The following is a 57,671-nucleotide window of genomic DNA, read 5'->3' as shown; positions in this document are numbered from 1 at the left end:
CACGAAACGTTTTAATACGTAACGTCCCATAGTCAAGCACCTCCCCGTTTTTCTCAAAAGCAATAAGATAGTTTAAAATATTCTTACTTTTATTTTTTTAAAATAAGAGCACATGCCCATCATAGGCATATACCCTTGTAAACGATGGAAAAAAGATTATTTTTGTTCAACAGATGCCCATTTGTAAGTTAATTTACCACCATAGTTAATTGGGATAATATCTTTTACGGCACCTTTTACCACATATGCTGAACCTTTTTGGAAGATCGGAGCAATAACTGCATCCTCTTTAATTAATATTTTCTCTACTTCTAAAAGGTTGTTCCAGCGAGCTTGTAAATCTTTTGTATCTGTTTTTGCTTTTAGAATTAGCTCATCATATTTCGGATTAGAATATCCTGTTTTATTTTGTGAACCATTCGTAACAAACATATCTAAATATGAGACTGGATCTGGGAAGTCTGGAGCCCAAATACCAAACGCCATATCATATTCCTGAGAGTCTTCTAACTTATTTTTTTGCGCGAATGGCTGCTGTTTAATTTTGATCGTTAAACCAGGTAAGTTCTTTTCCATCTCACCTTTTAAGAATTCGCCAATTTTTTTCGCATCTTCATTATCGAAGCTTAAGAATTCTAGTTCAATTTTATCAGTGCCCAGCTCTTTCTTTGCTGTTTCCCAAAGTTTTTTCGCTTCTTTTGAATCCGTTTCAACTAGCTTTCCATTTTCAGCACGGAAGTCTTTTTTATTCGGACCTTCAGCGAAATCTTTTCCAACAAATCCGTAAGCACCGATTGCGCCGTTGTTTAAAATAACTTTTGCAATGTTATCACGGTCAAAGGACATTGAAATTGCTTTTCTTAAGTTTTTATTACTCAAATACTTATTATTTTGATTAAATCTTAAATAGGCAACTCCAGCTTCTTTTCGTGTTTGGAACTCTGGAGTTTGTCTAAATTTATCAACAAATTCCGATGTTAGAACCGCACGATCAATCGCATTTGTCTCATATAAATTTACATCAGTTGATGTATTTTTCACAATATTGAAATTTATCTCTTCGATTTTAACCGTCTTGTTATCCCAATACGATGGGTTCTTCTTAAATTGGAAGCTTTGTTCATGTTTCCAATCACTCATAACGAATGGCCCGTTATATAATGTTGTATTTGCCTCTAAACCAAACTTATCACCTTGTGATTTCACAAAGTTCTCATTTAGTGGGTAAAACACTGGATAAACTGTTAAATCAATAAAATAAGGAACGGGATTGTCTAATTCCACTTCTAATGTATAATCATCAATCGCTTTTACACCTAATTGGTCAGCAGGTAATTCTTTTTTATGAATTTTTTCTGCATTTTTAATATCGAACATAATGTACGAATACGTCGCTTTTGTATCTGGATTTACTGCTCTTTTCCATGAATACACAAAGTCTTTCGCTGTTACAGGTTCCCCATTCGACCATTTCGCATCTTTTCTTAATTTAAATATGTATTTCTTCCCATCATCTAGCTTTTGAACATCTTCAGCAATCCCAGGCATTCTCTTTTGATCTTTGCCAGTACGATATAAACCTTCCATCGTATTATTTAATGCTGTTGAAGATGCAGAATCTGATGCTAACGATGCATCCATTGATGGGATTTCAGATAACTCTGTTAAATTAAGAATCTGTTTTCCGTTACTACTACTAGTAGTGTTTTCTTTTCCTTTTGCTTTAGCGTCCTCTTTCTGGTAGCTACACGCGCCAAGCAACATACTTGCAGTCAAAGTTGATGCAAGTAATAACGGTATCTTTTTCTTCATGTTGTGTTGCCTCCCCTAATTGCACTTCCTGTACCCTCACTTGTAGAAAAACAGAATTGAAAGAATAATCTCCAAGTTTCTACAATTTTCATTATACATATAATATGACGATTGTGAATATAGTTTTTTATTTTTTTGTTAAAATTTTTAATAAAATGTTTATATTTTTAATTTTTTGTAAAGGGATACATTAACATTGCTACCATCATATTGAAATTAAAACCTCAATTGCGTATAATTTTCAAAAAATTATTTATATTACTTATTATAACTTTTATAGTATAATAATTCTAGTAATATTTTGACGGAGGGGAATATTTTGAATAAAGTTTTTTTTCATACTTGTATACTATTTTTTGTTGCGATAATCGCTTCTAGTGTGGGCGCATTCCTCGTTTCATCTCAATTTTTGTTGAATTTTGTCAACATTTCATTCTATATTGCATTGTTTTTTATTCTTATAGGTGGTTTTTTATTCATCTTTCAAAATGGATTTTTTAACGTAACAATTTACGCATTCCAAAGAGTATTTGGTACGAATAAAAAAATTGACTCTTTAATTGAAGAAGCAGAGGAACCTATCGATAAGAAAGAACGTATTTATAAAACATATTCATTCAAATGGACGTATCCGATTTGTATTACCGGTATCATACTTGGGTTGTTCTCGATCCTCATTAGCTTTACTATTTTGATGTAGTTTGCAAACACTATTCCATATGATATAATAATCAGCAAAACATTTTGTTATAAAACTTTAGTTCTTTCATATAAAAGAGCTCAGTTAACAATAAATAAATTTATATGTATGCGATGATAAAGAAGAGTACATATTGAGGCAATTTCAGAGAGCTTGTGGCTGGTGTGAACAAGTAATTGTACAGTATGGAATGGGCTTTTGAGCACCAAACCGAACCGAAAGTAGTAGGCTTTGGCGTTATATCCAGACGTTATTATGGATCTTGAGAGATTTCACAGCTGTGAAATAATTAGGGTGGTACCGCGGTCCATTCGTCCCTATGTAATTTGGGATGAATGGGCTTTTTTGTATGCCTTCTCTTCCCCATCGCACATTCAATTTTAGGAGGAATTACTTATGTCAGTTATCTTTTCTGGTATTCAGCCAAGCGGAACAATTACACTTGGAAACTATTTAGGCGCTATGAAGCAATTTACAGAGCTTCAAAACGAACACGACTGTTATTTCTGTATTGTAAACCAACATGCGATTACAGTACCTCAAGACCCTGCAGTGCTTCGCAAAAACATCCGCAGCCTTGCTGCGCTATACGTTGCATGCGGTATCGATCCTGAAAAAGCTACTTTATTTGTACAATCAGAAGTACCGGCACACGCTCAATTAGGATGGATTATGCAATCTGTTGCATACGTTGGAGAATTAGAACGTATGACACAATATAAAGACAAATCATCTGGTAGAGATTCAGTTCCAGCTGGATTACTTACATATCCACCATTAATGGCTGCTGATATTTTACTTTACAACACAGAAATCGTACCGGTTGGCGACGACCAAAAACAACATATCGAACTAACACGCGACCTAGCAGAGCGTTTCAACAAACGTTACCGTGAAATCTTCACAATGCCTGAAATTCGCATTCCAAAAGTAGGAGCTCGCGTTATGTCATTAACAGAACCTACAAGAAAAATGAGTAAATCTGATCCGAATCCAAAATCAATAATCAGTATGCTTGATGAGCCAAAAACAATCGAAAAGAAAATTAAAAGTGCCGTAACTGACTCTGAAGGTATCGTGAAATTTGATAAAGAAAACAAACCTGGAATCTCTAACTTATTAACAATCTACTCTTCATTCTCAGGAAAAACAGTAGAAGAAATAGAAGCAATGTACGAAGGAAAAGGATACGGTGACTTCAAAGGTGACCTAGCACAAGTAGTCGTAGAAGCAATTCGCCCAATCCAAGACAAATATAACGAACTAATCAACTCACCAGAACTAGACGAAATTCTAGACAAAGGTGCCGAAAAAGCAAACCGCGTTGCATTCAAACAACTACGCAAAGTAGAAAATGCAATGGGACTAAGCAGAAAACGTAGGTAACATATAAAGCGGAAGCGGCTCGTTCAGAATGTGAGGTGGATGGAGCTCCTGACGTAGAGGCGTTTTTTGCCTCGCAGGAAGGCGCGAAGCCATCGAACATTCTTGCCGATTCCAAATTAAAAAACCGCCAATTGGCGGTTTTTTTAATTTACCTTCTGCTCATTTTCCATTTCCCATAACTTTTCAAAAAATGGCTGTCCTTTTACAAGGCGCTCACATAATTGCTCGTGCTTCTCAGACCATCCAGTTTTCGCTTCATCATAAAGTTTAACCCAAACATCTTCAAACTCCATATGTTGGACCATTCCGTACGCTGATGGATCCCACTCTGTGAACCAATAGCGAATTTCAGCTGGATTTTTCGTTGTATGTAATTGATCTAACGCCATAAATAATAATTGTTTTAACTGTCTTTCTTTACGAGTTAGGCCGTTCATAATGTAAGGCGACGGCGATAAAATGTGATGTTCTTTTTCAATCTCTTCCACTTGGAACTCATACTTTTCTGCTCCCACATTTTCTACCATCTCATATACCATCTGTTCTTGACGAGGTATTAGCCTACTTTTTCGAATTGGTACATTATAGCCGATTGAATCAACCGCAATAATTCCTTTTCCATCTGTAACAACAAAGCAATACTCTTGTTGCAAACGTTCGTGATTTTTACGAATATAAGCCTTATGATGTACGTCTTCCAATAACTTTTGCGGAAGCTCTAACAATTCGTCCTCGATGTAATGATATAATGTGGAATCTACTTTTAATAATGGCACTTGATCTAATAGCTCAATCGTATCATCTTTTCGCCATTCGTAAAAATGACAAACGTTATACCCATTCTCTTCACCTTCAAACCAATTTACCCATACATCATGCAGATATAACATTCTCTACCCCTCACTTCACTAAGGTTTGTACCAATCATTATGTTCATTTTTGCTTAACTTTATTCCACTTGAGGAAATATATTCTAATTATTATTTTTTCTTCTATAATATAAAAAAACAGGAGATAGCTCTCCTGTTTTTTTATGAAATATGAAATGTATTTGCTTTATTCAATATTTCTTTCGCATCTATAGATAATAATGAAAGTGTATTTTCTCCTTCAAATGCTACACAGTCTTTCACAATATGAAATCCAAGTGCATAGCCAAGCATTTTCGGATACGAGTGCAATCCATTTAATAAAATATCATGCTCCCTCGTACCTCTCTTTACATCGATTCGTTCTTGTATTGAATTTCTCCAATAATAAATAGCATCTTCTTTTGAAATGTAAGTAGTCCACGGTGCACATCTTTTTTCTGTATACCTTTCATACACAGCTTGCTCAGCTAATCCTTCCATAATCATCGTATCTAGTAATGTATACTCTGTTTCTTTCGTCTCAATTTGATGTAATCTACATATATGGTGGTATTCATGCGTTAATAAAGCTTTTAGTTCCTCTATTGAATTCCGTCCACATACGAATAAGAAAATAACGTGACGCATAGATAAACCAGCCTTCCCGTTATATTCCTCTTGTACAGTTCGATTATATGAGTCTGATAATAAAATAAAGATAGGGACATCTGGACCTTTTAACCAACTTTTTAATTTTTCATACTCCATACTAAGTTCTTTCCAAATTTCTTTCTTCTCTAACTCTTTAATTTCCTGCTCCCCCCGCATTACTGGGCGATACATACCTTTAGAGATTAAAAAGCGATACAACCTCTCTTTTGGCAATGGAATATACTTTGTAAATTTCTCACAAAGCTTCTCTGGGCGTCCATAATACAGATGTAACCATTCTGCCGTTTCAACAACCCCCACCTTCATCCCTCCTTTTTCTTATGTATATGCAAAAAAGAAAGGAACGTAAAGGTGATAAAAAATAAATAAGGTGTCTTTTCGTAGTACTTTACGAAAAGACACCTTATTGTACATATTACTTATATGCTTTAAATACTAATACTGCGTTATGACCACCGAATCCTAATGAATTACTTAATACAGCTCGCACTTCTTGATGTCTCGCTGTATTTGGTACGTAATCTAAATCACATTCTGGATCTGGTGTTTCATAGTTAATCGTCGGAGGAATCACTCCGTCTGTGATTGATTTAATAGAGAAGATCGCTTCAACAGCACCAGCTGCTCCTAATAAATGACCTGTCATTGATTTCGTTGAGCTAATCGCTACTTTATATGCATACTCACCGAAAGTTTCTTTAATTGCCATCGTTTCGTACTTTTCATTTGCATCTGTACTTGTACCGTGCGCATTAATGTAATCAATATCTTCTGGCTCTAGACCTGCATCAGCTAAAGCTTGACGCATCGCACGAACTCCGCCTTCACCGCCAGGAGCAGGCATTGTAATATGGAACGCATCACCAGTTGCACCATAACCAGCAATTTCCGCATAAATGTGAGCACCACGTGCTAATGCGTGCTCTAATTCTTCAAGAATAAGAATTCCTGATCCTTCACCCATTACGAAACCGCTACGATTTTTATCGAATGGGCGGCAAGCAGTTGCTGGATCTTCATTAAATGTTAATGCTTTCGCTGAACTAAATCCAGCGAATGCCATGCTTGTTAATGGTGCTTCTGCTCCGCCCGTTATCATTGCATCAGCATCACCGCGCTGAATTACTTTAAATGCATCACCAATTGAGTTTGCTCCAGATGCACAAGCTGTTACAGAGCAAGTATTAATCCCTTTCGCTCCTGTAGCAATCGATACTTGGCCTGCTGCCATGTCTGGAATCATCATTGGTACGAAGAATGGGCTCACGCGGCGCGGACCTTTTTCAGTAAAAATCTTAAATTGTTCTTCGTATGTTTCCATACCACCAATACCAGAACCAATCCATACACCAATTCGAGGTCCGTTTTCTTCTGTAATTTCAAGCTTTGCATCCGCAACTGCCATTTTCGCTGCTGCTACTGCATATTGCGTAAAGCGGTCCATACGGCGCGCTTCTTTTTTATCTATATATTTTTCGACTTCAAAGTCGTTAATTTCTGCTGCTACTTTTGCTGGAAATAGTTCCGGATCAATTCTTGTAAGTCGTCCGATTCCAGATACACCCTTTTTAATGTTTTCCCAAGCTGTTTCAACATCTGTTCCGATCGGTGTAACAGCACCTAATCCTGTAATTACGACCCTCTTTTTTTCCATACAAAATACACTCCTTTTTTTCTCTCAGTCCTTATTTACCCCAACGAAGAGCTACTGCTCCCCATGTTAACCCGCCGCCAAAACCGACTAGTATAATTAAATCACCATCTTGAATACGTCCATTTTGCAATTCCTCTACCATTGCAATTGGAATTGAAGAAGCCGATGTATTACCGAACTTTTCAATTGTCATACTCATCTTTTCTTTCGGTAAATTTAATCTTTCTCTTGCAGATTCCATAATACGAATATTCGCTTGATGTGGTACTAAGAAGTCCACATCCTCTTTCGTAAGTCCCGCTTTTTCTAACACGCGAAGACAGGAATCACCAAGTTGGCGAACAGCAAATTTAAAGACTTCTCTGCCGTTCATCATAACATACTCGTCTTGATAAAGATGCTTACCGCCACTTCCGTCCGCTCCTAATTCAAAGGAAAGTACACCTTTTCCTTCCGAAACAGCTCCCATTACGACAGCACCTGCTCCGTCCCCAAATAGTACTGCTGTATTTCGATCGTTCCAGTCTACAATTTTAGATAGTTTGTCACTACCAACTACTAATACATTTTTATAAGTTCCCGTTTGAATAAATTGCTGCGCTGTAATCATTCCGTACATAAAGCCAGCACACGCTGCACTTAAATCCATTGCGGCTGCGTGTTTTGCGCCAATTGCTTCTTGGATTACACAAGCTACTGCTGGGAATGCGCGATCTGGCGTTACCGTTGCCACTAAAATAAGATCGATATCCTCTCCGCTAATCCCGGCATCTTCAAGTGCTTTTTTAGAAGCCTCTACCGCCATATATGAAGTATCTATTGTATCATCGGCAATGCGTCTTTCTGCAATTCCCGTTCTCGTACGAATCCATTCATCAGATGTATCTACGATTTTCTCTAAATCGTGATTTGTGACTACTTTTTCTGGCACATATCTTCCGATCCCTAAAATGCCTACGTTCACATCGCAGCCCTCCATTTTATATCAATTATTATGACTTGGTACTAATTTTAAAACATAAATGTACTTTTGTCTAGAATATATTTCAGCTAAAAAAATTAAACCAACGTATGATTGACTTTATTTTTCATTAAAAGCAACAAAAAAATTCCTGCCCTTTCAAAAGATAAACTTCCCCATTCTTTTGGTCTTACCCCGCTCGAGACTAAAAGAGGCCTAACCGCTTCTACTCACGGTTCGAGCCTCTCTCCCATCAAAAAAGAAGGATTTGATTTCCCGCTTCCCTTCTAAACTAGGATGTTCCCCTCATATTCTTCTCCTTTAACATCATCATATCTCTGGTTTTACCCTGCTCGAGACTAAAAAAGGCCCTAACCGCCTCTACTCACGGTTCGAGCCTCTCTCCCATCAAAAAAGAAGGATTTTGTTTTTGTTTTTGTTTTATTCTTTATCCGCTTTCCCAAGCTCATATGCTTCATCCATTACTTTCATCAATAGCTCTAACACTGGCTGCGCTTTCTCCATATCAAGTGCAATTCCATTAGAATCTAAAATTGCCTTAGCTTCTGGTAAATGCTTCATTGCGATTTGTAAAAATTGCATACTTTTTTCGTTCATGTAATCTCTTCCTCTCCATTAAAGCTTTTCAATTATCCATACAATAGTTTAACACGCGCGCTACCCTTCGTATAACTCTTTATATTTTTTCATATGTGCCAATTGTTTATTTAAACCGAATTCTACGGGTGTATTTTTTTGAATAGAAATAACCTCTACAGCTTCATCCCTTACTTCCACATTTTTTTTATTTACTTTATCATCTGCATGCAACAAGGCCATACCTTTTTCCCATAACGCTTCTTTTCCGCTAAGTAAGTTACATACACCGAGGCACTTTACATTCGTTCCATTTTCCCATAAGTATTCACATACATCTTCAACGTAAAGTAAATCGCTTCCTCTTTCTCCATTTATACAATGGCACTCTTTTTCATCGAATTCTGATAATATGAGTTGATGATACATCATAAACGACGGTTGCCACGGCCCATATAATGTAGGAACTCGATATGCATTATATTGTAACTCTCCTTTTTTTAAGCCTTCTTCCACTTTCGAAAATACACGTTTGTTTTCGGTGTCTTCAGTGCTCCCTATTTCAATAGAAGAAATTAAATTTAACTTTACTTTATTTTTTTCACACATTCTTACAATCCGTTTTAAATATTGTAATATGACCCTTTCATTTCGAAATCCACTTTGCTGATTCGGCTCATACAAGCAAAAATAAACTGTATCGAAACTCTCTTCCTCTATCGATCGCCATCCGTCTTCATCCCTTATAGAATAGTACGTAAATAACGCATTTCGTCCAATCAACAATAATTTCTCTTCATTAATTTTTGTCATGCTATCAAATTCATCAAAATCAAGACCATATACTTCTACTTCTTCTGCAATCATTTTATTCACAAGGTGATAACCTACAAACGTAAGTGCACCTATAATCAGCACGCTTTTCATACCACCAACCCTTTCCCCTTGAAACAAATAGCTCCTCATTTATGTATATGGGAGCTTCACAATTCTTCTTCATATTTTTTAAAGAAATCCGTCGTTTGTCTAACCATTTTATATTTCACATCTTGCAGATGGAATAAAACAGAAATATCGCATTGATTGAATTGCCTCATTTTCTCGTATTTACGTAACAATTGTTTTCTTCCTCTTTTTTCCTGTGTTGAGACGAAAATTTTAACAGGTACACAAGACGGAAGAAGTGCAAATGATTTCTTATTTATTTTTGATTCTAATTCTTCTTCTTTGGAATCATACGCCAAACTTAATTCCCTCACTAATCTTTTGTAAAAAAACTTATGCTCTTTCTCAAACTCCACATATTCTGGTAAATCTAAACACGGATTTAACATAACGACAGAACGTATACATTCAGGGTATTTGTTCATCATCTCCAGTGCTACAAGCGCTCCCATACCATCTGCCATAATGTGCATTTTCGCATTCAATGTCTCTTTTCTTAGAACGACATCATACAAACGTTTTGCTAGACGAACAGCTCGATCGTTCCCCCAATGCCTTCCATATAAGTTAGATGAAAAGACCGTATAGCCTTTTTCAATAAGGCCCTGCAAAAAATAAGCTCTCCCTGCATGCTGTGTCCATAAACTTGTACCATTCTCAATAAAATAGTTATAATCTCCTAGGAGCATAACAGAAAATCCATTTGGCTTTTCCGGCAAATAAATTACACATGGCTCTTTTTCTAAGTAAAAAAAACGTTCCGTAATACTCATTTTTCCCCCGCCTTATTTTCTAAACGTATAAAAGTACTCTTTTATAATGTATGAACAGAATGCAAATTTGCGTTGAAAAATCTACAAATATTTTTCTATATTCTTTTTTCAATTGTGTTACAATAAGGACAGATTGAACGAATAGAGGTGTAAAATATGCGTTTCATTTGGGCATTAATTTGGTCGTTCGCACTTGTACATATGATGAGCTATGTAATCGGCTCTATGACTGGTGGTACATACGATTTTAACCAAGCGTCTATTTTCTCAGTTGTTCTTGCGGTATTAGTATTAGCGATTGCAGCTGCGATTCCAAACGAGCCAGTAGAACAACACTAAAAAGAGTCCGGATTTTATCCGAACTCTTTTTTTACTTTACATGAACAACTAATTCGTTATTTTCAACATCGACCACTACGTGACTATTGTCAGTAATCGTTCCTGCAATTAATTCTCTCGCTAATTTCGTTTCAACTTGACGCTGTACGTATCGTTTTAACGGACGAGCTCCGTACATCGGATCAAATCCAGCTTCTACAACAAATTCTTTTGCAGGTTCCGTCAATTCTAATGATATGTGGCGATCTGCTAAACGCCCTTGTAATTCTTGTACAATCTTATCAACAATACCTTTAATTTCATTCCTTGTAAGAGGTTTGAATAAAATAATTTCATCAACGCGGTTTAAGAATTCTGGTCGGAAATGTCCTTTTAATTGTCCCATTACAAGTTCTCTTGACTCTTCTTTAATAGAACCATCTTCTTCTAGCCCTTCTAATAAGTGAGCAGATCCAATATTTGAAGTCATAATAATAACCGTGTTTTTAAAGTCTACTGTACGTCCTTGTGAATCTGTAATACGTCCATCGTCTAACATTTGTAATAAAATGTTGAATACTTCTGGATGTGCTTTTTCGATTTCATCTAACAAAATAACAGAATACGGTTTACGTCTTACTGCTTCTGTTAATTGTCCGCCTTCTTCATACCCAACATATCCAGGAGGCGCACCAATTAAGCGTGACACTGCGTGTTTCTCCATATACTCCGACATATCGATACGAATCATTTGCTCTTCACTGTCAAATAACGTTTGTGCCAACGTTTTTGCAAGCTCAGTTTTACCAACACCTGTAGGGCCTAAGAAAATGAATGAACCAATTGGACGATTCGGATCTTTGATGCCAGCGCGAGCACGAAGTACTGCGTCTGATACAAGGCTTACCGCTTCCTCTTGACCAATAACACGCTCTGACAAAATTTGTTCAAGACGTAATAATTTCTCACGTTCACCTTCAACGAGTTTTGCGACAGGAATACCAGTCCACCTTGAAACAATGTCTGCAATTTCTTCTTCACTTACTTCCTCGCGTAATAAACGATTCTCTTGTTTATTATGTGCACCCATCTCTTCCGCTTCTTTTAACTCTTTTTCGATAGCTGGAATTTTCCCGTGGCGAAGCTCAGCTGCTTTATTTAAGTCGTAATTTCCTTCCGCTTCTTCTAACTCACGGCGCAAGCGCTCTAAATGTTCACGTAAGTCACGCACTTTATGAATGTCTTCTTTTTCTTTCTCCCATTTCGCTCTCATACTACTTGCAACTTCTTTTAAATCCGATAATTCACGTTGCAATGTTTTTAGGCGCTCTTGACTACCTAAGTCCTTTTCTTTTCCAAGAGCAGCTTCTTCAATTTCCAGCTGCATAATGCGGCGCGTTACTTCATCTAATTCTGTTGGCATGGAATCAATTTCTGTTCGAATTGTTGCACAAGCTTCATCAACAAGGTCAATCGCTTTATCTGGTAAGAAACGATCTGAAATATATCGATCAGATAAAACAGATGCTGCTACAATCGCGCGGTCATGAATATTTACACCGTGATAAATTTCAAAACGCTCTTTTAAACCACGTAAAATTGAAATTGTATCTTCAACAGTTGGTTCTTCTGCTAATACTTGTTGGAAACGTCTTTCTAGCGCTGGATCTTTCTCAATATATTTACGATATTCATCTAATGTCGTTGCCCCGATACAATGCAGTTCACCACGCGCTAGCATTGGTTTTAACATATTTCCTGCATCCATCGCTCCTTCTGTTTTACCAGCGCCGACAATTGTATGAAGTTCATCAATGAATAATAAAATGCGGCCTTCACTCTTTTTAATTTCATTTAATACAGCTTGCAGACGCTCTTCAAACTCACCGCGGAATTTTGCTCCGGCTACAAGTGCACTCATATCTAAAGCGAAAATTGTTCTATCTTTTAATCCTTCTGGGACATCTTTTTTCACAATACGCTGTGCTAATCCTTCAACAATTGCTGTTTTACCAACACCTGGCTCTCCGATTAAAACAGGGTTATTTTTCGTTTTGCGTGAAAGAATGCGGATCACGCGGCGAATTTCACTATCTCGGCCAATTACAGGATCAATTTTCCCCGCTCTTACTTCAGCCACTAAATCACGGCCATATTTTTCTAACGCTTCATAAGTTACTTCTGGATTTTGACTAGTCACTCTTTGATTCCCCCGAACTGTCATTAAAGACTGTAATAAGTTATCTTTCGTAATATAAAATTTTGTAAATAATTGATTTATATCGCCTTTTTCTTCAGAAAAAGCAAGCAATACATGTTCGACTGAAATGTAATCATCTTGCAATTTCTCCGCTTCAGCCCCTGCTCTTACAAGCAGTTGTTGCAAAGCACCTGTTATATATAATTTCCCTGCCTCTGCCCCGCTTCCAGTTACAGAAGGCTTTTTCTTAATTAAACTTTCTACACCTTGTTTTAACGCTTCTATATCGACATTCATTTTTTGAAAAATACGTACTGTTAATCCGTCTTGCTGCTCTAATAACGTAAACAATAGATGAACAGTATCTACTTCTTGATGATGATGAGATACCGCTAAAGATTGAGCACTCATAATCGCTTCCTGTGTTTTCGTTGTCATTTGATTTAAGTCCATCTTTACAGCCCTCCAAATGTTTGACTTTCTTTGACCTTTGATTTGATTATACGCCAACTGACTTTTTTATACAATAATTTTACTTATGTAGTTCAAACTTATTATTGGAAAAAGAAAACAGTAACATTCATTTTCCTAATCAAAAAAAGCCGCAATAACGATTGCGGCTTCTGTTACGGTTTTCTTTTATATGTCCACTGACGGTTATGATTTGCATTCTCCGGAAACCTTTCCCCGGCAGTTAATTTCACCATTTGTGGATCTTTCACCATACTTCCCGTTTCACCAATTTCTACGTAAATGCCATCATTTGGTGCCTTTTGCCCTGAACGAAACCTACGATTTTGTCCCATTTCCATTCTCCTTCCATGACGTCTTGCCTCATTAGTATATCCATTTTAAAAGAAAGCTTTTCTGTCATGTTTAGGAAACAAGTACTACCGTTTACTCATGTACATATATATAATTACACAAGCTTAAGCAGGAATTATTGGTATATTTGTTGAAAAAAAAGAAACCAACCTAAGTCTAGGCCAGTTTCAAAGGAGAGTCAAACATATACGAGAAGATTACATGTTCATTATAAGTCGCATCATTCAAACAATGTAACCCTTTTCACAAATTGTACATAATGAAAGAAACATTGTTTGAACTTTCTAAAAAAACGTTGACTTTTCCTAATTTCCAACGAGAAATAGTAGACACCACAGCGCTTCGCGACGTAAGATGGATATATAGTGAAACTTTCATCTACAGTAGTTTCACCCAGTCTAACCTCTTATTTCTGCATATTAAAAACGGAAATACAGATAGAAACAAAAAAATTATTATAAGAGGTGAAATTATGAACAAACAACATTTAATCGCTTTAGACTTAGACGGAACTTTATTAACAGACAACAAAATAATTTCTCCACGAACGAAAAACACAATTGCAAAAGCAAAAGAACAAGGACATATTGTCGTTATTTCAACAGGGCGTCCATTCCGCGCTAGTTACGATTATTATAAAGAACTTAGCCTTAACACACCAATCGTAAACTTTAATGGAGCTTACGTGCATCACCCTCTCGATTCAAGTTGGGGAACACATCACTCTCCTCTTGAACTTTCAACAGCGCAAGAAATCGTCCGAGCTTGCTTTGATTTCGGCGTGAAAAATGTCTATGCTGAAGTCATCGATGATGTGTATGTCCGTGAAATTGATGAAGATAAAAAACATATTTTTGAATTCGGTTCTCCAAAGATTTTCACAGGAGATTTATTAAATATTTTAAACGACCATCCAACTTGCTTATTAATCGATGCACATGACGAGCATTCTGCTGCAATTCGGCAACATTTAACAGATATGCATGCTGAAGTCATCGACCATAGAAAATGGGGTGCGCCTTGGCCAATTATTGAAATTGTGAAAAGCGGACTAAATAAAGCTGTCGGATTACAAAAAATTTCAAGTCATTACAATATTCCAAAAGAGCGAATCATCGCTTTCGGTGACGAGGATAACGACTTTGAAATGATCGAATTTGCTGGTCATGGAATTGCAATGGGTAATGCGATTCCTGAATTAAAATCACTCGCAAATCATACAACATTAACGAATGAAGAAGACGGTATTGCCCTATATTTAGAAGAGGTTCTTGGGTTGTAATCTAAAAATTCCCTACTTATAGTTTCCCGCAAACTGCTCATACTATAATTAGACGCAAGAGAAAGCGCGTCAATTGTTTTCAGCTAAATAAAGGGGGTTTTTCGAATGGGTAAAAAGAACAAATCAAAACGTTTTATCCAACAAGGAGCCGATGCTGTTATGAAGCATGATGCAAGATTCCCGTACAGAGGTACATTAGCTGAGGCAGAAAAAGCGAGAAGTAACTCTTCGTTTGGAGGGGTTTAATGGGAAACTTACTATTCCAACAAGCTAGAGACGCTGTTGTAAGTGCCGTTTCTTGTTCAAGTGGTACCGAGCAACAGGAACTCGTTTATAGAGCAAAAAATTCTTTGCACTCTGCTTATGCAAACTCTTCAACTGCTGAAAAAGTTCAGCTACGCGAAATGCAGGAGCAATTGCAAAACATTACGAATTCGCATTAAAAAAGAGGACCAGCTTTGGTCCTCTTTAATCTTTTCGAAATAACCCAAACACTCCGACCGTTTGCAGTACATTTGTAAATGCACCTGGGTCCACTTGTTTAATAACCCTCTCCAATTCGTACAACTCGTAACGAGTAATAACAATCATTAACATTTCTTTATTTTCATTTGTATAAGCACCTGTTGCTGGTATAGTGGTAATCCCTCTCACTAAGCGAGAGTGAATCGCTTTTCGCACATCTGCCCCGTTCTTTGTAATAATTAATGCCGTAATCTTCACATGACGGGTATGAATCGCATCAATAATTCTCGTTGATATATACAAAGTGACTAAAGTATATAATGCTTTTTCCCATCCATACACATAGCCAGCAGCGATAATGATAAGTGCATTAAAGAAGAAAAAATACGTGCCGACAGGCTTATCTTTTATCTTTGATAAAATCATGGCGATAATATCCAGGCCACCTGTAGAAGCACCCCACTTTAAAGCAATTCCTACCCCAATCGCTGAAATAATACCACCAAAAATCGCATTCAATATTATATCATTCGAAACCGCTCTAACTGGGATAATTTCTAAAAACAAAGTCATAAATATAACACAGAGAAAACTAAAAAACGTAAAAGCCTTTCCAACCTTTTTCCACGCTAAAATAACGACGGGAATATTAAATAAACTAAACAATACACCCGTAGATATATGAATGGATAAAAAGTCACCTAATATTTGCGATAATAATTGAGACAATCCAGCAAAACCACTCGCATATACTTTCGCTGGTGTTAAAAATAAATTCATCCCAATCGCATTTAATAAACCAGCAATAATCACAACGACTAACTTCTTAATAAGTTCAGTATAATTCAGCTTCAAATCCATTTCTAATCCACCTTTAGTATTCATGAATGCACGCTATACATAGTCTTTACGAAAAAGGAAATGATAAACATACAACGTTTAGAAATGGAGTTGATACATATGCCACATACGAGCGATAACGACAAAAAAGCACGCGACAATAATGCAAAGCGCACTCAAAAAAATGAACAAGAGCAAAAAAATATTCAGCAAGGAAAACGTGCATATTCTAAGAAAACTAATCACCTTTGATTACATCGTACATCAACGTTAATGTTGATGTACTTTTTTTACATTTTACAGGAAAAAAACATTAAAAATTCACTTCATGTTCACTTCTATATTCTACAATAGCGATAACATATTCGGATGAGGTGTTAGCATGAGAGGAAAAAGTATATTCATTATCACTGCACTAATAAGTATATTAATGCTATCGGCTTGCGGGCAAAAAAATGACTCGGCCACAATCGCTACAACAACAAACTCTACCATTACGAAGAGCGATTTCGAAAAACAATTGAAAGATCGATACGGAAAAGACACGCTATACGAAATGATAGCACAAGATGTTATTACTAAAAAATATAAAGTATCTGATGATGCAGTGGATAAAGAAGTAGAAAAAGCAAAAGATCAATATGGAGAACAATTCAAAGCAACACTAGAAAATAATCGTTTAAAAGATGAAGAAGATTTCAAAAATCAAATTAGATTCAAACTTGCATTGAATGAAGCGATTAAACAAAGCGTTACAGAAAAAGATGTGAAAGACCACTATAAACCAGAAATTAAAGCTAGTCATATTTTAGTAAGTAACGAAAATGAAGCAAAAGAAATAAAGAAGAAATTGGATACCGGCACTTCATTTGAAGAATTAGCAAAACAAGAATCTCAAGATTTAGCATCAAAAGATAATGGCGGAGACCTCGGATACTTCGGGGCAGGCAAAATGACACCTGAATTTGAAAAAGCTGCCTACAAATTAAAGCCCGGCCAAATTAGCAATCCCGTTAAATCACCAAACGGCTATCACATTATTAAACTAACTGATAAAAAAGATTTAAAACCTTACGATGAAGTGAAAAACTCTATACGTAAAGACTTAGAAGAAGAACGTATTGCCGACGCTTCCTTCGGTCAAAAATTATTACAAGATGAATTAAAAAAGGCGGATATTAAAATAAATGAGAGTGACTTGAAAGATACATTTTCTCATCTTTTTTAGTAAGGGAAATAAAAAATGAGAGTACAAAATTTTTGAACATTACGGCGGGTAAATGAAATTATATGAGCGATTTTTCGAATATATCGATTTACCTACAAAACTGACAATAATTACAACCTAATTAATGGAGAGGAGACTGTTCCAAAATACCTTTTGGAGACGGCCTCCTGTTTTTTATTCTCTCATCAATATTTTCAACTTTTTCTTCAAGCTTTTATAATGCCAATTGATGTGATCTAACTCTATCTCCACTGCTAACATCTCCAGTTCCTTTTCGGAGGATCATACTGAAAGACTTTCTATTAACTGTTCTAGTAGATTATCTTGCAAATTTTCGCCCACCTCTCAATTTTTACTGAACGCAAAAAGAACTACCCCTCCCCTAATAAACTTAGAGAAAAGATAGTTCTTTCTAATTCACTTTATTTCTTAAAGTAAGTCCAGCCTTCTTCTTGGTAAATCTTCTCTTCTTTCATCATTTTACCAAGTGCACGCTTAAATGCAGCCTTACTCATATTGAAACGTTCTTTAATGTCTTCTGGGCTGCTCTTATCCCAAAACGGCATCGCTCCGCCTCGTTCTTCCATATATGCATAAAGTACTGCTGCATCATCTTCCATTCCTTCTTCTTTACGAGGAAGAAGTGAAATGTTAATTGTACCGTCGTCTTTTACGTCAATAATACGGCCTGTTACGCGCTCACCGATGCGGACTTGTTCTTTTCTTTCTGTATGGTGTAAGAAAGCACGGAAATGCTCATCAGTTAGTATGAATGAACCAACTTGAAGTGAGCGATACACACGTCCATTTACGTTTTTATTACGCATAGATGGCGTTGCATCTACGATAATTTCTTGCATATCACTATCTCTTGCCGGAAGAGCAATTAAACGATCACGATTCGTTAATTTTAACGTACAATATAATTCGTCGCCTGCTTCTGGCCATACTGGCATATAAATTGGAAACTCATCAAGTGGAATTAGTATATCTTTTGATACACCAATATCAACAAACACACCTAAACTAGGAATAACTTCTACAACCTTTACCCAATTCCAATCATGTGTTGTAATAATTGGTTCCTTCATTGTTGCTGAAATACGATTTTGGTGATCAAGGTATAAGAATACATCAATCGTGTCGCCTTCTGCAATTTCTCCAGCTAATTCGTTTTTATGTAGGAAGATTTCTTCCTCTTCGTTTCCAACCATATATCCGATTTCCGTTTCGCGTAAAACAGTTACCTGTTCAATCGATCCTAATTGCAAATACATATTTTTTAATTCCCTTCTATATATATAAAGTTATCTTTTTTATCATTCCAAACAAAAGTTAATTATAACACGATTTTTCCTTTATTTGTCCAACTGCCCAAAATTCACTATAATTAAATAAAGACTGTATCTATAGGACTATATTACCCTACGGGTGATTAGTCAAAACACTTAAGTTGCAACACTCTATCTAATCCATGTATTTTCCGCTATACTTTAATATGTATATTACATAGCCTATTTAGGTGCATGAAAAGATAGAAATTTATTTGGAGGTGCTAACTATGGCAAAAGAGAGTTCTTTTGACATCGTTTCGAAAGTAGAATTACCTGAAGTAACAAACGCAATTAACATCGCATTAAAGGAAATCCAAAACCGATATGACTTTAAAGGTAGTAAAAGTGATATTAAATTAGAAAAAGAAGTACTTGTTTTAACTTCTGATGACGAGTTCAAATTAGACCAAGTAAAAGACGTTCTAATTTCTAAACTTGTAAAACGTAACGTTCCAATTAAAAACTTGGACTACGGAAAAGTTGAAACTGCATCTGGTAACACTGTTCGCCAACGTGCAACTCTGCAACAAGGTATCGATAAAGATAACGCTAAAAAAATCAACAACATCATTAAAGAAATGAAATTAAAAGTAAAAACACAAGTACAAGATGACCAAGTACGCGTAACAGCGAAAAGCCGTGATGACTTACAAGCAGTAATCGCAGCCGTTCGCAGCGTTGACTTACCAATCGACGTACAGTTCATTAACTATCGCTAAAAAGAAACCTCCTCTATTCAGAGGAGGTTTTATACTTATTACGAGCAATAAAATATTGCTTTATCAAATGATTTTTCTCGAATATACACTTTATCATTTTCAATTTTGTATTTAATATTATTTTTCTTAAGAACCGCTGTATCGACAGAATGAACACTATCGCCCCACTGAACAAATTCCCCATCGTCACCGTTGTCCCAAAAATACAAACTTACGAATACGATAAGAAGACAAAAACATAGAGCGAACAACTTCTTTCCCCTCAAATATCTCACCTCATCTTGAACTGTAAACGGACTACCAAAAGAAGAGTTACTCATTTCCGTTTCTTTTTAACCGCAATTAAAAAAGTAATAAATAATACGTTCACACCGACTATTAAGGAGATAAATAACCAATTCACACCGGTTTCTTCGCTAACTTTATACACATTCGACACTTCGCGCTTTAAAACGAGATGAAATTGCCCGTTTTCTTCTCTTATAATCTCATCTTCCAATAACCCTCTTAACTCTTGTTTTTCACCAATTGCACTTACAGGTAAGGAAACTTTTTGCGTTTCTTTCGTATTATTAATCGCTACTAGTGTTACTTCATCTTTATACTTTCGTTTTAGTATACTCATTCCATCTTTATCATATAGAAGTTCAAACGTACCGCGTCGTAAAGACGGTCTCGTTTGTCTAAGCTCGCCGAGTTTTGTTATGTGCTGCATAAACTTTTCATCCGATTTGAAATCCATTAATCGCCTATTATCTGGAGCATCCCCTCCATCTAATGCGATTTCAGTTCCGTAATAAAAATTCGGTATTCCTGGGGATGTATACAAGTAAGTAAGCGCTAGTTTTAAACGAGACGGCGGGTAATACATATTTTCTTTTGCGATACGCGCAAATCGCTTTGTTTCTTGATTATCTAAAAACGTAGCGAATTCCTCTTCTTTTCCGCTCACATCATATAAAGGTTTCACAGACATATCTGCTTTTGAAAATGACTCTACTATTTTTTTATAGTATTCATTATCTTCCTCTGTCATAATACGAAAATTTTTCTTTATCGTCTGCAAATCTTTTTGCACTTCATCCCAAAAACCACGCGGCTTTTTTTCACTATGCATCACATAACTTCCGTCTAAATCGACTTCTTTTATCCACCATTTCATCGAGTCTATTAATTGTTGTTCATTTTCTTCATATGGAAATTGAAAGACAACTTTCATTCCTTTTTGGTGAGCCTCATTTACAAGCTCTTTCACATCATTTTCTGTTCCGAAATGTTCATTTACTTTTTGAAAGTTTCGAATGCCTAATCCATCATACTTTTCACTTTCAAAAAGCGGCGAAAGCATAATAGTAGTAAATCCCATTTCTTTTATGTAGTCCAATCTTTTTATAATCCCTCGTATATCTCCGCCCTGATACCCTTCTAAATTACCAACGTCTAACTGTTTGTCATTTTTCGGTTCTCCGTTATTGAAGCGATCAATCATAATGGAATATATAACTTCATCTCGCCATTCTCTTTTTTCTTCCGCAAAAGTATGTACTGGTACAAACAAAATAACAGCTAAACAAAAACAAATGAATAGTTCCTTAGTCCATATTTTTTTCACACGCATCCCCCAAACTTCCAATTATAAGAATATTATACCAATTTTCAAAACAAATCGCATACGTTGATTTTATTCCTCCAAAATACATCATGTTAGGTTTTCTAACATCAACTAAAAAGTTTTCTGAATTTTTAGTTGATTTTTCTTTTTATTTCGAGTATGATATGAAACATAACAAGTAGATGTTATTTTTTCTAACATCACTGGAGGAGAGAGAATGAATACGGGAGATACAGTTTTTATTTTTGTAACGACAGTAATGGTCATGTTGATGACACCAGGATTGGCACTTTTTTATGGAGGTATGGTTCGCAGTAAAAACGTACTCAGCACAACCATGCATAGTTATAGCGCAATGGCTATCGTTTCGATTCAATGGATTGTTATCGGTTATTCTTTATCATTCGGACCAGATTGGCACGGACTTATCGGCAATCTCGATTGGTTCGGTCTAAACGGAGTTACCTACGCACCAAATCCAGACTACTCATCTACTATTCCTCACAATTTATTTATGATGTTCCAACTCATGTTCGCTATTTTAACTCCCGCTTTAATTTCAGGTGCATTCGCCGAAAGAATGCGATTTTCTGCCTTTCTTATTTTTATCCTTCTTTGGACAACAATCGTTTACAATCCTGTCGCTCATTGGGTATGGGGCGTTGGCGGATGGCTAAGAGAACTTGGCGCACTAGACTTCGCTGGTGGTAATGTCGTTCATATCACATCCGGCGTCGCTGGTCTTGTATTAGCTATTTTCCTCGGAAAACGAAAAAACATAAGCGGTACCTCTCCTCATCATTTACCATTTACAATGTTAGGCGCAGGCTTACTCTGGTTCGGCTGGTTCGGTTTTAACGTCGGTAGTGCATTATCTTTAAATGACGTAGCTTTAACTGCATTTATTAATACAAATATAGCCGCTGCTGCCTCAGCACTAACTTGGATGCTTTCAGAATGGTTCTTCCAATCGAAACCGACTGCGATGGGAGCTGCTTGCGGAGTAGTTTCCGGTTTAGTCGCTATTACACCAGCTTGCGGATTCGTTACACCTTTCTCCGCTCTGCTTATCGGAGCAATTGGCGGTATATTATGCTTCGGCGCTGTCTTCTTCTTAAAAACGAAATTCGGATATGACGACACACTCGACGCCTTTGGATGCCACGGGATCGGAGGAACTTGGGGCGGTATTGCAACTGGACTTTTCGCAACAACTTCTATCAATAGCGATGGTGCTAACGGATTATTTTACGGAAACGCCACTCTCCTTTTCAAACAACTTGTAGCAATCGGAGCAACATATGCATTCACGATCATAATGACGTACGCCATTATTAAAGCCATTAACTTCTTCCTCCCTGTTCGCGTCGATGAGCACGAAGAACAAATGGGGCTTGATATTTCAATGCATGGGGAGAAAGCTTATGAGTATACAGAGAGATCCGTGAACTAAAACTTACAAACATACGAAAAAGGTGTACTCCGTTCTAACACGGGGTACACCTTTTTCGTATATTCATAACAACACAAATATTCCAAACTATTGGTATATAAATATCTTTATCTATCTATTCATATAAATATCTTATCTTTTCAATAGCGAATTTAAAACAAGTTGCACAGCAACAGCGTCATCTAAATAACCAATAGGAAAAATATAATCCGGAATCACATCGACTGATAGAATAAAATAGATGAGAGCACTTCCCATTAAAGCTAGTTCTACAGGTGTCCCCTTCTTTTTCGTAAATCTCTCATACAATTCTTTCAGATCATTAATAAATGGTCCAATACTACTTACCTTCTGAATCTTCTCGGTAAACCCCTTTTCAATCGTTTCTTTTCCTTCTTCTGTTTGCGAATATTGTTCGTAATTAGCCAATTGTTGCTCTACATTCGCGATACTAAACTTTTGATCATATAACTGTGAAGATTCAAGTAAATGTTCAATGTTATTAATGGATACATGAATATCAGATTGTTCTTCCTGCTTTGTTTCAATAGAATAACCTGCCGCCACAAACAAATCTGCGATCGGAATACCAAGGCAATCTGCAAACTTTTGCAAATGCTTCGGATTTGCTTTCCGCTTACCATTTATAATCATCGAAATAGTAGCAGTATCAATTCCAGTAAGCGCACTCAGTTTTCGCATCGATAAAGATTTTTCCTTCAGTAATTCTTTTAATAACAACCCAAGATTACTTCTTTCAGTTCCTTCAGACATATTCCATTCCCCTCTATTCATGAGAATAATCATAGTTGTCACACGCAAGATAACTACAACTTCTATACAATTATATTAACAAATTTTTTTGCCGAGTTACAAGGTGGGGATTCGTAATATATGTTTACATTTTGTAAACATATATTACAACTCATAAAATAAAGCCATCTTAAAAAATCGAAATTTTTTAAGACAGCTTCTTCTGCAAAGTTTAATAGCGCAACTTACTGCAACCATTTTCTCAATAAAAAAAATATGCTACTACAAACAATATAAGAACTAATAAAAGTGAAAAACGCAACTAGAAATGAATGGTGCAAGGAAAAAGTTAGCACTGTTAATAATGAAGACAAAAAGAATATATCTAATAAAATAAAATATCCTGAACTTAAAACACTTTCTACTAATTGTAATTCCGCCTCAAGTTCAGAGTACTTCAACCTTTTATAAAGTAATCTCACTTTCACTCACCTTCTATTCATCTGATGTTAAAACTATCATCCCTTTCTCTTTCTATAAAATGAAACTTTAATCAGTGGGGGTTTTGTTCATCCCCACTGATTATGAGCCCGCAAATAGCGGGATAAATCAATCAAAAAATGCAGCAAATGCAATAATTAATAGTAACGTTCCGCTGATCAATGTTCCAAATTGTCCTAAAGTAAATTTCCCAATACGAACGTGAGCTATCTTTCTCCCTAATGCAACTCCGCCCCAAACTGTTATGAAACTACCAATTGCCGCAGCAACACATATTGCTATCGGATTCAAACCGAATAAACCAGCACCTAATCCGTTCGTTAATGCATTAGCAGACAGACCAACGCCAAGAAAGATAGATTCTACAAATCCGATTCCTCCAGATTCACCTATATTTTTCGTTAAACCATTTATTTCCGTAGATGCTACTTCACCTTCCGCTCCTTCAGCTACCACCTTACGCGGAATTGCTAATAATACAATTCGAAGACCAATGACAACTAATAAGAAAGAACCAATGACTACTGGCATAATCCCAGGCAAAATTTTTGAAAGCCATAATCCAAAATAAATCCCGGCCACACTAAACAAAAAGCAAATAACCGAAATGATAAGATTGGAAAAATGACTAATTCGTATGTTGCGAATGCCGTAAGAAATTCCCACCCCTAAGTTATCAATGCTTGATGAAAATGTTAGTGCTAATACCATCATCCATGCTGTCATTTAATTCATTCACTCCTCCACGCGAACTATATTTCTGAACATTAAGATAATTTACGTGACATACATAGTATGGAATATGAATAAGGGAGAGATACAGACTCCCTATATTCCTTCCACTTAATCCCCTTCCCCCCTTAAAAACGAGGAAGAGTGAACCACTTCATTATATTCATACGGTTTTCTTTTCCTTTTTCACGAACCGAGTGGAAAATTTCACTAGTGAATGAACCCATTTTCGTAGCAACCTCTTTTTGCATCGCTTTATTTTCCGATGCCGTTTTCACACTTAAATCTAATGCCTGTTCAAAATGCTCTAACGCTTTTTCCAAATGATATTCTACATCTTTATCTACAGCTTTATGCATCATGCTTAATCTCCCCCTCTTCATCCTGCGCTTGTTCAGCTGCCGCTTCTATCACTTCTTGTTCATCAGTAATGTCTTCTTCCACATAAGAAAGTTCTTTCTCAAATTGCTTTTGCATTCTATCGATTTTCGCTTCCACAATAATATCTTCTACTTCTTCTTTAATTGTTTCAAAAGTAGACTTCACACCTCTTGCTCCTGATTCAACAAGCGGACGAAGTGTATTTCTTACAACAGGTAATAAAGCGGCACTCGCTAACGCTAAAGTAGATCCAATAACAACTTTTCGTATCATTTTCATTGCTCCTTTACACTGTTTTTAATAATGCAGATTCAGAAACTACCGGTTTTACTAAATCAGTATTCTTATATGAAACTAAATTAATAATAGGTTTCGAGATTTGAGACACTGTGCCCGCTACAAGAAGAACAGGTATCCATTGCGTGAGTGTTAACGGAACCGTATGGAATATACGAGCTAACGGCGGTACATATATAGCTGATAGTAATACGAGCCAAGACATTCCTAACGCTGCAATAAAGAAACGATCTTTTGACCAATCACGCATTGTTTCTTCTGATCCCTCTTGTCTCCAAGAGAAAGTTTGAATGAGCTGTCCGGCAACTAAAGCCGCAAATGCTGATGTTTGTGCTACTGGAAGTGGCACCCCAACTGCTAAACTAATACCAAATACAGCGAGCGAACCTACCCCAAGCAATACTCCTCTTGTCACAACTTTTTTGTACAAATCTTTATCAACAATATCTTGGCGTTTCGTTTGCTTCGTTTTGTTTCCAGGGTTTACAGCTAAAATCATCGCTGGTAAAGCATCGGTAATAAGATTCATTAATAAAATTTGAATTGGCACTAACGGAATTGGCATTCCTGCAATAACAGCAGCACTCGTCACTAATACTTCCGCTAAATTTCCCGTTAATAAACAACCAACTGCTTTGCGAATGTTTCCGATGATCGTTCTACCTTCTTTTACCCCTTCAACAATTGAACCGAAATGATCCTTCTTCAAAATCAAATCAGCGGCTTCTTTCGTAACTTCTGTTCCGGTTTGCCCCATCGCAATACCGATATTCGCCTTTTTTATAGCCGGTGTATCATTTACACCATCTCCAGTCATCGCGACGATTTGACCATCAGCTTGGAAGGCAGTTACAATTCGTAATTTATGAGCCGGAGTCACACGAGCAAAAACAGATGTACTTTTCACAACTTCTTTTAATTCCTCATCTGCCATGTTATCAATTTCTAATCCCGTTAAAACACGATTTTCACGATTCCAAATTCCAGTTTGTTTCGCAATCGAAATCGCCGTAGTCGGATGATCTCCCGTGATCATTACTGGCCTCACACCTAACTCAATCGCTTCACGAATACTCTCTTCCACTTCAGGTTTTGGCGGATCAATCATACCGACTAATCCAACAAAAGTAAGATCATCATGTTCGCCATCACTGTACGCAAAACCTAATACTCGTAATGCTTGTTTTGCAAATTCTTCATTTTGTTGTAAAATAACTTCTTTTTGCTTATCACATAACGGATATATTTGACCGTTATCTTGATACCATTTACAACGAGTAAGAATTGCCTCTACAGAACCTTTCGATAACTTATATAATTCTTCGTCGTTACTCTCTTTACAAACAACACTCATAATTTTCGTCTCTGAATCAAACGGTTCCTCATGATGGCGTTCAAATGACGCCATATTTTCATGCAGCACACCCGCTTTAGAAGCTAAACTTAATAAAGCTCCCTCAGTCGGATCACCTTTCACAACCCATAGGTCATCTTCCTGCTCTAATTTACTATTGTTACAAAGGACACCAATTTGAAGAATGCGAGCTAAATCAGGATTTTCTAGCGGCATACTTTCCGTTTCATGATAAATAGCCTCTTCTACATCCGTATCTACAGCAGCAGCAACTTTAGATGAAGTTACATCAGCAATCGCTCCTACTGGTTCATACCCATCACCCGTTACACTCCATAAACGATTCGGCGTAGCAATTACTTTAACCGTCATTTCATTTTTCGTAAGAGTTCCCGTTTTATCAGAACAAATAACCGTTGTTCTACCGAGCGTTTCTAAACTCGAAAGCTTCCGAACGAGTGCATTTTGCTTTTGCATACGGAATATACCCGCACTTAAAGCAATTGTGATCATAATTGGCAACCCTTCTGGAACAGCAGAAGCAGTAAGAGCAACCGACGTCGTGATCATTTGCGTAATTGGCAGTCCCCTTAGTAGCCCCGCCATAAGTACAAGACCACCAGCTACAAATGCTCCTTTAATAAATGTTTTACTAATAGATGTCACCTTTTGCTGCAGCGGCGTAGGCTCTGTTTCTTCTCCTTTCATTAAGGAGATCATATAGCCCATCTCTGTACACATACCTGTTTCTACTACAATTGCTACCGCTTTACCGCGTGTTACAGACGTCCCCATAAAGAGCATATTGTTTCGTTCTGCTAACGAACATTCTTCTAGCATAGCGTCCGCTTTCTTTTCAACTGGAAGTGACTCTCCCGTTAACATCGCTTCGTTAATTTCTAAGTTCCAAGAGTTAACAACGCGAAGATCAGCAGGTACGCGGTCTCCCGCTTCCAGGCAGACAATATCTCCCGGAACGAGTTCACTACTTGATATTTCTATTTCTGCTTCTTCTCGTATTACTTTACAAACAGGGGATCGGAATTGATTTAAAGCCTCAACTACCTTTTCCGCCTTCCGTTCTTGAAGCGTCCCAATTATTGCATTTACAACGAGAATTGTCCCCATTGCTAATCCATCAAACCACCCACCAGATATAACAGATAACCCGGCTGCTCCAAGTAAAATAAGCGATGTAAATTCTTTAAATTGGCCCATAAATGATGCAATCCAAGGAACTGACGGTTTCGGTTCAATTTGATTCATTCCGTATTCTTCTTTTCGCATATTCACTTGCGCACTACTTAATCCATATTGCTTTTCAACTTGTAATCTATTCATTACCTCTTCTTGCTTGAGTGTATACCACGGAATTTGATCTATTTTGGCAGGAATCGCTTTCGGCTGAGAAGAATCCATTCTCGACAATTCTCCATAAGAAAATATCTTCTCACTCATTCTTTTCGCCCTAGATAAGAACGTTAAAGATAAAGCATTTGCCAATAAGGCGATTACAGGTGCTGTGAATATAGACCAAACTGCTAACATCTCTCCCACCACATTCCACACTTTCGCTGCGCGGAAATGCTCATTCACCAATATATTGATTCGGTTTGCATACGCTGTAGATTGAGAGATATTTTTTATTTCTTCAAATGATATCGACGGAAAATCGGTATTTTGATCAGTTGCAAATAATACCTCTTCTCCATTTGAACGAAGCAATTTTACCCGTTCGACAGCATCACCCTGCTGCCAGCTATCATCCATACCATAATGAGAAAGAATGTTACGATTTACATGTAAACTATTTTGCAAAACGCCTATACTCCACTTATTTTCACGTAACCCATTCACTACTTCTTTGAATTCAGGAATAATGGTAACCTTCGATCCAACTAATAGACCGAAGCATTTTTTATTTTTAGCGACGAACTGAACTTGAAAACCTTCTTTTTCAAGTCTCTTCGCTTCCAGCTCATACGCACTTATATCTACACCATTTCGCTCGGCAAAATCTTTACTTCCGAAAAAGGAAGTTATCCCTTGAATTTCACCTTTTATCCCTTCATTCTCTACTTGAACTTCAAACGTCTTTCTTAACGTTCTTCCAGTTTTCGCCGCCTGTTGCACGACTTCTTCTTTCCAAACATGCTCACTTTTTTCAATAAGAGAAGCGGCTGTGCACCAAACTTGCCCGTCATTTTCATCTTGTGAAATACAACTCATTCCCTCTGCTGAGACCTGGAATATACGAGATGTATCATCCAATACTATCGTTTTTGTCCGAGACAATTGCGATAACGACCCACCACTCGGAATGACATATCCTCTTTCTCTTGCAACAAGGTCACCTTGTCGCCACGCATATTCTGCCGATGAGACAGCTGGTTTGGGATTAGCAGCTAATAAAACTGCCATTCCGCGCAAAGGATTTCTAGTGAAAGCCCAAGTTGCTCCACCAAAAATCATTCCCCATTTTGATTGTTTTTCACTATAGGCTTTAATCTCCGGAGAAAGGAGATTTTCTTTATACGCCTCATTTTCTTCGTTTATGTTTGCTTGACTACGCTTCCAGTTTAAGTAGTTTAATAGGCTAAGACCGGCAAGCACGACAATATTCTCCCGCGCGAGCGCAAGTGCAAGTGTTCCTACACCAAGCACTAGATCAGAATTCACCTTTTTGCTAGCAACCATTTTTTTGAATCCTCGTTTAAGGAACGGATAACCTGTCACAACAGATAAAGCTCCGGATACATAAAAAAGACCAGGACTTCTAGCTAAGGCAGATCTACCCATAAATAATTGTTTTATGCCGAAAGCACCTAACCCAACAACTGAAAGTGCTAACGGTAACGGAACACCTTCATCTTTTTTTCTCTGAACAGTGTCATTATTACGAGAAATTACACTAGATGAATAATCTATTAATTCCTTCTTTTCTTCACTGCTATTATGACTATTCTTTTTTCTATTGACCACTTGTGCTTCTATAAGTTGAATTATTTTACAAATGTTATGTAGGGAGGTCTTGTTGATATCGTAAGTAATAAGGGCTCTTCCTGTAGAAATAGAGGGACTTACTTGATAAATACCTTCCGCTTGACTAAATCGGTCTAATATCAAGTTCGCCATGTTCTTGTTGTATTTTAGCTTGTAAATTTCAATTCGAATTCTTCCAGGTAACGATCGTATAAATCTCGTTTTTAATGATTTACTTTGCATCATCATCCTCCTTATCGTCTTGAAGGAAGTAAAAAGATTGATTGCTCATGTGGTACTTAAGGACTGACGGGCAAATTTTCATAATCTATATTTTGCTCAGAATGATACGCATTTACACGAGAAACCCATTTTTCCTGGAATTTAGAAATTGTATTTGGAACAGCTTCTACCGCTCCTAAAATTGGTGATACTGTTCTCACAGCCACTTTACGTGCCGCTTCTTTCACTTTTGGTAAAGCTTCTTCCATTTCTGAACTAGCACTTTGAATTTGTTCTTTCGCACCAAGAAAAGCTGATACTGTTTTTACTGCTAGTTTTCGTAATCCCTTCCTCGCTTTTGGTGATGCCAATATAACCGCTGCTACCCCAATCGCTATACCAATTGGAGATTTCATAAATCGAAACATATTCATTTCTCCTCACTTAAAGTTATTTCGAATCTTTAAAACGAACAACTCATATACAATTAAGTAACCTTGTAAACCATTTCATCACATCCCTTATTTTGTAAAAAGTATATAAAGAGTATATATTTTTGTTTGTATTATTTCAACAATTTATTAGTTTTTTGTAAATTTTATGTTAATTCTGAAGATTATTTTGTAAATACTTCTATTTCTACGTAATGGGATAAGTAATATATTCCATAATCTTTTCTTACTCAATTGTTGAGATTTTGTTGAGAATTCATTTTGTATTTTTACAAATTATAAACAAGGACATGCACTTTTACGAAACAACTTTTATATACTATAAAAAACACTATAAGGAGTGATTTTCATGAGCTTATCCTACTGGAAATACGCTATCCTCAATCACATCACTGTAAATTTCCGCACCTTCTTATTCAATATTACTGTCGCTATTTTAGGTGAAATCGCACTCTTTCTTGTCCTAAGTTTTATTCCAAAAAGACTTCATAAATTTTTCGCATAAAAAAGCCTGAGTTCCTATTGATGTAGAACTCAGGCCACTTAGTTTTATTAAGTAAAAGGAAATTATCACCTTTATCGTTTTTGCTATATATCGAAATTGATACATATAATTTATTCGCATTTGCGCTCGTGTATCCCCATCTAGTATTACAGAAAATATATCAACGATTTTTTAAATATATCGATCGTTTCCTTCTATTATATCGACTTTTCGACACAACATATCGATTTACCAACAAATTCCGACATGACGGAAGCGAAGAATCCCCCCTCATAACTTACGAATCACCGTACTTACTTTTGTTCAAGCTTAATATAATAAGAAACGCAATCGCTATTACAGCTAAAAAGCGAACTGGATTAAACGGTGTCCCTACCGTTTCATTAAACCGATGATAAATAAAAGGTATCATCTCAAGTACCATTAACCCCATCGCAATTTGAATCGTCTCAGCCATCGCTTTATTTTTTATAAACGCGGCGCGCTCATCACCTTGTTTCCCGATCGTTATAAACATCTTTACAATAGCAAACACAACAAATAAAAAGACACTTAAAGCAATAATAAAAATCGCAACATTCATGAAATACACCTCTTGTATGTAAAACTTATTTGACAATAGTATAACATCTTCTATACATCGTGTAAAACATCTTTTACACAAAAAGACGACCGAAAATTCTTCCAGTCGTCTTTTCCTATTTACTTCGGAGCATTCCCTACATACTGCGTAATATCAACATTTAACGCCCCAGCTAAACGCATTCCATAGTCATGATCTGCACGGAAGAAGTTACAAATAGCAAGTAATTTCGTGCGTTCATTTACATCTCTTAAGTCATTTGTTAAATTCGCAATTAAGTTTTCTTGCTCTTCTTTAGAGAATGAACGGTAACGCTCACCCGCTTGTTTGAAGTCATTCGGTTTATCAATTTTTTCACGAGATACGTAGCCTTCTACTTTCATAGTTGAATCGCGGTAAGCTGGATCTTCAACTGGATTTTCAGTATGGCGACTCGGTTCATAGTTTATTGTAGATGTGTTTTGATCCACTTGCATCGCACCATCACGTTGTTGATTACGAACAGCAGCGTATGGGCAGTTTACAGGAATTTGTAAATAGTTAGCACCAAGGCGGTAACGCTGTGTATCTGGGTAAGAGAATAAGCGCCCTTGTAATAATTTATCTTCAGATGCTTCAATACCATTTATAGTTGCACTTGGAGTAAACGCCACTTGCTCTACTTCCGCAAAGAAGTTTTTCGGGTTACGATTTAACGTCATTGTCCCTACTTCTATTAATGGGAAGCGATCTTCTGGCCAAACTTTCGTTGGATCTAATGGATCGAAATCTAAAGAATCCGTTTCATCTAGTTGCATTACTTGTACGTGTAAATCCCATTTCGGATGGTTTCCTTTTTCGATTGCATCAAATAAGTCACGAGTTGCATGGTTGAAGTCTTTTCCTTGTACTTCTTGCACTTCTTTCGCATTTAAATTACGTACACCTTGCTGCGGTTTCCAATGATATTTAATGTAAACGATTTTTCCTTCTGCATTAATCCATTTAAATGAATGTACGCCGAAACCTTCCATTTCACGATAGTTTGCTGGTGTACCATAATCAGAAAATACCCATGTCATCATATGTGTAGATTCTGGAGTTAACGTCATGAAATCCCAGTAACGATCTGGCGTTTGAACATTTGTATCAGGTGCTGGCTTTAAAGAATGCACCATGTCAGGGAATTTAATTGCATCACGAATGAAGAAAACAGGTAAATGATTACCTACGATATCGTAGTTTCCTTCTTCTGTATAAAATTTAACAGCGAACCCGCGCGGATCACGAGCTGTCTCTGGAGAACCTTGACCGTGAATAACCGTTGAAAAACGAACGAATACAGGTGTTTCAGTTCCTTCATTTTGTAAAAATGCTGCTTTCGTATATTGCTTCATGCTGTTTTTCGTTACGAATACACCGTGGGCACCTGCACCACGTGCATGCACAACGCGCTCTGGAATACGTTCACGATCAAAGTGAGCAAGTTTTTCTACTAAATGATAGTCTTCTAACAATACCGGTCCACGGCGACCAGCTGTACGAGAATTTTGGTTATCTCCAACTGGAGCACCTTGGTTTGTTGTTAAGCGATTATTTGGATTCATCAAGGGGGAACCTCCTCTTTCTTTCATAGTAATTATTATTTATTTAAAATTATTATAAACTAATTATTATTCAAAACTAAATCCTTGTCAACTATTTCCTTCATTTTTTTGGAAACAATTTCAGCTGAACAATCAATAAATACAGATTGTGAATTGGGCATATTTGGTCTAAAATATGCGGCATTTAATTCATCCGTTACAACTTTACACTCATAATCGTTGTCATATAAAGTGAAACTTTAATCAGTGGGGGGGTGTTCATCCCACACTGATTATTAGTTGAACCAATCGGGCATTTACGGGCAGTTGATCTCCCACCTAACTTCTTTGCTCCAGCTGAATTTTGAGGTGGCAGTTTTACTGCCCGTTAATGCGGGATAAAACTTCTAAATAGGGCAATGTGTTTTAAACCTAAGTAACAAACAAATTCATACTCTGTAACATTTTATTCATTGAATCTGTTAATTTATGCGCCTGCTCTTTCGTTATTTTCGCAAGCGGTGAAATTCCACCAATTGCTTTATACCGTCCAATTAAATCTTGGAGCGCTTCTTCAGACGGCTTACACCTGTGACGAATGTGAGTATAATACGCCATCACAAGCAAACCTATTTTCTTCTTCGTCATCTATATAACATCTCAATTTTGGAAATGAGAATCTTTTTCAAGAACATTCGTTTCCAAGTATAACAAGTGATAATAAATACGTCAAAGTAATAATTATAAATAAGTATTATTTATAATATGATCTTAAATTTTATATGATAATTTTTTTAATAAAAAAAGCGGCTCACATACATGTAAGCCGCTTTTCCCTTATTCTTTAATATTTACCCCATACTCTTTAAACCAAACATGAATTTGCGCTAAATGCGCTAAAAGTTGAGGCCCTGTCATTAATTGACCGAACCATGGCGTTTGAAATGCACTTCCACCAGACTCGATCAACCCGCTCAATTGCTCTTTATCGAACAATTCATGCAAAATTGAGCCTTTATCCGTTAATAAATCTTGGAGCCATACTGTGACTGCTTTCGTATAGTGCGGATTATGCGTTTTCGGATACGGACTTTTCTTTCTATACAATACATCATTTGGAAGTAATCCTTCTAACGCCTTACGCAATAGACCTTTTTCGCGGTTTTTATACATTTTCATTTCCCAAGGAATATTCCACGCATATTCGACAAGTCGGTGGTCCGCAAATGGAACGCGTACTTCTAAGCTTGCCCCCATACTCATACGGTCTTTTCTGTCTAATAATGTTGTCATAAACCATACCATGTTTAAATAAAATAATTGTCGTCTCTTCGCTTCTAATGGGCTTTCTCCCTCTAAAATAGGAACTTCTTGAATGGATTCTTCATAGCGTTGTTGCACATATTGTTGTAAATTTAATTTATTTCTCCATTCTTTCTTTAGAAGTTGTTCACGCGCTTCTGTAGAACGCATCCACGGAAATGCACTTGATTGTAAATCATCTTCTCTATAAAACCACGGATAACCACCGAATATTTCATCTGCACATTCTCCAGATAAACCGACGACAAAATCTTGTTTTATTTCACGGCAAAACCATAATAATGACGAATCAATATCTGCCATACCAGGCAAATCACGAACGAGTACTGCTTCTGTTAAATACTGTGCTAGTTGTTCATTTGAAATGACACAACGATGGTGGATTGTTTGAAACGTCTCCGTCATTAAGTTAATAAATGGTGCATCTGAATTTGGCTGAAATGCATTTGCTTTAAAGTATTTGTCGTTATCTTCATAATCAATAGAATACGTGTGCAATTGCCCTTTCCCTGATCTTTCATATTCTTTTGCGGCAATTGCTGTTATAGCACTTGAATCTACACCGCCTGATAAAAAAGTGCATAGTGGTACGTCAGAAACTAATTGCCTCGTAATCGCATCTTGTAATAAAAACCGAGTTTTCTCTACTGTTTCTTCAAATGAATCTTCATGTTTTTTACTTTCCACATTCCAATATCTCCATATGCATAAACCGTCTTTTGAAAACGTCATTGCATGACCAGGGCGCAGTTCTTGAATACCAGCATATATACCGTGACCAGGCGTTCTAGATGGTCCGAGGCCGAATATTTCTGACAACCCTTCCAACGATACTTCCGCCTTCACATCTGGATGCGCCAGTATCGCTTTTAACTCTGAACCAAATAATAATCGCCCGCTATCATATTTATAAAATAGTGGCTTCACACCTAATCGATCTCTTGCAATAAAGACTCGTTCATTTTTCTCATCCCATACTGCAAACGCATATATACCGTTTAAATGATCGACACATTCTTCTTTCCATTCGATATAAGAGGCCAATAGTACTTCTGTATCAGAATGCCCTTTAAATGTATAACCTCTTCTTAATAACTCTTTGCGAATATCTTCTGTATTGTAGAGCTCTCCGTTATAGCAAATCGCATAACTCGTTTCATCTTTCAAACAAGTCATGGGTTGTTTACCACCTTCAGGATCTACAACGATTAACCGTTTATGCCCAAATGCAACGTTCCCTTTAATCCAAACTTTATTATCATCTGGACCGCGTTTCGCTAGCGTTTCCGCCATCTTCGTCACGATGTCCCTTTCCCCTTCTAATGAGCGCTTATAATCCACCCATCCTGTAATCCCGCACATAAGAATCATCCTTCCTAATCTAATATCTGTTTCTGAACGTGCAGTAATCCCCACCCTATGAGTGCGGATACATAAAAATAACAAACTTGACGATAACTAACTTTCCATATACGGAATAGCAGTTTCACTGTGTGAAGCGTGTTTTATTGTATGCCCATCTATCTTTAGGTGTGTCTAGTTATAAAGAACGTACGAAATGTCCATAACAAGAATAACTACTTCTATAAAAGGAGAAATGAACTATGGTACAACGCAAACATATTTTGTATAACCAACCGCGCGCTCATTCAATCGGTAATGTGGAATATATAAACAATGAATGGGTATTCTTTGATGATGAAAATGATGAGGCTTTTCTATTAGAAGATATTGCCGAAGATGGTTTTGAAATTTTATATAACAACAATTGGCTACCAGCTCGTTTTTATGAACAAGACATATTGCAAATTGCAAATGAACAACATTCTCTCCAAAACGGGGAAATGATACGAATTCGAAAAAAATTACTTCTTAGCTATAATGAATGGCTTGAGGAGTTACCTGACTCTGTCTTTACATTATTAACCGAATCATTACAATCGCTTCATTACTCTTTATATGATTGCATGTATTGTCATAATTATTTATCATTCTTACCGAAAGATGAAGCATGCGAAGGAGTAAATATTCTTTTATTCGATAACGACGAAATGATTTGTACATTGCAGCATCATTTCGTACGCCACTCTTCCTCTAATAAAAATATTTTGCGATTTACGAAAGTAAACGGAGAAGAGTTACATATCGATGCAATATAAAATAAAAAAACCACCTTATCTCCCAAATACTTGAGATCATAAGGTGGTTTTATTTTCAATTAAAATACTTGCCAGCCAATTGGTAATTTCAAACCAAGATAAAATACCGCTACAAGTGCGATAACAAATAATCCCCAAAATGCCCCTGTTGCCTTGTTCTTGCTCATTTTCACAAGAACCATTTCCATTCCAGCGATTACTAAAATACCAGCTAGCATTTTTAGACCGTACCACATGTGCATGCTACCTGTTGCTGTCTTCACAATACTCATGTACAACATGAAGCCTGTCACAATAATAATAATGTACATAAGGCGAAGCCCCATATGTACACCTTTACCTTTTCTTCCTGCTGAATAAAGTGAATACGCAACGAAGAATAAAATTAATCCTAACGCCCATGCTGTAATATGCATATGTACCATCGTATCCCTACCTCCTCTTTTCACACTTTTTCACTCTATATGATAACATGTTCATTTATTTTCAGGAAATGTTTCGCTTTTTTACATTTAAATGCTATAATATTTAGAGTATTTACAAACTTCTTGTAATAACAAAAGGGGGAACAATCATGATTCAAACTAAGGATATTATCGAACTTACAGACACATACGGGGCAAATAACTACCATCCACTTCCAATCGTTATTTCTAAAGCAGAAGGCGTTTGGGTAGAAGATCCTGAAGGAAACCGCTATATGGACTTACTAAGTGCATATTCTGCAGTAAACCAAGGTCATCGTCATCCAAAAATCATTAACGCTTTAATTGACCAAGCTAATCGAGTTACGTTAACTTCTCGTGCTTTCCATAGCGATCAATTAGGTCCTTGGTACGAAAAAGTTGCGAAACTAACAAATAAAAATATGGTACTTCCTATGAATACAGGCGCAGAGGCTGTTGAAACTGCAATTAAAACAGCTCGCCGCTGGGCTTACGATGTGAAAAAGGTAGAAGCAAACCGTGCAGAAATCATCGTTTGTGAAGATAACTTCCACGGACGTACAATGGGTGCTGTTTCTATGTCATCAAACGAAGAGTACAAGCGTGGCTTCGGTCCAATGCTTCCTGGCATTATTGTAATTCCTTACGGTGATTTAGAAGCGTTAAAAGCTGCGATTACACCAAATACAGCTGCATTCATTTTAGAGCCAATCCAAGGTGAAGCAGGAATTAACATTCCACCAGCTGGTTTCTTACAAGAAGCTTTTGAAGTATGTAAAAAAGAAAACGTTTTATTCGTAGCAGATGAAATCCAAACAGGCTTAGGCCGTACTGGTAAAGTATTTGCTTGCGACTGGGACAATGTAACTCCTGACATGTACATACTTGGTAAAGCACTTGGCGGCGGCGTATTCCCAATCTCTTGCGTTGCAGCAAACAGCGATATTTTAGGCGTATTCGAGCCAGGTTCTCACGGTTCTACATTCGGTGGTAACCCACTTGCATGTGCTGTTTCTATCGCAGCTCTTGAAGTATTAGAAGAAGAAAAATTAACAGAGCGTTCTCTTCAATTAGGAGAAAAGCTAGTTGGACAATTAAAAGAAATTGATAACCCAATGATTACTGACATTCGCGGTAAAGGTTTATTCATCGGCATCGAATTAAACGAGCCAGCTCGTCCTTACTGTGAACAACTAAAAGCAGCTGGGCTATTATGTAAAGAAACACACGAAAACGTAATTCGTATCGCACCACCTCTAGTAATCTCTGAAGAAGATTTAGAGTGGGCATTCCAAAAAATTAAAGCTGTACTATCTTAATCATAGTGAGGTTGTCCTAAATATAGGACAACCTCTTTCTTTTTTTAGTAATTTACCGTAAAATAAAATTGAATATTCTGTTTTCTAGAAAAAGGGGGTAACTGCATGCTATTGAAATACGGTAAACATATTAACTATTTAGCTACAATTTTTATTTCTATGACATTCATCGGCTTCATATTATCTACAACTTTACTTAGTCATTATTCAACTCCTAATACATTCACACTACTCAAAACATCATTTTGGACTGCTGTTTTCCTTACAATTATCGGTTTTGGCCGTGAGAGAAGCGCACTTGCAGTTATGCTAATTGGAATTTGCACTTTAGCATTAATCGGATTGTATATTTTCGCCATTATAGATTACTCCGTTAATCCACGCCCATAAAAAAGAGCTATCTTTTCACAAGATAGCTCTTTTTTCATTTCACTATATTTCTTAGCGTACCAATTCCCTCTACTGTAACAACAACTTCATCACCAGCATGTAAAAACTTCGGTGGTGTAAAACCTTTACCAACACCAGCTGGTGTCCCTGTTGCAATGATATCTCCTGGCTCTAATGTCATACCTTTACTTATAGTTGAAATAATTTCTTCTACTGAAAAAATCATTTCTCTCGTATTTGAAGTTTGCCTTACTTCTCCATTTACCACTGTTTCAATGTGTAATGCATTCGGCGTTCTAACCATCGATTTATGAATTAAATACGGTCCCATCGGACAAAATGTATCGAAACTTTTCCCTAGGAAAAATTGTTTATGTTTCCTTTGAATATCCCGAGCAGTTACATCATTTATAACTGTATATCCAAAAACATGATCAAGAGCTTTTTCTATTTTTATTTGTTTCCCTCGCTTACCAATAACGATTGCTAGTTCTCCTTCATAGTCTAGTTCATTCGTTGCGTGAGGGTGACCATTAATTTGCTCATCAATTCCGATAACTGTTGTTGGCGCCTTTGTAAAAATCATTATATTTTCAGGGATAGACTCTACTCCGCCCATTTCTACCGCATGCTCACGATAGTTCTTTCCAACACAAAGAATATTTTTTCTCGGCCTTGGAATCGGTGCTAATATTTTCACCTCTGCTAACGGATAATACGCCGATCCCGCATTTTCCTTCGCCCAATTTACAATGTCGCACACTTTCTCAAGACATTCGCTTCCTCTTTCAATACACTCTAACATGGTAATCGGGATAGTAACCTTTTCCCCTTTTTGTCTTTGCGCTTCTCTTAAATGTAATACTTTTTCTTCCTCTTCATCCACAATACCTACAAATACCTTTTCTTCTTTCTTCGCCGTTACAAAACGCAACATTTCCACTCTCCATCCTAAAACTCATACCCTTTAATTGTATTCGCATCCTTAAGAAAAAAACCTTCTTACACACGCTAATTTTTACAATATTCAACCATTCTTATATTTGTTCCTCATCCGTTATTTGACATAAAATGTAGAAATTATACTTTTTTTAGCGAAGATGTTTCTTTTTTATGGGATTTTTGTATAATATGTACTACATATATACATAAAATTTATTGAGAGATGGAGCCGATTTCAATGTTTGAGCAAGCTATCGAAAAAAAACGCGAAAAAATGATCTATTTTGCTGAACGCTACGGAATGACTTCTCAAAAAACAGTGGATTGTAGCCAGGAACTGGACAGGCTCTTAAATGTTGTTTGGCCTATACACACAGATTACACACACACTCAAATGTTCGAAACACATACGCAATAACGTATGTGCTTCTTTTATTTCAAAAAAACACACATTTTACTGAAAACGCCCATACAATAGTAGAAAAGAAAATTTTAAAAACGAAAGGTGTTTTGTATGCCAGCTATGGTCGGACATATTCGTATCGTTAATATTGGATCAAGTGGTATTTTTCATATTGGAGATGTATTTGCGATTAGACCTATTAGTTATTCACGTGCTTTTGCCGGGGCCGGCTCCTTTAATGTTGGTGATAATATCTCTGTCTACAACTATCAAAGTTCAACGACTGTAAATGATTCCGATGTAATTGATCAAGCAATAATCGGTTCTAACTAAAGGAGGCGATTGCATTGAATTTTTATGTGAACCAAAGTATCATCATTAACAGCATTAAAATTGATAGCATTACGACCTCTTCCGTTTTTCAAATTGGAACTGCAGGCAGTATTAAGGCTCTTTCTAAATTCTCAAATTCTGGCGGATTTACAGAACCTCTTCGCCCTTTACAGGCGAAAGGACAAATTATTTCCATTAAGCCATCAACTAGTTCTTCTTAGACCAAACTTATCATAAATATATAGCAGGAATATACCCTCCCTATTGAAAAGGAGGTTTCACAAAATGAATCAAGATATATATACTTACTTACACCAACTTCAGCAAGCTCTCCAAATACAGCAGCAAACTATTCTAAATCTTGAAGAGCAAGTTCGCCTACTACAAGAAGAGCTTAATGAGTTAAAAAGTCGTCCCTCCTCTTCTATAGGAAAAGTGGAATATAAATTCGATCAATTAAAAGTTGAGAACTTAAACGGCACTTTAAATATTGGTTTAAATCCATTTGCGACAAAAGGGCAGCAAATTGAAGATTTTCAAGTGGATACAGAAACGTTAAAGGTAAATCCTGAAACAGAAACAAATCCAGACTTTTATCAAGGTATCCTTCAAGAAATGCATCGCTATTTAGATGAAGAAGCATATAGTCGAATTCTCCATTTTGAACAAGAAGAGAGAACGCCGCTTGATGAGATGTATCGACAAATGATGGTGGATGACATAAAAAAACAGATGGAACATAGACTTCCGTATTATTTATCACAAGTTCAATCGTATGAGGGTATTTCCTCAGATCCCGATTATTTACGAGACGTCATTATTCAAGCAATGAAACAAGATATTGACAAAGCATTCCTATCTTTTATTCAACACATACCGGGCAATTTTCGAAAGGAGTGAGCATGTATGAATGTAAACGTCGTAAATCGTGAGTTGAAAGTAGGACAGATTAAAATGAACGGGGTTTCTTCTGCCGCATTATTTTTAATTGGAGATGCAAACCTTCTCATCCTTTCTTCTATTCTTGATACGCCATTCGAATCCGTTACAGAGGGGCCATTTGTACCATTAGTAACAGCTGTCCCTACGACTCCAGGTTGAGGAGACTCAAAATTATGTTACATCATGTTTCAGTTGTCCAAAATGTTTCTATTATTTCTTTGGGGATTGCTGCAGTATTTCAAGTTGGTGATGCAAATCAAATGGAATTAAAAAGCAGGGCGCTTTTGGTTCATCGGGAAATTCCTTGTTATTTAAAAGGAGAAGGTCGCTTAGATGCTTTTGAAATTTTCACAGATGAACACATTACTATTCCAAAGCGAACCACAGATGTAAAAGTAAATATTATAAATGAGTGTCCTTTTATTGAAGTAAACAACGTTGAAGTGCGGACACTTTTAAATTCTGGTTGCTTTCAAATTGGAAATGTTGATTATGCTTTTAATAACTCTCGTATTATGCAAATCCGCCAATTTATTACTGATGAACCTTCCTCTAAATAATTCATATAGTAATTAAAAAGCTTAGCAAAGTAGGTGGATGGTATGCCTTCGGTTGTAGGAAATCTCGTCGTTCAAAACAGTAACGGCTCTTTCAACTTAGGAGATTTTTATAACGTGTCTCCGAAAGAAAATACGAAAGCTTATAACGGGTCTGGGGCCTCCAATGTCGGATTTGTCGTCAATACTTTTAGCGGCGTTAGCGCAACAAACACATTCGATTCGGACGTTGCAGACCAAGATCAGATTGGAACAGCGTAAAAAAACAGCCTTAGCTCTATATTGTATAGAGCTAAGGCTGTTTCTTCTATTTTTTAACACCTTACATATTTACGCTTGAAACCAAGCCTTCCTCTATCAAGTTCCTTATGAATACTTTCGTAAGCATTTAGAAAACTGCTTTTCTTGTTGTCCCGTTTTAGTTCTACTATGCCTACTTCCTTTGCTGTTTCAACTGCCTTTTCATGTAGCGGCACATATGAAATCCCCACGGTGTTTAGAAAATTATTCATAGCGGATTTCGTTCGTTCTGGCGCATCATGAATTGTATTTTTCACAACTTCTAGCATATTGGCAATCTTACTTTCGGAAAATTCATTGTCTTTTCGATTTCCTAAAAGCCAGCAGTAACAACTCCAGCCCGCTGACATTCTTAGTTCGTCACCACTTGCAATCCATTTATCAGCAACGTCTTGTGCAAAATTTGATTCTGATAAAGTTACTGCCACCACATAATCGGACAGCATATAAAAGTACGCTCCATCCAGCCAACGATCAAAATCCGATTCATTCATAGTTTTTGGGTCTGCGATAATGCCTGCAAAGTACATCGCATCGTAGTTACCTGTGGCATACAGCTCTTCAGCTAAACTTTGATTGATTTTTATTTTCTTTGCGATTGGTTTCATAGCACCTGTAGCTACGCCAAAAAGTGGATCCTTTGCACCATTGGATATGTATATTTTTTTAGTTCGTTCCTTACCGAGAGTTTCAAGCTCTTGCATTACTGTTTCCAAATCCATAGTGTTGCACTTCCTTCCTTAATATTATAATCAATTCGCTTATCTTCTTTATCAAGTTCTCTACGCTTCATACATCCATCTTCTAAAGCGTTTTGTCCATCGATTCACGATTTTCAAAATGGGATTTCGTTATACGCGTTTATCCAGCTAATTAATACCGATTATATAAACTAATCATTAGTGAAGATGCTACTCCCCACTAATGATTAGTTTTTTTATTTAAATGATAATCCCTTATCTTCTAAAGCCGCTCTCAATTGAGGTAAAGATGCTGGCCCTATACCGTGCAGTTTCAAAATTTCTTTTTCACCATACTTTGAAAGTTCTTCTAAAGTATGAATTCCATAATGTTCTAACGCTCGCCTTGCTGGTGCTGAAAGAAGAGAAAGAAAGCCTTCTTTTGGCTTTCTCTCTTTCTCACAGGTTGGGCAAGTTGGACAATCGCTACTTTTGTAGTACTCGTGTCCTTGATCACAAATTCTTAACGTCGCCATACTCCATACCCCCTCTCTAAGCTCTATTCCTCAATATTTACAACATGATTCCCATCAAAGAAATATAAACATTTCTCTTTCACAGGATGTTTTAAGCTTTTCTCGATCGCTTTTGCATATAGTGAAAGCTGTACTTTATATCGGTCTTCTAAGGTTGGTTTCGCTTGATCAAATCCGCCTGGGAACTTTCCTTCAATCGTATCTGTTTTAAAGTCGATTAAAGTAATTCCGTCCTCCTCTTCGATCATGCAGTCGATAACCCCTTGGACAAGTATCGATTCGTCGCTCTTACCTTGCCAATCTTGATACGCCTCTTCTGCTGAAAGCATCATCGTAAATGGTACTTCACGTTCAACACTTTTTGCTGCTAATACCCTTTTACCTAAGTCACTGTCAAAGAATGAAATTACTTTTTCAATCGCTATTTCTTCAGCTTGTTCGAATGTTAATAATTCCTTATTTACCATTCCAGCAATTTGTTCTTGAAGAACTTCAATCGTAATTGGTTTCTTCAAATCTACATGCTGCATAACGGCATGGACTGCTGTCCCTCGCTCTGCGTACGTTAGTCCTTTTTTCTCCATAAAGCGCGGACGTGTTTTAATTGGTGCACGAAGTTTTTTAATAAAGGCGTTATCGCTACCTTCTTCAGATTGATAATTTCTCTTTATTTCTGTAACAGACTGTTTCGCACGATGAGATGTTGCATCCTCATACCCGTATTCCCACATTAATCTGTCATACACTTCTTCTTTTCGTTCACTTTCTAACGGAACAGCTTTTTTATCACGAAGCGCTTCTAGCAATTCTTGTTTCTCTTCTTGAACTGGTTCTGGTGCAAGTAAATCTTTTCCTTCAACAACTTCCACTTTCCAGCTCGCACTATATTCATAAATTTCGCCTGGAATATTTCCTTGTCCTAACTCAAGAAGCATTTCACTATCACGGTGTCTATACAATGAAGGTGCAATCCAATCTAAATAACATGACGCTCCGGCACGTATATGATCTGGTAATAACCATTCACTATGCTCTCTTGCATCGAGCCATTTTTCCATTTCCTTATTGGCATCCTTAACTGTTCCGATTAAAATTAACTTCTCTTTCGCACGTGTTAACGCTACGTATAGTACACGCATTTCTTCCGCAATTAATTCCATCTTCATTTTACGCTTAATCGCTAGTTGCGATAATGTCGTATATTTAATTCGTTTACGAGGATCGATAAATTGTGAACCGAAACCGAAATCTTTATGAAGTAAGAAACGCTTCATTAAATCTTGTGTATTAAAACGACGACCAAGTCCAGCTACAAATACAACAGGGAACTCTAGCCCTTTACTTTTATGAATCGTCATAATGCGAACAACATCTTCTTGTTCTCCGAGAGCTCTCGCCGTTCCCATATCATCTCCGCGTTCTAAAATACGCTCAATAAAGCGTAAGAAGCGGAATAATCCTCTAAACGATGTTGCTTCATATTGTCGTGCGCGGTCATATAGTACGCGTAAATTTGCCTGCCTTTGCTTTCCGGCTGGTAAACCGCCGACAAAGTCGTAATAACCTGTCTCACCGTACACTTTCCAAATTAAATCGGAAAGAGATTGTTGACGCGCAAATTCACGCCACCCTTGCAGTAAGTTATAAAACCACTCTAATTTATCATGCAGTTCTTGTTCTTCTTCAAGCGGCGCTCCTTTTAAGAATGAGCTCATCACTTCATAAAACGAGCCTTTCTTTCCATGAGCACGAAGCGTCGCAAGTTCTTCGTCATTTAATCCAACGATCGGTGAACGAAGTACAGCTGCAAGCGGAATATCTTGCATTGGATTATCAATAACGCGGAATACGTTCATCATAATATTTACTTCTGTCGCTTCAAAGTAACCAGTCGCAAGGTCAGCATATACTGGAATTCCTTGTAGTTTTAACTCTTCCATAATTTGCGGTGCCCACGGCATAGAGCGAAGTAAAATAACGAAATCACGGTATTGCACTTGGCGCATACTATCAGTTTTACGGTCATACACTTCATAACCTGAATCAACCATCGCTTTAATACGCTGCGCCATAAGACGAGCTTCAAGCTGCGCTTTTTCTACTTCTGCACCTTCTTCTCCGTCTTGCACTTCTTCTTCCGTTTGCTGAATGCATAGTAGTTCTGCTGCTACATCTTCACCTTCTGGATAGCTAGCACCTAGCTTTAATTCAGCGTCAGCATCATAATCGATTTCTCCGACTTCTTCGCCCATAATTTGTTTAAAGATAAAGTTCGTACCTGCTAGCACTTCATGACGGCTACGGAAGTTTTTCGCTAAGTCAATCTTCATTCCGCCGTCCAATCCTTCTTGTGTGAAACGTTTATATTTTCCTAAGAATAAACCAGGCTCTGCTAGTCGGAAACGATAGATTGACTGTTTTACGTCACCAACCATGAACAAGTTTCCTTCACTCTCAGAATCTTTCGTTACGAATTTAATAATTGATTCCTGTACGAAGTTCGTATCTTGATATTCATCGACTAGTACTTCAGCAAATTTATTACGATATTGAAGTGCTACTGCTGACGGCTTCATTTCACCGTTTTCACTTTGTTCGCTTAAAATTTGCAAACAGAAATGCTCTAAATCTGTGAAATCGACCATTCCTTTATCTCGCTTAATCGCTTGGAAACGATCTGTAAATACTTTTACAAGCTTCACGAGTTTTTCTAATACAGGATGCATATCTTGAAAATCTCGTAAGAAACTTTCTGGTCTACGGCTAAATAATTCTTCCTGTAATTTCTTCACTTCATCTTTCGCTTTATTACGAAGAGAATCTACTTGTTTTACAACATCTTCGTTGTAATCACTTTTCTTAATACGCTTTAATGTTTGCCACGATACATTTTGCATCGCTTCATAAACGCTTGTCCACGACCCACGAGCTGCTGAGGATAACGTTCCAAGTAAAGCTAAATCTGTTTGTAAAGTTTCGACGCGAGGCGCTGGACCATCAGGAAGCATTGCGAGTTCAGTCGCCTTACGAATATGCTCTTCCGCTGTTTCAAGCTGGAATTTCACATCTTCTAATAAGTAAGAAGCGTACACTAAATCTTCAATCGTCTTTCCTTCAACGTCGTATGCTTCTACTAATTTATCAAGCCACTTCTCCGGGTTTGGATGCGCTCTTGATTCTGTATGAAGCGCTAAAATCATTCGTTGTAAGTCATCGTCACTACGGTCACTCGTATAACGATCAACTAATTCAAAGAAAATACTATTATTTTCGATTCCATATTCTTCCTCTAATATGTCATCTAGCACTTCTTCTTTTAATAACTCATTTTCCGTTTGATTCGCAATACGGAAACGCGGATCAACATCAAGCATGTAATAGTATCCTCTAATTACTTGTAAACAAAATGAATGAATTGTAGAAATGGAAGCTTTATTTAATAAGCTAAGCTGCTTTCTTATATGCTGTGAACCTGGCCCATCAATTAATACTTTTTCTAACGCTTCCCCAATTCGATTTTTCATTTCTTGCGCCGCTGCATTCGTAAATGTTACAACGAGCAGGCGGTCGACATCGACTGGATTTTCCTCACTTATAATCTTTTTAATAATACGTTCAACTAATACTGCTGTTTTCCCAGATCCAGCTGCCGCTGCGACTAAAATATCACGTCCGTTCGCTACAACCGCTTTCCACTGGTCATCTGTCCATTGACTACCTTCTGGTTTCTGAGGCCAATTTTCTATCATTCTCCGCCAACCTCCTCTCTAATTTTCTCCATTGCTTCGCTATCTTTCATATCTTTTAATGTACGGAATTGGTTATCTTCAAGTGATTCATCAAATTGACAAACAGATTTGAAGTTACAGAACGTACATGCCGCTTTATTCCCCTTTTTGTAAGGAGCAATATCGATAACACCTTCTGTAATATCTTTTCCGATATTTTCAAACGAGTGGTGTACATATTTTTGAAGTACGTTAAACTCTTGTTCACTTGCAATGCTAGAACGCGCACTAAAACTACCATCTTTTTTCAAACCAGCAGAAATAATATCAGAGCTTCCTGTTGAAAGTTTATTATCCATTAAACGCACAACGTCAGCATCTCCTAGTACGAGCCCTTTCATTTTAAATTTCTTTAAAATTTCTTTCTCAATTTCTTCTTCAGATGCATCGCCTTTCATCTCAACAATTGGGTTATGAATATGGAAATACAATACACCCGCCGGTGATGCAGTACTGCCCTTTTTCATCCACGTATGTGCATTGGAAGTAACAACATCTAAATACGTTAACATTTGAAGTGCGAGTCCATAATACACTTCTGTTAAATCTAACGCTTTCGAACTTGATTTATAGTCAATAATACGAAGGAACGTACCACTCTCATCTTCCGCCTTATCAACACGGTCAATACGGCCAACTACTTCCATCTTCACACCATTTGGCAACGCAAATTCCATTGGCGGAAGCGATCCAGTCCCGCCCATACCGAACGGTACTTCTAAATCAACTGGTACAAACCCACTCGACTTTGCATGTTCACGAAGAATAAGTGACGTACGGAAAATGATTTGTTGTAGTTTTTGTTTTAAATAGAAATGACGGTTCGAACTTAATAAAATTTGTCTTTGTAATAACGGTGCAATTTCTTCTATTACTAAAGCAGAAAGGTGCTCACACTCTTTTATTGATAAATCCGCCCAAGTACGATTTTCACGTAATAGCTTGTCTGCAATTCTCTTCAGCGCTGCGTGGAATAACTCACCGATATCTGGCGCATCAAGTTTGAAAATATCACGCTCTCTTAGCGATAAACCGTGCTGAGCAAAATGAGCGTACGCACAGCGATTAAATAGTTCCATACGAGAAACGCTTCCCTTAATTGTATCTCCATATAAATCTCTACTTACAGCTGTACTTAATTTCTGCGCACGATTTCGGTAGAATAAACTTGATAACACGCGGCTACTTTTTTGTTTCCATTCATCTGAAGTTACGTAGAAATTATATACATCCCACCAAAAGTCTAAATTGCCTTCAAATCCGTATCGCTTCCACGTCTGCAGTTGCTGCATTACGTAAGACAACGTTACTTCTGGCGTTGCTACATATGAGATTTGTTCCGAACGCGATAAGTCATTTACATCATTCGTAATAAACGATTCTTTCACATCAGGGAACATTCTTTTTATTTTCTTAATAAAACTAGAAGCAAGTAACGTCTTTCCTTCTTCATCCGCAAGCGGACAGGAAATGTATAACTTCTCAGATGCTCTCGTCACCATTTGATACATAACGAACTGTTCTTCTAATAAAGTTTGTCTCGTCGTTGGCGCTAATTCGATACCTGCAGCGGTCAGAACATTTCTTTCCTCATCAGAAAGCATACCTTCATCCATAGGCGCTGCTGGAATCACTCCTTCGTTTACGCCAATAATGAATGTCGCTTTAACATCTGATAATCTAGAATGATCAATATTAGCAACTAACACTTGATCTAGCGACGGCGGAATGTTCGCAAATTGAAGTGCCTCAAGACCTGTCGTCATTACATCAGTAAACATAGACAGGGACATCTTCTCTTCGCCAAGCATCTCAACGAACGTATCAAGAAGGCTCATCACTTCTTCCCATACTTGCTCATGGTCTGTCGCAAATAAGAAATCTCCGCTTTCTTCTGCACGAATACGTAATGCTTCTAACTTCTTCGGAACGTCAAGTTCTTCTAAAAATAAGTAAACCGCTTCGCACATTTGCATAACTGTTCCCGCACGTTTTAATCTTTTTTGCATGCGAATAACAGGCGTTCTTACAACGTCACGCAGTCGATTTATTTTCTCTTCCATTTCACGTTCAATGTCTGTTATCATCCCGTCCGTATCGTCAAGCGAACGATAGCGGCGATACATCCACGGATCTTCAGAAGTCCATCTCTTCCCTTGTACACCGTACGCTAAACAGTAGTTTTCAAACTCATCCATCTCTTCGCGCATCGCTTCTTTTCTTACGTCTAATGGATATAAAAGCTCTGTTTTCACGCAGCGAAACACCGCATCATAACGCCAATTCCCGCTAATAATCTCTAAAGCAGAACGAATGCATTCTACTAACGGATGATGTGACATCGGGCGTTTTTCATCGATGAAATGCGGGATATTATAATCTGTAAATAACGTTCGCATCACATCGTAATAACTTTCCCCGTTACGAAGAAGGACTGCAATGTCGCGGTAACGATACTTTTCATCTGCGACAAGTCTACGAATTTCACGAGCAACACCTTCTACTTCAGCTCGTAAATTAGCGGCTGTACGAATCGTTACACTTGCTTCACCGTTAAATTTCTCATTCGGACGCGCTTCTAAATGAGCTAATGCTGGCGAATGAAAACGCGGCTGTTCCATAAGTGGAATTGTTTTTTCAATTTCTATTTTCTCTTCACGCGCTACTTGTTTTATTTTTTCATATGTTAACGTCGTTTCAAAAAATAAATCCAGTTCATTCACTGGCTGCGCTAACGTTTTTTCATCTATCGTTAACGTGATCGTGACTCTCGCTCCGCAAATCATGAGCTGTCTTAAAATTTCTAGCTCTTGCGGGGAGAATGAATGAAATCCATCTATATAAATTTCCGCACCTTTTACATATTCAGACTGCGGAAGCTTTTCCACTAGCAATTGTAAATAGTCTTCTGAATCTAAATATCTTCCGATTAAAGCACGTTCAAAATCATCATATAGTAATTGTAAATCATACACTTTATTCGCTAGTAGCTTTTGCTCTGCACTACTGCTATGCGTGTCTAATTGTTGCCACATTTCATATACGTTAGAAGGCGTCACATTGTAACGTTTAAACTCCGCAATCATACTACCAAGATGTTCAAAGAAACCGTTTTGCTCCGCTGCTTTTTGAAACACAGATAGTCCATCTTTACGAGATTCTACAATTTTACGAAGTAACATATGTACACCGGCTTCATCAATATGAAGACGACTCGCTCCGCCAACTTCTTGTAGCACCTTCCATGCTAATCGCGAAAAACTAAAAACTTGTGCCCGAATAGAACCTCTTACATCCTCACTTCCAATTAACGCCTGCTGCGTTTGGAATGTCATCTGTTCTGGCACAAGATATAATATTGTTTCCCCTCTCGGGCGCTGCTTTAACTCTTCTTGCACTTCGTGTAAACAAAGTGTACTTTTTCCACTTCCCGCTCTACCAATCACCAATCGAAGTGACATGTAACCCCACCTTTCACTTACATAACGAACGTTAGTTTGCTATCACAATTGTATTATAGGACGATAAAAAAGACAAACTCAGCTGTTTGTCTTTTCCTTATACTTAATTTTATTATATCAGCCTTTTGAAAAATTCGTTTGTACCTCTCGAATCGGCCAATATCGTAAATCAACTTTACCGACAACTGTATCAGCTTTTACAAAACCGAAGTGCCTACTATCCCAGCTACCGAGGCGGTTGTCACCAACTACAAAAATAGAATCAGATGGTACAAACTTTTCTTTCGTTAACTCTTCTAATGTAAAATCACCTGTTAGTTGCCTTCCATTTATCTCTTTCTTATACCTTTCTAAATAAGGCTCATCAATAAATTGACCGTTTATATACAACTTATCATGCTTATATTCAATATGATCCCCAGGTAAACCGATAATTCGCTTTACATAGTCCTCTTTTTTATTCGCATGAAACACAACAACGTCAAATCTGTTCAAGTCCCCTACTTGATAACTCACCTTATTCACAACGAGCATATTGCCATCTTGCAATGTCGGCATCATTGACTTCCCCTCTACAACGTACGTTGAAAAGAAAAACGTTCGAAAAAATACAGCTAACAGTACACCAATTAAAATTGTTCTTATCCACTCTAGCCCTTCTTTTTTCAAAGTTTTCTTCATTCGCTTCTCCCCTCACCCTTTAATAATGAAGCTTATCTTTACAAAGAAGACTTTTCCTAATGTAGTTCTAACTTTACTTCAATTTTTTTACCGACATACCATAAAATAAAAATAACAATACCAACAATAACCGATTTCACCGGCTTATGAATAAATGACACTAAATCATGACCGATATACGTTAAAATAAAAATCATAACAAGTTTTCCGAATGCTAATGCTAGTCCAAACTGTTTTACGCTAACGCGAGATAAACCAGCGACAACGTTTATAAGCGCAGACGGTGTAAACGGAAAACAAAATATAACAAAGATTGGCGCGAACCCTTTTCTTTCAATCCATCCCATCGCTTTTCGCACTCTCTCGTGCTTATTTACAAAAGAAAAGAAACGACTGCGTCCAAAGCTGCGAATAATGAAAAATACAAGCATTGCACCAATTACTGACCCAAGCCATGAATAAAGAAAACCGAACCAAAAGCCAAATGCAACAGCATTTGCCAGCACAAACACAATGAGTGGCAATGCCGGAATAAGCGCCTCTATCATCGGTAAACCAATACCGAGAAGCGGTCCGAACGCACGATAACTTTCAACAATATGATCCATATTTTCTGGTGAAAAATATTCTTTGATTGTCTGAAAATCCATTCTACACTTTACCCCTTTACTCTAATTACTACCTCTACTGTATCATTGCTTAAATGAAAGAGGAAATGGTAGATATGACATATGGAGATGTAATTATTAAGTTTCCATACCTTTCATTAAAATCCCTTCATTATTATGCTATGATAATCTATCAATATTCGACAAGGCTTGTTATACGTTTGGTTGTTTGAGGAACAATATTTTTTGATGATTTTTTCGGAAAATGAAATTATACCGGCGGTTTTTCAAATTAATCGACTTTCCGACAAAAACGGACAAATAAAAAGGATGGGGGTCTCCCCATCCTCTCACACTTCGCCTTCCTTCACAAAATACACTTTCTCATATGCTGGTGTTAATTTAGATTCTTCATTTTTATCAATCTCTTTAAAGCAAGGATTTCCTTGTTTTTTCTTACGGTCTTCATATTCTGTCCGTAATTTCGCTGTACGGTTTTGCTGATTTTCAAAGCTACTTTTTGATATTTCTAATTTCACAGAGAAACCATTTATAAATCTAATAATAAGATTTCCATCTTTTAATTCTCTATTACTTTCAATATGAAAATGAGACAACCACGCACACTCTTTTCGAGAATAAGAATACGTAGGGAAAAAATAAAGTTGATCTGTGGGGCTAATTGCGATAGGAGCTTTATGTGTAATACGAGTTAACTCCTTCGTTCCTTCTTTTCTTCCAAAGAAACTAGAACCATGTTTCCGGCAACTTCTCTCTATAATATCAAGAGGCTTTTGAAATACGAAAAAAGAATCTTCCATTTCAACAATTCGCGTAACAACTTTCTTTTCACCTAGAACAACAGGAAGTAAGGCCATTGTGTTTTTGCTTACAACATAGTTTTCGACATAACGTTCTACTTTACTTTCCATAGTCTCCTATCTCCTTCTTCATTTTCCATTTATAGTAGCAGCTGCATAAATAATTGTAGCACCTGTAAAAAGGAAATGGTTTACATTCTACGTTTCTTTACAAATGTTTATCATTTATCAAACATACTATAAATATATTAATTATAATATATCAATAATAAGGAAATTAATTATATAAAAAGAGGATTCTACATGTAAAAATGCATTTATCATTTTGTTTACTCTTCTTCATCCTCAAAAAAACCACTATTTTTTCTTCTTCATATTCATATTTCCGCCCAATATTCTCTATATCTCTTTCAATTTGTAATAAGATTATATATCGCTCCTCATCTAAAACATGAGAATGAGATTTCTTCAAATCAATTACTGTCACTTTATCATTTTCATAAGTTTTCGCGTACGCCTTTATCTCTTCAATCGTGCTCTGCAAACTTTCCTCATTACCGCGATACACATCAAGTATGACTTTATTGTTATGCTTCTCGATCATATTCCTTTGTTTACATTAATAAACTCAGCAAGTTCGTCTTTATTACCAATATTATATTCAAATACGTATATCTCAAAAACAAAAAAAAGGATGGCATAAGCCATCCTTTTTTCTATCGTAAACTATAAAATTATAGTTTGATTACGTTTTTAGCTTGAGGTCCACGGTTACCGTCTTCGATTTCGAAGCTAACTTTTTGGCCTTCTTCTAAAGATTTGAAACCTTCAGTTTCGATTGCAGAGAAATGTACGAATACATCGTTTTCGCCTGGAACTTCGATGAAACCGAAGCCTTTTTCGTTGTTAAACCATTTTACTTGTCCTGTTACTGTCATAATTATTTCCTCCTAAGAAAATACATTTTATTTAGTCTTCATGTATAAAAAAAGAATCCACACATTATCAAATTCGAAACATAAACTAGTTCTCACATACTTTTTCCGTTCGTTTTCGGCACTTGATAACATATGGATTGCTTAATTTAATTATTCAACTGGTATTATCATAGCACACTTGAAAAAGAATGTACAATCCTTTTTAAAAATAAAATTTCTAAATTTTAGTATTTCTTATAAAATATAACCACACCTATTCTAATAAGGAGGAGTATATGACAGAAATAATCCCTAAAAAAACATTAAAGAGAATTGAAAAAGATATTGAAAATAACAACCTTGGAAAAGCGAGAGATAGATTACACGGATTAATCGCTACTTATCCGAATGAATTAGAACTTCGAAAAAAACTCGGTGATATTTACTTTACATTACAATATCCAGAAATGGCTGGACGGTATTGGTATCTTGAAAAAGAGAAAACAGATGTTATGCACGCGGCATGTCTACAATTTGAAAAATCGATGGGAAACGACTCTTATCATATTGTACGTGCTTTAAAATTCAAAGGAGATCATAGCATTATTACAGGACTATACACCGAACATCCTTTACAGCCATTGCAGAAAAAAGTGGTAGAGGAACTAATTGATGATTATGAAGAAACATGGAAAGACAAACTATTTACATTGGGCTGTCTAGCATTATTCGCATTCCTTCTTTTTACTGCTATTATTGGTATATTCACTATATTGGATTGGATATTTTAAATAGAAGTAGCTGCCTATAACAGGCACCTACTTCTATCTTTATTTCGTAAACTGTTCTTCTTCTGTCGATCCTTTTAGAGCAGTCGTTGATGAAGTACCGCCTGTAATCACTTGTGCTACTTCATCAAAGTATCCTGTTCCTACTTCGCGTTGATGGCGCGTTGCAGAGTAACCATATTTTTCTGCTGTGAACTCTGCTTGTTGTAATTCAGAGTACGCTGCCATGCCGCGCTCTTTATAACCACGCGCTAATTCAAACATACCGTAATTTAATGAATGGAATCCAGCAAGCGTTACGAACTGGAATTTATAACCGTACGATGCAATTTCTTTTTGGAAGCTTGCAATCGTTTTTTCATCTAATTTTTGTTTCCAGTTAAATGAAGGGGAACAGTTGTAAGCGAGTAGCTTCCCTGGATATTTCTTATGAATTGCGTCCGCAAAGCGTTTTGCATCTTCTAAATTTGGCTCCGACGTTTCACACCAAACGAGATCTGCATACGGCGCATACGCTAAACCACGTGCAATTGCTTGATCAAGACCTGCTTTCGTACGATAAAACCCTTCTGGCGTTCTTTCACCTGTAATAAACTCTTGATCAACTGGATCAATATCACTCGTAATTAAATCTGCCGCATCTGCATCTGTTCTTGCGACGATAATTGTTGGTACACCCATTACATCCGCAGCAAGACGTGCCGAAATTAAATTACGCACCGCTGTTTGCGTCGGTAATAATACTTTTCCGCCTAAATGCCCGCATTTTTTCTCTGAAGATAATTGGTCTTCAAAGTGCACGCCAGATGCACCTGCTTCAATCATCCCTTTCATTAGTTCAAATACGTTTAATTGTCCACCAAATCCAGCTTCAGCATCCGCCACAATTGGGACAAAATAATCTGTATCACCGCTACCTTCCATATGCTGAATTTGATCAGCACGTTGAAGTGTTTGATTAATTCGTTTTACAACAGCTGGTACACTGTTCGCTGGATATAAGCTTTGGTCAGGATACATATGTCCAGAAAGGTTTGCATCTGCCGCTACTTGCCAACCGCTTAAATAAATTGCTTTTAAACCTGCTTTCACTTGTTGCATCGCTTGGTTTCCTGTTAATGCCCCAAGTGCATTAATGTAATCTTCTGTATGAAGTGATTTCCAAAGCTTCTCTGCACCGCAGCGCGCTAACGTATGTTCAATATCAATCGATCCGCGCAAACGAATTACATCTTCAGCTGTATATGGACGTGTTATCCCTTTCCAGCGCGTATCTAACTCCCAGCTTTCCTGCAATTTATCAATTCTTTCGTTTTTCATATGTTCCATCCCCTTTTCTTGTTTCTTATAAAATTTCATAACCCGGTAATGTTAAAAACGGCATGAACTCGTTATTACGAACAAGGTTTGTAAACAGTTTTGTAGCTTCTTCAAATCTCCCTTTCTTAAACGCTTCCTTACCAATCTCTCTTTCTATTTTCACTATTTCTTCTTCTTTCAATTCTTCCATCAATTTAAAAGTGATATCACGGCCATCACTTAGCTTCCCGCCCTCATGACGAATCCACTGCCATACTTGTGCTCTTGATATTTCCGCTGTTGCCGCATCTTCCATTAAGTTATAAATAGGAGCTGCTCCTCTCCCGCTTAACCAAGATGCAATATATTGAATACCGACGTTAATATTCGTACGAAGACCACCTTCTGTAATCGTTCCCATCGGCACTTCTAATAAATCCTTTTCTGTTACACGTATTTCTTCACGCTTTCTAAAAATTTGATTTGGCGTTTTCATTATGTGATTAAATACTTCCATTGCAACCGGTACAAGTCCCGGGTGGGCAACCCAAGTCCCGTCATGACCGTCTAAAGCTTCGCGCTCCTTATCCGCACGCACTTTCTCGAAAGCAGCCTCATTTGCTTCTGGATCGTTTTTAATTGGGATTTGCGCTGCCATTCCTCCGATTGCTGGCGCGTTACGACGATGACACGTTTGAATAACTTTCAAAGAATACGCGCGCATAAATGGCGCTGTCATCGTGACTTGCGCTCTATCCGGAAGTAAAAATCCATTATGATTACGGAAGCTCTTTAAGAAACTAAATATATAATCCCATCGTCCGCAGTTTAAACCAGCAGAATGATCTCTTAGTTCATACAGAATTTCATCCATTTCAAATGAAGCGTGAATCGTTTCTATTAACACAGTAGCTTTAATCGTTCCGTTCGGAATCCCGATATACTTTTGAGCAAATACGAAAACGTCATTCCATAATCTTGCCTCTAAGTAACTTTCCATTTTCGGTAAGTAAAAGTACGGGCCACTTCCTTTTGCTAAAAGCTCCTTTGCATTATGGAAAAAGTACAGACCAAAATCTACTAAACTGCCAGACATATTCTTCCCGTCAACTTGCATATGTTTTTCTTCTAAATGCCACCCTCTCGGACGCACAATTAATACAGCTGTTTTACTATTTAAACGATATTCTTTTCCGTTTTCATTTTTATGTGAAATCGTTCCCTTACTCGCATCTCGTAAGTTAATTTGACCTTCGACAGCATTTCTCCAAGTTGGTGCATTCGAATCTTCAAAGTCTGCCATAAAAAGATGTGCTCCTGAATTTAAAGCGTTAATGACCATCTTTCTATCCACCGGTCCAGTAATCTCCACGCGGCGATCCTCTAAATCTTTCGGCAGCTGGGCGATTGTCCAATCCCCTTCACGTATATGCTTTGTTTCTTCTAAAAACTTCGGAAACTCCCCTGCATCAATTCTTTTCTGTTTCTCTACACGTTTTTGTAAAAGTTCTATTCGGCACTCATTGAAATTTTCATGTAATTCCTTTAAAAAACTAAGCGCCTCAGGTGTCAATATTTCGTTGTACGCTGGTAACATTTCTCCGGCGAGTGTAACCCGTGAAGTTTGCGTCGACATATTAGCATCCCCTTCTTAAACTGTTTTATAACAGATTTGATTTTATGTTTTATATTATATAACAAATCTTCAGAAAAGGAAGTTTTTTTTGAAAATTTAACAGTTTTTTTCCAAAACTGTATTTATCCATTATTATTTTAAGCAAAAAAAAGAGCCGGTGTTGTATAACACCGGCTCTTTTCATAAATTATTGTTGCTCATCATTTAAAATTGCTTTGTATAGGAACTGTGCATATTGTTCACGTGTTACTTTCATACCTGGAGCAAAGTTACCTGAACCATCACCTGCTGAAATACCATTTGAACCTACTGCATTAATTGCTTTAGCTGCCCAATGTCCTGCAGGTACATCTTTAAATCCTGGCGTACCTTTCACTTCTAATTCAAA

The 57,671-nt window shown here is 37.0% G+C and carries 59 protein-coding genes, 2 pseudogenes and 1 other annotated feature (2 of these 62 running past the window's edge); of the genes and pseudogenes, 21 read left to right on the top strand and 40 right to left on the bottom strand.

Annotated elements, in window-relative coordinates; translation table 11 throughout:
* Together opp3b and FT637_RS06825 are read right to left on the bottom strand one after the other, a co-directional pair.
* Nucleotides 1-30, bottom strand: partial view of an oligopeptide ABC transporter permease gene (gene opp3b, locus FT637_RS06830; RefSeq protein WP_000534165.1) — the start only. It extends 900 nt beyond the left edge of the window; only the first 30 of its 930 coding nucleotides appear in the window; its start codon is at nt 28-30; the stop codon falls past the left edge of the window.
* Nucleotides 31-156: 126 nt separating this feature from the next.
* Entirely contained in the window at nt 157-1,812 is a 1,656-nt protein-coding gene (locus FT637_RS06825) for a peptide ABC transporter substrate-binding protein (protein WP_193645662.1), read from the bottom strand.
* A gap of 319 nt (nt 1,813-2,131) precedes the next feature.
* Between FT637_RS06825 and FT637_RS06820 the strand changes: the two genes are divergently transcribed.
* A complete protein-coding gene (locus FT637_RS06820) occupies nt 2,132-2,512 on the top strand; it encodes a DUF3899 domain-containing protein (protein WP_193645661.1) in 381 nt (126 codons plus the stop codon).
* Between the two features lie 104 nt (nt 2,513-2,616).
* Nucleotides 2,617-2,834: a binding site (T-box leader), on the top strand.
* Between the two features lie 74 nt (nt 2,835-2,908).
* Nucleotides 2,909-3,898: a tryptophan--tRNA ligase gene (gene trpS / locus FT637_RS06815; RefSeq protein WP_193645660.1), complete on the top strand. Its 990-nt coding sequence runs from the start codon at nt 2,909-2,911 to the stop codon at nt 3,896-3,898.
* A gap of 143 nt (nt 3,899-4,041) precedes the next feature.
* Here the strand turns inward: trpS and FT637_RS06810 are convergent, their stop codons facing one another.
* From FT637_RS06810 to FT637_RS06780, 7 genes are all read right to left on the bottom strand, one after another.
* Nucleotides 4,042-4,788: a YjbA family protein gene (locus tag FT637_RS06810; protein WP_193645659.1), complete on the bottom strand. Its 747-nt coding sequence runs from the start codon at nt 4,786-4,788 to the stop codon at nt 4,042-4,044.
* 141 nt (nt 4,789-4,929) lie between these two features.
* Nucleotides 4,930-5,721 (bottom strand): DUF2268 domain-containing protein, encoded by a 792-nt coding sequence (locus FT637_RS06805; protein WP_193645658.1) that lies wholly within the window; start codon nt 5,719-5,721, stop codon nt 4,930-4,932.
* Between the two features lie 115 nt (nt 5,722-5,836).
* Complete coding sequence (fabF, locus tag FT637_RS06800; RefSeq protein ID WP_193645657.1) at nt 5,837-7,075, bottom strand: beta-ketoacyl-ACP synthase II; 1,239 nt, start codon at nt 7,073-7,075, stop codon at nt 5,837-5,839.
* 31 nt (nt 7,076-7,106) lie between these two features.
* Complete coding sequence (gene fabH, locus FT637_RS06795; protein ID WP_193645656.1) at nt 7,107-8,039, bottom strand: beta-ketoacyl-ACP synthase III; 933 nt, start codon at nt 8,037-8,039, stop codon at nt 7,107-7,109.
* 438 nt (nt 8,040-8,477) lie between these two features.
* Nucleotides 8,478-8,654 (bottom strand): ComZ family protein, encoded by a 177-nt coding sequence (locus FT637_RS06790; RefSeq protein WP_193645655.1) that lies wholly within the window; start codon nt 8,652-8,654, stop codon nt 8,478-8,480.
* A gap of 60 nt (nt 8,655-8,714) precedes the next feature.
* Complete coding sequence (locus FT637_RS06785; RefSeq protein ID WP_193645654.1) at nt 8,715-9,587, bottom strand: NAD-dependent epimerase/dehydratase family protein; 873 nt, start codon at nt 9,585-9,587, stop codon at nt 8,715-8,717.
* Between the two features lie 29 nt (nt 9,588-9,616).
* Nucleotides 9,617-10,351 carry an alpha/beta hydrolase gene (locus tag FT637_RS06780; protein ID WP_193645653.1) on the bottom strand — a complete coding sequence of 245 codons (735 nt, stop codon included), beginning with the start codon at nt 10,349-10,351 and terminating at the stop codon, nt 9,617-9,619.
* A gap of 156 nt (nt 10,352-10,507) precedes the next feature.
* On the opposite strand from FT637_RS06780, the gene FT637_RS06775 reads away from it, so the two are divergent.
* Nucleotides 10,508-10,690, top strand: coding sequence for a YjzD family protein (locus FT637_RS06775; RefSeq protein WP_001211111.1), 183 nt, complete (start codon nt 10,508-10,510; stop codon nt 10,688-10,690).
* Nucleotides 10,691-10,721: 31 nt separating this feature from the next.
* Here the strand turns inward: FT637_RS06775 and clpB are convergent, their stop codons facing one another.
* Entirely contained in the window at nt 10,722-13,322 is a 2,601-nt protein-coding gene (gene clpB / locus FT637_RS06770) for an ATP-dependent chaperone ClpB (RefSeq protein WP_193645652.1), read from the bottom strand.
* Between the two features lie 173 nt (nt 13,323-13,495).
* On the bottom strand, nt 13,496-13,675 hold the full coding sequence (locus tag FT637_RS06765; RefSeq protein ID WP_002117000.1) for a YjzC family protein: 180 nt from the start codon (nt 13,673-13,675) through the stop codon (nt 13,496-13,498).
* A 491-nt stretch (nt 13,676-14,166) separates the two neighbouring features.
* Here FT637_RS06765 and FT637_RS06760 point away from each other — a divergent pair, with 491 nt between their 5' ends.
* The 3 genes from FT637_RS06760 to FT637_RS06750 all read left to right on the top strand — a co-directional run bounded on the left by FT637_RS06760 (nt 14,167) and on the right by FT637_RS06750 (nt 15,419).
* Nucleotides 14,167-14,976 (top strand): Cof-type HAD-IIB family hydrolase, encoded by an 810-nt coding sequence (locus tag FT637_RS06760; protein WP_193645651.1) that lies wholly within the window; start codon nt 14,167-14,169, stop codon nt 14,974-14,976.
* A gap of 105 nt (nt 14,977-15,081) precedes the next feature.
* Nucleotides 15,082-15,222, top strand: a complete 141-nt coding sequence (locus FT637_RS06755) for a hypothetical protein (protein WP_000516816.1) — start codon at nt 15,082-15,084, stop codon at nt 15,220-15,222.
* On the top strand, nt 15,222-15,419 hold the full coding sequence (locus tag FT637_RS06750) for a DUF3813 domain-containing protein (protein ID WP_193645650.1): 198 nt from the start codon (nt 15,222-15,224) through the stop codon (nt 15,417-15,419). Before FT637_RS06755 ends, FT637_RS06750 begins: the two co-directional genes overlap by 1 nt.
* A 25-nt stretch (nt 15,420-15,444) precedes the next feature.
* On the opposite strand, the gene FT637_RS06745 is transcribed toward FT637_RS06750, so the two are convergent.
* On the bottom strand, nt 15,445-16,302 hold the full coding sequence (locus tag FT637_RS06745; protein ID WP_193645649.1) for a YitT family protein: 858 nt from the start codon (nt 16,300-16,302) through the stop codon (nt 15,445-15,447).
* Between the two features lie 99 nt (nt 16,303-16,401).
* Here FT637_RS06745 and FT637_RS06740 point away from each other — a divergent pair, with 99 nt between their 5' ends.
* On the top strand, nt 16,402-16,533 hold the full coding sequence (locus tag FT637_RS06740) for a DUF3941 domain-containing protein (protein WP_016113760.1): 132 nt from the start codon (nt 16,402-16,404) through the stop codon (nt 16,531-16,533).
* A 130-nt stretch (nt 16,534-16,663) separates the two neighbouring features.
* Nucleotides 16,664-17,509, top strand: a complete 846-nt coding sequence (gene prsA, locus FT637_RS06735) for a peptidylprolyl isomerase PrsA (protein WP_193645648.1) — start codon at nt 16,664-16,666, stop codon at nt 17,507-17,509.
* Between the two features lie 422 nt (nt 17,510-17,931).
* Here prsA and FT637_RS06730 read toward each other — a convergent pair whose 3' ends face one another.
* Nucleotides 17,932-18,786, bottom strand: a complete 855-nt coding sequence (locus FT637_RS06730) for a S1 RNA-binding domain-containing protein (RefSeq protein WP_193645647.1) — start codon at nt 18,784-18,786, stop codon at nt 17,932-17,934.
* Between the two features lie 284 nt (nt 18,787-19,070).
* Here FT637_RS06730 and FT637_RS06725 point away from each other — a divergent pair, with 284 nt between their 5' ends.
* Nucleotides 19,071-19,562 carry a YajQ family cyclic di-GMP-binding protein gene (locus FT637_RS06725; RefSeq protein ID WP_002030284.1) on the top strand — a complete coding sequence of 164 codons (492 nt, stop codon included), beginning with the start codon at nt 19,071-19,073 and terminating at the stop codon, nt 19,560-19,562.
* A 38-nt stretch (nt 19,563-19,600) separates the two neighbouring features.
* On the opposite strand, the gene FT637_RS06720 is transcribed toward FT637_RS06725, so the two are convergent.
* Complete coding sequence (locus tag FT637_RS06720; RefSeq protein ID WP_193646230.1) at nt 19,601-19,828, bottom strand: hypothetical protein; 228 nt, start codon at nt 19,826-19,828, stop codon at nt 19,601-19,603.
* A gap of 50 nt (nt 19,829-19,878) precedes the next feature.
* Nucleotides 19,879-21,180 (bottom strand): alpha-amylase family glycosyl hydrolase, encoded by a 1,302-nt coding sequence (locus FT637_RS06715; protein ID WP_193645646.1) that lies wholly within the window; start codon nt 21,178-21,180, stop codon nt 19,879-19,881.
* A 211-nt stretch (nt 21,181-21,391) separates the two neighbouring features.
* Between FT637_RS06715 and FT637_RS06710 the strand changes: the two genes are divergently transcribed.
* Nucleotides 21,392-22,627: an ammonium transporter gene (locus FT637_RS06710; protein WP_193645645.1), complete on the top strand. Its 1,236-nt coding sequence runs from the start codon at nt 21,392-21,394 to the stop codon at nt 22,625-22,627.
* A 132-nt stretch (nt 22,628-22,759) separates the two neighbouring features.
* On the opposite strand, the gene FT637_RS06705 is transcribed toward FT637_RS06710, so the two are convergent.
* The 11 genes and pseudogenes from FT637_RS06705 to asnB form a co-directional block, all read right to left on the bottom strand.
* Nucleotides 22,760-23,401 (bottom strand): helix-turn-helix domain-containing protein, encoded by a 642-nt coding sequence (locus FT637_RS06705; RefSeq protein WP_193645644.1) that lies wholly within the window; start codon nt 23,399-23,401, stop codon nt 22,760-22,762.
* A 224-nt stretch (nt 23,402-23,625) separates the two neighbouring features.
* Nucleotides 23,626-23,862 (bottom strand): hypothetical protein, encoded by a 237-nt coding sequence (locus tag FT637_RS30435; RefSeq protein ID WP_002134945.1) that lies wholly within the window; start codon nt 23,860-23,862, stop codon nt 23,626-23,628.
* A 127-nt stretch (nt 23,863-23,989) separates the two neighbouring features.
* Nucleotides 23,990-24,607, bottom strand: coding sequence for a sporulation membrane protein YtaF (gene ytaF / locus FT637_RS06700; RefSeq protein ID WP_193645643.1), 618 nt, complete (start codon nt 24,605-24,607; stop codon nt 23,990-23,992).
* Between the two features lie 134 nt (nt 24,608-24,741).
* Nucleotides 24,742-24,975, bottom strand: coding sequence for a hypothetical protein (locus FT637_RS06695; RefSeq protein WP_193645642.1), 234 nt, complete (start codon nt 24,973-24,975; stop codon nt 24,742-24,744).
* A complete protein-coding gene (locus FT637_RS06690; RefSeq protein WP_193645641.1) occupies nt 24,965-25,267 on the bottom strand; it encodes a hypothetical protein in 303 nt (100 codons plus the stop codon). The genes FT637_RS06695 and FT637_RS06690 overlap by 11 nt, the downstream gene beginning before the upstream one ends.
* A gap of 13 nt (nt 25,268-25,280) precedes the next feature.
* Complete coding sequence (locus FT637_RS06685; protein WP_193645640.1) at nt 25,281-29,870, bottom strand: cation-translocating P-type ATPase; 4,590 nt, start codon at nt 29,868-29,870, stop codon at nt 25,281-25,283.
* A 56-nt stretch (nt 29,871-29,926) separates the two neighbouring features.
* Nucleotides 29,927-30,277 (bottom strand): YtxH domain-containing protein, encoded by a 351-nt coding sequence (locus FT637_RS06680; RefSeq protein WP_193645639.1) that lies wholly within the window; start codon nt 30,275-30,277, stop codon nt 29,927-29,929.
* An 806-nt stretch (nt 30,278-31,083) separates the two neighbouring features.
* Nucleotides 31,084-31,389, bottom strand: a complete 306-nt coding sequence (locus FT637_RS06675; RefSeq protein ID WP_193645638.1) for a hypothetical protein — start codon at nt 31,387-31,389, stop codon at nt 31,084-31,086.
* 119 nt (nt 31,390-31,508) lie between these two features.
* Entirely contained in the window at nt 31,509-32,975 is a 1,467-nt protein-coding gene (katB, locus tag FT637_RS06670) for a catalase KatB (RefSeq protein ID WP_193645637.1), read from the bottom strand.
* A 59-nt stretch (nt 32,976-33,034) separates the two neighbouring features.
* Nucleotides 33,035-33,602 (bottom strand): annotated as a pseudogene (locus FT637_RS30560) (ferrochelatase).
* Between the two features lie 189 nt (nt 33,603-33,791).
* The gene (gene asnB, locus FT637_RS06655; RefSeq protein ID WP_193645636.1) at nt 33,792-35,639 is read right to left on the bottom strand and encodes an asparagine synthase (glutamine-hydrolyzing); all 1,848 of its coding nucleotides are present in this window, start codon (nt 35,637-35,639) and stop codon (nt 33,792-33,794) included.
* A gap of 242 nt (nt 35,640-35,881) precedes the next feature.
* On the opposite strand from asnB, the gene FT637_RS06650 reads away from it, so the two are divergent.
* Nucleotides 35,882-36,436, top strand: coding sequence for a DUF2777 domain-containing protein (locus FT637_RS06650; RefSeq protein ID WP_193645635.1), 555 nt, complete (start codon nt 35,882-35,884; stop codon nt 36,434-36,436).
* A 59-nt stretch (nt 36,437-36,495) separates the two neighbouring features.
* On the opposite strand, the gene FT637_RS06645 is transcribed toward FT637_RS06650, so the two are convergent.
* Nucleotides 36,496-36,861 carry a YisL family protein gene (locus FT637_RS06645; protein ID WP_071770332.1) on the bottom strand — a complete coding sequence of 122 codons (366 nt, stop codon included), beginning with the start codon at nt 36,859-36,861 and terminating at the stop codon, nt 36,496-36,498.
* A gap of 149 nt (nt 36,862-37,010) precedes the next feature.
* Here FT637_RS06645 and rocD point away from each other — a divergent pair, with 149 nt between their 5' ends.
* Complete coding sequence (gene rocD / locus FT637_RS06640) at nt 37,011-38,201, top strand: ornithine aminotransferase (protein ID WP_000616665.1); 1,191 nt, start codon at nt 37,011-37,013, stop codon at nt 38,199-38,201.
* A gap of 105 nt (nt 38,202-38,306) precedes the next feature.
* Nucleotides 38,307-38,591: a hypothetical protein gene (locus tag FT637_RS06635; protein ID WP_002149887.1), complete on the top strand. Its 285-nt coding sequence runs from the start codon at nt 38,307-38,309 to the stop codon at nt 38,589-38,591.
* A 34-nt stretch (nt 38,592-38,625) separates the two neighbouring features.
* Here the strand turns inward: FT637_RS06635 and FT637_RS06630 are convergent, their stop codons facing one another.
* Nucleotides 38,626-39,528 carry a fumarylacetoacetate hydrolase family protein gene (locus FT637_RS06630; protein WP_002158910.1) on the bottom strand — a complete coding sequence of 301 codons (903 nt, stop codon included), beginning with the start codon at nt 39,526-39,528 and terminating at the stop codon, nt 38,626-38,628.
* A 243-nt stretch (nt 39,529-39,771) separates the two neighbouring features.
* Here FT637_RS06630 and FT637_RS06625 point away from each other — a divergent pair, with 243 nt between their 5' ends.
* The 7 genes from FT637_RS06625 (at nt 39,772) to gerPF (ending at nt 42,029) form a co-directional block, all read left to right on the top strand.
* Complete coding sequence (locus FT637_RS06625) at nt 39,772-39,951, top strand: aspartyl-phosphate phosphatase Spo0E family protein (protein ID WP_193645634.1); 180 nt, start codon at nt 39,772-39,774, stop codon at nt 39,949-39,951.
* Nucleotides 39,952-40,047: 96 nt separating this feature from the next.
* Nucleotides 40,048-40,269 (top strand): spore germination protein GerPA, encoded by a 222-nt coding sequence (gerPA, locus tag FT637_RS06620; protein WP_002149890.1) that lies wholly within the window; start codon nt 40,048-40,050, stop codon nt 40,267-40,269.
* A 14-nt stretch (nt 40,270-40,283) separates the two neighbouring features.
* On the top strand, nt 40,284-40,490 hold the full coding sequence (gene gerPB / locus FT637_RS06615; protein WP_001012506.1) for a spore germination protein GerPB: 207 nt from the start codon (nt 40,284-40,286) through the stop codon (nt 40,488-40,490).
* A 64-nt stretch (nt 40,491-40,554) separates the two neighbouring features.
* Complete coding sequence (locus FT637_RS06610; RefSeq protein WP_193645633.1) at nt 40,555-41,169, top strand: spore germination protein GerPC; 615 nt, start codon at nt 40,555-40,557, stop codon at nt 41,167-41,169.
* 6 nt (nt 41,170-41,175) lie between these two features.
* The gene (locus FT637_RS06605) at nt 41,176-41,370 is read left to right on the top strand and encodes a spore gernimation protein GerPD (RefSeq protein ID WP_193645632.1); all 195 of its coding nucleotides are present in this window, start codon (nt 41,176-41,178) and stop codon (nt 41,368-41,370) included.
* 14 nt (nt 41,371-41,384) lie between these two features.
* Nucleotides 41,385-41,771, top strand: a complete 387-nt coding sequence (locus FT637_RS06600; protein WP_193645631.1) for a spore germination protein GerPE — start codon at nt 41,385-41,387, stop codon at nt 41,769-41,771.
* Between the two features lie 42 nt (nt 41,772-41,813).
* The gene (gene gerPF / locus FT637_RS06595; RefSeq protein ID WP_001141570.1) at nt 41,814-42,029 is read left to right on the top strand and encodes a spore germination protein GerPF; all 216 of its coding nucleotides are present in this window, start codon (nt 41,814-41,816) and stop codon (nt 42,027-42,029) included.
* Between the two features lie 53 nt (nt 42,030-42,082).
* Here the strand turns inward: gerPF and FT637_RS06590 are convergent, their stop codons facing one another.
* The 9 genes and pseudogenes from FT637_RS06590 to cspA form a co-directional block, all read right to left on the bottom strand.
* Entirely contained in the window at nt 42,083-42,790 is a 708-nt protein-coding gene (locus FT637_RS06590; protein ID WP_193645630.1) for a DNA alkylation repair protein, read from the bottom strand.
* A gap of 215 nt (nt 42,791-43,005) precedes the next feature.
* Nucleotides 43,006-43,284 carry an RNA polymerase alpha subunit C-terminal domain-containing protein gene (locus FT637_RS06585; protein ID WP_193645629.1) on the bottom strand — a complete coding sequence of 93 codons (279 nt, stop codon included), beginning with the start codon at nt 43,282-43,284 and terminating at the stop codon, nt 43,006-43,008.
* 23 nt (nt 43,285-43,307) lie between these two features.
* The gene (addA, locus tag FT637_RS06580; RefSeq protein ID WP_193645628.1) at nt 43,308-47,033 is read right to left on the bottom strand and encodes a helicase-exonuclease AddAB subunit AddA; all 3,726 of its coding nucleotides are present in this window, start codon (nt 47,031-47,033) and stop codon (nt 43,308-43,310) included.
* Nucleotides 47,030-50,533: a helicase-exonuclease AddAB subunit AddB gene (addB, locus tag FT637_RS06575; RefSeq protein WP_193645627.1), complete on the bottom strand. Its 3,504-nt coding sequence runs from the start codon at nt 50,531-50,533 to the stop codon at nt 47,030-47,032. The genes addA and addB overlap by 4 nt, the downstream gene beginning before the upstream one ends.
* 117 nt (nt 50,534-50,650) lie before the next feature.
* Nucleotides 50,651-51,214 (bottom strand): signal peptidase I, encoded by a 564-nt coding sequence (lepB, locus tag FT637_RS06570; RefSeq protein ID WP_193645626.1) that lies wholly within the window; start codon nt 51,212-51,214, stop codon nt 50,651-50,653.
* 56 nt (nt 51,215-51,270) lie between these two features.
* Nucleotides 51,271-51,864 (bottom strand): TVP38/TMEM64 family protein, encoded by a 594-nt coding sequence (locus FT637_RS06565; protein WP_193645625.1) that lies wholly within the window; start codon nt 51,862-51,864, stop codon nt 51,271-51,273.
* A gap of 308 nt (nt 51,865-52,172) precedes the next feature.
* On the bottom strand, nt 52,173-52,754 hold the full coding sequence (locus tag FT637_RS06560) for a competence protein ComK (protein WP_193645624.1): 582 nt from the start codon (nt 52,752-52,754) through the stop codon (nt 52,173-52,175).
* 218 nt (nt 52,755-52,972) lie between these two features.
* Nucleotides 52,973-53,247: pseudogene (locus FT637_RS06555) on the bottom strand (hypothetical protein).
* A 130-nt stretch (nt 53,248-53,377) separates the two neighbouring features.
* Nucleotides 53,378-53,581 carry an RNA chaperone/antiterminator CspA gene (gene cspA / locus FT637_RS06550; RefSeq protein WP_098858291.1) on the bottom strand — a complete coding sequence of 68 codons (204 nt, stop codon included), beginning with the start codon at nt 53,579-53,581 and terminating at the stop codon, nt 53,378-53,380.
* A gap of 275 nt (nt 53,582-53,856) precedes the next feature.
* Between cspA and FT637_RS06545 the strand changes: the two genes are divergently transcribed.
* A complete protein-coding gene (locus FT637_RS06545; protein ID WP_193645623.1) occupies nt 53,857-54,351 on the top strand; it encodes a DUF6584 family protein in 495 nt (164 codons plus the stop codon).
* A 39-nt stretch (nt 54,352-54,390) separates the two neighbouring features.
* On the opposite strand, the gene aceA is transcribed toward FT637_RS06545, so the two are convergent.
* From aceA to FT637_RS06530, 3 genes are all read right to left on the bottom strand, one after another.
* A complete protein-coding gene (gene aceA / locus FT637_RS06540; RefSeq protein ID WP_193645622.1) occupies nt 54,391-55,668 on the bottom strand; it encodes an isocitrate lyase in 1,278 nt (425 codons plus the stop codon).
* 25 nt (nt 55,669-55,693) lie between these two features.
* Nucleotides 55,694-57,283 (bottom strand): malate synthase A, encoded by a 1,590-nt coding sequence (gene aceB, locus FT637_RS06535; RefSeq protein ID WP_193645621.1) that lies wholly within the window; start codon nt 57,281-57,283, stop codon nt 55,694-55,696.
* Between the two features lie 187 nt (nt 57,284-57,470).
* Nucleotides 57,471-57,671 carry the final stretch of an S-layer homology domain-containing protein gene (locus FT637_RS06530; protein ID WP_193645620.1) on the bottom strand. Its footprint extends 474 nt past the window's final position, so the window shows 201 of its 675 coding nt (coding positions 475-675); its start codon lies beyond the right edge, outside the window — the gene reads right to left on this strand; it ends in the stop codon at nt 57,471-57,473.

It is taken from the genome of Bacillus cereus (genome assembly GCF_015071065.1).
Classification (GTDB): domain Bacteria; phylum Bacillota; class Bacilli; order Bacillales; family Bacillaceae_G; genus Bacillus_A; species Bacillus_A cereus_BA.
This window is presented reverse-complemented; position numbering and strand designations above follow the sequence as displayed.

What these genes read in the sequence shown, in the direction of transcription:
- FT637_RS06825 (WP_193645662.1), bottom strand. Translation starts at nt 1,812, where the DNA reads ATGAAGAAAAAGATACCGTTATTACTTGCATCAACTTTGACTGCAAGT.
- trpS (WP_193645660.1), top strand. Translation starts at nt 2,909, where the DNA reads ATGTCAGTTATCTTTTCTGGTATTCAGCCAAGCGGAACAATTACACTT.
- FT637_RS06810 (WP_193645659.1), bottom strand. Translation starts at nt 4,788, where the DNA reads ATGTTATATCTGCATGATGTATGGGTAAATTGGTTTGAAGGTGAAGAG.
- fabF (WP_193645657.1), bottom strand. Translation starts at nt 7,075, where the DNA reads ATGGAAAAAAAGAGGGTCGTAATTACAGGATTAGGTGCTGTTACACCG.
- FT637_RS06790 (WP_193645655.1), bottom strand. Translation starts at nt 8,654, where the DNA reads ATGAACGAAAAAAGTATGCAATTTTTACAAATCGCAATGAAGCATTTA.
- FT637_RS06780 (WP_193645653.1), bottom strand. Translation starts at nt 10,351, where the DNA reads ATGAGTATTACGGAACGTTTTTTTTACTTAGAAAAAGAGCCATGTGTA.
- FT637_RS06775 (WP_001211111.1), top strand. Translation starts at nt 10,508, where the DNA reads ATGCGTTTCATTTGGGCATTAATTTGGTCGTTCGCACTTGTACATATG.
- clpB (WP_193645652.1), bottom strand. Translation starts at nt 13,322, where the DNA reads ATGGACTTAAATCAAATGACAACGAAAACACAGGAAGCGATTATGAGT.
- FT637_RS06765 (WP_002117000.1), bottom strand. Translation starts at nt 13,675, where the DNA reads ATGGGACAAAATCGTAGGTTTCGTTCAGGGCAAAAGGCACCAAATGAT.
- FT637_RS06760 (WP_193645651.1), top strand. Translation starts at nt 14,167, where the DNA reads ATGAACAAACAACATTTAATCGCTTTAGACTTAGACGGAACTTTATTA.
- FT637_RS06755 (WP_000516816.1), top strand. Translation starts at nt 15,082, where the DNA reads ATGGGTAAAAAGAACAAATCAAAACGTTTTATCCAACAAGGAGCCGAT.
- FT637_RS06750 (WP_193645650.1), top strand. Translation starts at nt 15,222, where the DNA reads ATGGGAAACTTACTATTCCAACAAGCTAGAGACGCTGTTGTAAGTGCC.
- FT637_RS06745 (WP_193645649.1), bottom strand. Translation starts at nt 16,302, where the DNA reads ATGGATTTGAAGCTGAATTATACTGAACTTATTAAGAAGTTAGTCGTT.
- FT637_RS06740 (WP_016113760.1), top strand. Translation starts at nt 16,402, where the DNA reads ATGCCACATACGAGCGATAACGACAAAAAAGCACGCGACAATAATGCA.
- prsA (WP_193645648.1), top strand. Translation starts at nt 16,664, where the DNA reads ATGAGAGGAAAAAGTATATTCATTATCACTGCACTAATAAGTATATTA.
- FT637_RS06730 (WP_193645647.1), bottom strand. Translation starts at nt 18,786, where the DNA reads ATGTATTTGCAATTAGGATCGATTGAACAGGTAACTGTTTTACGCGAA.
- FT637_RS06725 (WP_002030284.1), top strand. Translation starts at nt 19,071, where the DNA reads ATGGCAAAAGAGAGTTCTTTTGACATCGTTTCGAAAGTAGAATTACCT.
- FT637_RS06715 (WP_193645646.1), bottom strand. Translation starts at nt 21,180, where the DNA reads ATGCGTGTGAAAAAAATATGGACTAAGGAACTATTCATTTGTTTTTGT.
- FT637_RS06710 (WP_193645645.1), top strand. Translation starts at nt 21,392, where the DNA reads ATGAATACGGGAGATACAGTTTTTATTTTTGTAACGACAGTAATGGTC.
- FT637_RS06705 (WP_193645644.1), bottom strand. Translation starts at nt 23,401, where the DNA reads ATGTCTGAAGGAACTGAAAGAAGTAATCTTGGGTTGTTATTAAAAGAA.
- ytaF (WP_193645643.1), bottom strand. Translation starts at nt 24,607, where the DNA reads ATGACAGCATGGATGATGGTATTAGCACTAACATTTTCATCAAGCATT.
- FT637_RS06695 (WP_193645642.1), bottom strand. Translation starts at nt 24,975, where the DNA reads ATGATGCATAAAGCTGTAGATAAAGATGTAGAATATCATTTGGAAAAA.
- FT637_RS06690 (WP_193645641.1), bottom strand. Translation starts at nt 25,267, where the DNA reads ATGATACGAAAAGTTGTTATTGGATCTACTTTAGCGTTAGCGAGTGCC.
- FT637_RS06685 (WP_193645640.1), bottom strand. Translation starts at nt 29,870, where the DNA reads ATGCAAAGTAAATCATTAAAAACGAGATTTATACGATCGTTACCTGGA.
- FT637_RS06680 (WP_193645639.1), bottom strand. Translation starts at nt 30,277, where the DNA reads ATGTTTCGATTTATGAAATCTCCAATTGGTATAGCGATTGGGGTAGCA.
- FT637_RS06675 (WP_193645638.1), bottom strand. Translation starts at nt 31,389, where the DNA reads ATGAATGTTGCGATTTTTATTATTGCTTTAAGTGTCTTTTTATTTGTT.
- katB (WP_193645637.1), bottom strand. Translation starts at nt 32,975, where the DNA reads ATGAATCCAAATAATCGCTTAACAACAAACCAAGGTGCTCCAGTTGGA.
- asnB (WP_193645636.1), bottom strand. Translation starts at nt 35,639, where the DNA reads ATGTGCGGGATTACAGGATGGGTGGATTATAAGCGCTCATTAGAAGGG.
- FT637_RS06650 (WP_193645635.1), top strand. Translation starts at nt 35,882, where the DNA reads ATGGTACAACGCAAACATATTTTGTATAACCAACCGCGCGCTCATTCA.
- FT637_RS06645 (WP_071770332.1), bottom strand. Translation starts at nt 36,861, where the DNA reads ATGGTACATATGCATATTACAGCATGGGCGTTAGGATTAATTTTATTC.
- rocD (WP_000616665.1), top strand. Translation starts at nt 37,011, where the DNA reads ATGATTCAAACTAAGGATATTATCGAACTTACAGACACATACGGGGCA.
- FT637_RS06635 (WP_002149887.1), top strand. Translation starts at nt 38,307, where the DNA reads ATGCTATTGAAATACGGTAAACATATTAACTATTTAGCTACAATTTTT.
- FT637_RS06630 (WP_002158910.1), bottom strand. Translation starts at nt 39,528, where the DNA reads ATGTTGCGTTTTGTAACGGCGAAGAAAGAAGAAAAGGTATTTGTAGGT.
- FT637_RS06625 (WP_193645634.1), top strand. Translation starts at nt 39,772, where the DNA reads ATGTTTGAGCAAGCTATCGAAAAAAAACGCGAAAAAATGATCTATTTT.
- gerPA (WP_002149890.1), top strand. Translation starts at nt 40,048, where the DNA reads ATGCCAGCTATGGTCGGACATATTCGTATCGTTAATATTGGATCAAGT.
- FT637_RS06610 (WP_193645633.1), top strand. Translation starts at nt 40,555, where the DNA reads ATGAATCAAGATATATATACTTACTTACACCAACTTCAGCAAGCTCTC.
- FT637_RS06605 (WP_193645632.1), top strand. Translation starts at nt 41,176, where the DNA reads ATGAATGTAAACGTCGTAAATCGTGAGTTGAAAGTAGGACAGATTAAA.
- FT637_RS06600 (WP_193645631.1), top strand. Translation starts at nt 41,385, where the DNA reads ATGTTACATCATGTTTCAGTTGTCCAAAATGTTTCTATTATTTCTTTG.
- gerPF (WP_001141570.1), top strand. Translation starts at nt 41,814, where the DNA reads ATGCCTTCGGTTGTAGGAAATCTCGTCGTTCAAAACAGTAACGGCTCT.
- FT637_RS06590 (WP_193645630.1), bottom strand. Translation starts at nt 42,790, where the DNA reads ATGGATTTGGAAACAGTAATGCAAGAGCTTGAAACTCTCGGTAAGGAA.
- FT637_RS06585 (WP_193645629.1), bottom strand. Translation starts at nt 43,284, where the DNA reads ATGGCGACGTTAAGAATTTGTGATCAAGGACACGAGTACTACAAAAGT.
- addA (WP_193645628.1), bottom strand. Translation starts at nt 47,033, where the DNA reads ATGATAGAAAATTGGCCTCAGAAACCAGAAGGTAGTCAATGGACAGAT.
- addB (WP_193645627.1), bottom strand. Translation starts at nt 50,533, where the DNA reads ATGTCACTTCGATTGGTGATTGGTAGAGCGGGAAGTGGAAAAAGTACA.
- lepB (WP_193645626.1), bottom strand. Translation starts at nt 51,214, where the DNA reads ATGAAGAAAACTTTGAAAAAAGAAGGGCTAGAGTGGATAAGAACAATT.
- FT637_RS06565 (WP_193645625.1), bottom strand. Translation starts at nt 51,864, where the DNA reads ATGGATTTTCAGACAATCAAAGAATATTTTTCACCAGAAAATATGGAT.
- FT637_RS06560 (WP_193645624.1), bottom strand. Translation starts at nt 52,754, where the DNA reads ATGGAAAGTAAAGTAGAACGTTATGTCGAAAACTATGTTGTAAGCAAA.
- cspA (WP_098858291.1), bottom strand. Translation starts at nt 53,581, where the DNA reads ATGACAGTAACAGGACAAGTAAAATGGTTTAACAACGAAAAAGGCTTC.
- FT637_RS06545 (WP_193645623.1), top strand. Translation starts at nt 53,857, where the DNA reads ATGACAGAAATAATCCCTAAAAAAACATTAAAGAGAATTGAAAAAGAT.
- aceA (WP_193645622.1), bottom strand. Translation starts at nt 55,668, where the DNA reads ATGAAAAACGAAAGAATTGATAAATTGCAGGAAAGCTGGGAGTTAGAT.
- aceB (WP_193645621.1), bottom strand. Translation starts at nt 57,283, where the DNA reads ATGTCGACGCAAACTTCACGGGTTACACTCGCCGGAGAAATGTTACCA.